Genomic DNA, 49,103 nt, shown 5'->3' with positions numbered 1-49,103 from the left:
AAAACTGATACCCGTAAGTATCATTCCAACAATTATCTATGCGACTTCATGTCGCACCCACGGCGTATCAAGATGATGAATTGCCACACACCGTTTCTGTGCGTTCACACCCGTTCCGAGCATGGAGGTGGAGCCGAACAGCACACGCACCGTCCCGGCGTTCATGGCATCTATCACCGCCTTCCGAGCCTTGTCGGTCTTGCACTCCTGAATGAAGCGCACCTCGCTTGGCGGTATGCCGTAGTCCTCCGTCAGTTTGCGCTTGATTTCCGAATAGACGTTCCACCCATCGCCCGGCTGGTAAGTCCCCAAGTCAGAGAAAACGAACTGCGTGCCTTTCTGCGCGTCGTATTTTTGATAATACTCCGCGATTATTTTGGCACAGTGGCTCGCCTTGTTGTCGGGGTGGTCTTCGTAATGCGGGTCTATCATGCGCATGTCGAGTGCCATCTTCCGGGCATAGTCCGTGGCGATAAGCATCTTCGCCTTTTCCTCCGTTTCCGAAAGCGGCAGTCTGCCCAACAGGGTGGCGTCGCCCGTCTTGGCGAATTGCATCAGCTTCTGTATGAAGTCCTCCTGCTCCGGCGTGGGCGGTATGTGGTGCAGTATCTCGTTTTTGTTGGGACGGTCCACGCCCACATCCTCCGCCGTGCGGTAGTCCGTGATTTCATTATAGAAGGCGGCAAGCTCCGGCACTTTGATGAAGTAGCGGAAACGCTCCTTCTGCACCACGTTGTTCGTCACGTTGAACTCAAAATCCGTTGTCTTCTTGGCAAATATCGCCGACCACGCATCAAAACATCGAATGTCCTGCCGTTCCAGCTCCTTCGGGCGCAGGTACTTGAACAGCAGGTACAGCTCAGTCAGCGAGTTGCTGATAGTCGTGCCGGAGAGGAAGGTCGCCCCCAAGTCCTTGCCCGTGCGCTCCTGTATGGTGCGGATAGCAAAGAGCATGTTCAGTGCCTTCTGGCTTCCCTCGCTGTTCCCCAATCCCGCCACACGGTCGTGGCGCGTGTTGAAAGTCAGATTCTTGAACTGGTGCGATTCATCAATGAAAATGTGGTCGATGCCCATCTGCTTGAAGTCCACCACGTCGTCCGTGCGTGACTTTATGGCGTGTTCCACCTTCTCCAATTTCGCTTCAAGGTTATGCTTGCGCTTCTCCAGACCTTTCAGCATCGCCCGCGATACGTTCTTTCCCTGCTGGCGCAGCACTTCGAGGTTTTCCTCCACCGTGTCAAGCTCCGCTTGCAGGATGCGCTGCTGCAACTCCGGCGACTGCGGTATCTTGCCGAACTGGTCGTGCGACATAATGACACAATCGTAGTCGTTGTTCTTGATGTTGTTGAAGAAACGCACGCGGTTGGCGGTCGAAAAGTCTTTCTCCGAAGCGTACAGAATCCTCGCGTTGGGATATGCCGCTTGATAGGTGGCGGCAATCTCCGCAACATTGGCTTTCAGCCCGATAATCATCGGCTTGTGCGCCAAGTTCAGACGCTTCATTTCATGCGCGGCGATGCACATTATCAGCGTCTTGCCGGTTCCACAGGCTAAGCGCAAAGCGCCTTGCCGTCCTTTCGGACGGTAGGTTTCTAAACGCTCGCCACCGAACCGTACGTACACGTCTCCATGTATACGGCTCTCCATGGTTATTTTCAGTCTATTTCTTTTCATGAATCTTACGATAACAATTTTCACATACTGCTATTGTTTTTCTCTGTCTGGCAATCATGAAGCGTTCCCACTCCTGTTTGCCTTTCAGGTCTTTTAGCTTGCGGACATGCACCATTCTAAGGTTGTCCTCCGCTCCGCAATATTCACATTCACGGGCTTTCAACCGAGCCATAAGGCTGGTACTTTCAGTCCCGCGATAACTGGGCATGATATGCGCATTGTCAATACGCGCGTCTTTTCTCTGCTTGAACCCTCCATGATAAATAGTACGTTCCAACATTTCGCCCTTGTTGTTTTCATACCTTACTGTAAAGACTTTATTCCGGCAATATTTACGGATTATTTTCCTTACGGTTGATTCATACTTGGATGATAATGTTTTATACATACTCTCTTTCATGTAGTAATAGAAACTATTGAGAATGTTGACATTGTTTGCAATACAGTAGTAGTTATAGATTCCCCGAATTTCCGAATTGTATCGGTTGAGTATTTCAAGGTCATCATTACTACGGAGATACGGGCGTGAGGTCGATTCCCATGCTTCCTTGCCATTCTTGATTATTATGCGCATCGCATTATAGTCAAGCAGTTTCTTTCTCATAACCTCATAAGGCAGGAGAAGAACCACTTTATGGTCAAGTGAGCGTATGGGGATTCCTCTGAAATCCTTTCTCGTCTTGTCCGTACTGCGGACTGTAACATCAAAGCCGAGAAATTTGGCTGCGTCGTGTGAGTTGGTGATTAACGTCTTTTCATCCGAAAGTTCGAGTTTCAACGTATCTTGCAGAAAGGTCTTAATGTCCCCCTTTGCTTTTACACAGTCCTCTTTACTTCCGATTACGCAAATCAGAAAATCATCGGCATAGCGTACATACCTCATGCGTTTGAAGTTTTCGTCCATGTCAAGAGTTGCAGGAAGTTGTTGCATCTCACGGTGGAGAATGGCTATCTCCTTGCGCAATGCTTCTTTCTTCTGCTCGTCTGTTTCATTCTTCAGTTTCTTTACACGTTTGTCCTTACGATTTGCAACCCTTTTATATTCGGGGTTGCGTACACGTGCTTTACCTTTATTGAAGACGTTTATGTAGTTCCGCATAAATTTATCGAGTTTGTCAAGATAAATATTCGCCAAAATCGGACTTATTATGCCTCCCTGCGGTGTTCCGATATAGGAATTTTTGTACTCCCATTGTTCCATGTAGCCTGCTTTGAGGAATTTACGTATCAGTCGCAGGAAACGCTCGTCATTGATTCTTTCAGCAAGGATTCCGATTAAAACATCATGGTTGATGTTGTCAAAGAAACCCTTGATGTCTCCCTCGATGAACCAACGTGCTCCCGTACCTCCCTTTTGTAAGGAAGCCATAGCCGTATGACAGCCACGGTGTGGTCTGAATCCATGCGAGCAGTCTTCAAAATGACCTTCGTAGATGGATTCAAGAATCATCCTTACAACTTCCTGTACAAGTTTGTCCTTAAAGGCTGGTATGCCTAAAGGACGTTGCTTGCCATTCTTTTTGGGAATGTAAATTCTCCGTGCAGGGCACGGACGGTAACTTTCGTCTTTCAACTGTCCAATGATAGAGTGAATGTGCTTTATGCTCATTCCGTCTATGGTCTGCCCGTCTGTGCCTTTCGTATAGTTGCCCGCATTCTGCGACAACTTTTGATAGGCAAGTGCGTACAGATTTTCATTGAACAGCAGTCGGTAAAGCCGTTCAAACTTGTAATTAGGGTCTTGGCTGTGCCCAGCCAGACTGTTTAATACATTTGCTGAATCTCTCATAATGTCTCACACATCATTCGTTAAACATATTAAATAATAACTCACTGTCTCCCTTCGCCATGTACAAGGCTTTCCCTTGCTCGGACTACTACGGAGACTCTGTTGTCATATAGGATATTCAGAGGGCAAACCCCATAGCCTTTCGGCATTCCTACTTAGACAATCCCCATTTAGACATATAGTAACATAGCTCAATAGATTGTCGGATGCGATTTTCGTCCTTTTCCGCTTATTGCGGCTGTTCTGCAATCGGTTTTCGGCTCTCGTACTTGAGGTAGGAAAGTAGAAGTATTGCAGCCCGACGTTTGTAACTATCTTCCGTCGGGGTTTACCAACTAACAACTCGGACTGTCGTTCAAACAGTATAGTCTTCATCCTCATATCTATCATTTCATTTAGACATTCAGTAGCAGCATGATAGTTAGCTGACTTATGCCGTTTCCAACATGCGACACTCCCCACCGCCTTTCGGCTAAGTGGATAAGTTGGCTAATGACCGGCGTTGAAAACCCTTGCCGGGTAGGTTGCTAAGCCTACATTTACTATATGCCCTTATGGGCGCAGAACCTCGTGGTCACAAATTCCGCCGCCGTTCTGTTTCAGCATCCAGACGCAATCCATCTGCGAGGGATAGACGCTCCTGATGCCCCGGCTTGCCAGCCCTTTCAGATTGAGGTCGGGAAAAGTCTGATGCGAGCCGTCATACTTCGGGCGCACGAAACAGTTGAACTTGCGGTTATACATCGTCGTCAGCCGCTCCTTGAACTGTGGCGACTGCTCTTCGAGCCATTCGGAGAAGCCGTTTCGTATCTCGTCAATCTTGGCGTTGGCGAGCTGTATTCCCTCGCTGTCGCGCACCTTGATGTCGTTGCCATGCTCGTCCCTGCCGATGGACTTCATCATGTCGGGACAGGTGTTGTGCAGGGCGTGTTTCAGAAGGTGCATGCCGTCATAGTTACGGTAATACCCCTTCACCAGAAACTCGTCCGTGATTTTCATGGTGCGGTAGCCGCACGCCACCGAAAACTCGTCCATGCTTGCAGAGTAGGCGATTTTCACCTCCGTGTCGAACAGCCGGCTCATGTAGGCGGCATAGACACCCGTCGGAATCCAGCGTTCCCCGAAATTGAAATCAAGGTCTTCAAAAGCGATGCGCGGCGGTTCGGCATCTTTCAGAGCCTCCAACGCCTGCTTCACCTCCGGCATACGTTCACTTTCGGGGTTTTCGCCCATCCAAGCCTCTATGCGTTCCGCTTTCTCTATCACGTTTCCGGCAATAAAGCGGTCCTTAATCTCGTAACCGGTTACGAGCGGATTGTAATAGATGCGCCCTTGCAGGGCTGTGAGCAAATCCTCCGCCGTACTGTCGGTTATCTCCCGCATATAGTCGAGATCGACAGTGCCGAACTTGTTGAGCGACGCGGACAGTGCTTCTTCGGGTGAGCCGACGTTGGCATGGCTCTCCACGGAGAAGGAAACGGGACGCTCGAAGATGTCCGCCTTGACAAACTTCCCGTTCTCCGCCCGTTCCAGCGAAAGGATGTCACGCCCGCCCGCGTCCATCATCACTAACTTCACGTTCTGCTTGGCGTTGAGGTTGCCGTAGCGCATGACAAACTCATCGTAACAGGTGTTTAGATGCTCTCGCCACGGGACATTTGCTTCATGCAGGTTCGATTCATAGCGGTACAGCCGCTCGTAGGCGTCACGGAGTAAAACATACTGTAACGCCTTCTCCTTCTGGTAGCCTTTCAGGTCGAGCGGCTGGAATGTCGCCCCGTATGGCGTGATGTCCTTCAGGTAGCCGATGTTATGACGCCCCCTGTCAGCCACCAGCGACCCTTCGCGCAGGTGCATCTCCGGCGTGCGGTGGTAGGCACGCGGCGAAAGGTCCACGACTTCTTCCTTCGGCTTCTCCGCTTCGATGTCGGGGAAAAGGGAGGTCGCCACCGCTTCCGGTGGGGTATCTGTAACGGCAGGTGCGGTGACTGCTTCCGGCTGTGTTTCCTCCTGCCGTGGTTGCTCACGGGGAGTGTCCGGCACGGCTTTCACTTCCATCTTTTCCGCCGCCGCTTGTTTCTCGTTATGCTGCCTTGCCAGTTCCCGAAGTTCCTTCCTGCGTTCCGGCGTCAAATCCATCATCATCTCGTAGAAGCCGTTGATGGGAGGATTGGTATCCCAGTCCAACGTGGCATAGATGTCGTCCGGGTCGGCAGGCTTGGCGGTGTTCTCCGTTTTAGCCTCCTTGTTCTCTGTTACAGTCTTAGGGGTGGTAGCCGTCGGCACAGCCGTAACATTTTGTGTGACATGCACCTGTGGCTTGGGTAGAACGCGCCTTGCCGAGCTTTCCTTTTTCGCCTCCTTTTTCTTTTTGGCGGTTTTCGGTTGTTGGCTGACTTCTTCCGTCATCCCCCAGAGATCGAGCAAGGATAGCTGCACACCGTCAGAATATTTCGGACGTGGCTCTATCTCCGGCTTTTCATCTGCGGGTTGCGGCTTTTCTGTCGGAGTTTCCACCGTCTGCGCCGAGGATACTGTTTCCAATTTTATGGCAGGACGCTCTACTTTATTTTGAACGGCAACTTTTTCTTCCGTTCCTGCCTGCCGGATTGAACCCGAATACAAGCGCATGGCAAGCCTGTAATGGAAATCCTCGTCGAGCATACGGCGCAAATCCCCGGCGATGCCTGCTGCCTTGCCCTCGTGCAGATAAACCATAGCGGGCTTCCCGTAGGGGTCTGTGTCAAGTTTCGCCATCGTATGCACGATGCGTTCCGGGTGGTGGATGAAATAGGCGTTGTCGGTCAGGGCGGTTTTCGTGTCCGTCTGTATCACGGTCATCAGCCGCTCGTCCTGCGACATTTCCTTCTTGCTGAGGTTCTTTTGCAGGACAATCAGGTCACTGCCCACCTCCGTGCCCGCGTTGTCCGTGAACAGGTTGTTGGGCAGGCGTATCGCGGATACCAGATTGGCCTGACTGAACAGCTCGTTACGCACGGAGGTCTTGGTGCTATTCAATACCCCTTGCGAGGTGATGAACGCCACGATACCGCCGTCACGCACGGCATCCAGTCCTTTGAGAAAGAAATAGTTGTGGATGGTTTTCTGGGCGGAGCGTCTGCCGAAAGAGTCGCTCCGCTGAAACTCCGCGTCGAACACGGCAATGTCACCGAACGGAATGTTGGACACCGCCAAGTCGAAATAATTGTTGAACGGTCTTTCGATTTTCTCAAAACCGCAGGTGCGCATTTTCTGGTCGGGATAGAGATGCCTCAAGATTGTACCCGTGAGCAGATCCTTCTCGAAAGCCATCACATCCGCATTGGGGCTGTGCCGCAGCATGGAATCCACGAACACGCCGACACCTGCCGACGGTTCGAGCATACGGGCGGGGCGGACGCTGTAATCTGCCAGCACGTCCGCGATGGTGTCGGTTATCTCTTTGGGGGTGTAGAAAGCGGTCAGCACGGACGCTTTCAGCGAATCCACAAACCGCTTGTACTCTGTTTCGTCCTTGCTGTTCTCACGGATAAGCCTGTGCAGCTCCACCGTCGGGGCGAACAGTTCGAGGTCGGATTTCGCCCACCGGACGGCATCCGTCAGTTCCTTTGCAGGGTTGAGGATACATTTCAGACCGCCGAAACCGCAGTACCTTTGAAGTATGGCACGCTCTTCGGTTGTCGCTGTCCTATTTTCCCTGTCAAGGATGAATGCCGTCCGTATCGCCTCGATGTTGTCCCGCAGTTTCTGTTTGCGGTTAAACGCCATATTCGTCTAAGTAAAGGACGGTTGCTCCCGTCAGCTCCGTGTAGAGCAGGTCGTAATCGGAAGACAGGGCGAAATTGTCATCCGAGAGGTCATAGACGGAGAACACGTTGCCGACAAGCGGCAGCAGTTTCAGGACAAAGGCTTCACGCTTCTCTTCCGGCACTTCATCGGCAAACTCGTTTTCCACGACTTCGCGGAGGATGGCGTAACGGGAATAATGCAGCCCGCGCAGCAGCGTGTCCATCGCCAGTTCCTGCGCACCATCGGCGGGATAGCCTTCAAGCCGTGCCCTCTCATACGTTTCGGCGGCACGGTCGGCCCGTTCCCGTATGAAAGCGGTGTCGTCAGCCTGTTCAAACTTGTTCGTGCGGAGATAGTCCAGCAGGTACAGACCGTAATAGGAAAAGTCGGTCTGACCCTCGTTTTTCTTCTTGTTGTTCATTACTTTGGATTTAGCGGATTGATAATTAACGGGATAATCGGTTGGAAAAAGGAAGAAAAAGGCACTCGGTATCCCTCCGAGTGCCACCACTAAATCCAAAGTATGAGTGTAATCCGGTATCGAAGAACAATTCATTACTCTGAACAAGTGGCAAAGTTAATACTATTTCTTCCGTCCTGAAAATTTCTTGTCCTTTTTAGCCTCCGGGAACACAAAAGTCGTGTTATATTCCCCGTCAAAGGCGACAACAGCATCGAAACTCTTGCCCTGTTTGCTCTTGAACCCTTTGAGCAGCTTGGTATGCCCTTCGGTGAGCAGGTCTTTGATTTCATCGTCGGACAGGGTGCGTCCCGCTTTCAGCCGGAACACGGGCAGTCCGCACTCCGTGTTGTCGCAGCGTACCACCTTGCCGTAGAACCGCATCCTGCCCGTGCCACACTTGGGACACGCGCAGCCGGAGTCACGGCTGCCGAAGAGCTTGTCGCACGAGATCAGTTCGGAGGTTATCTCACGTGTGTACGCCTCTATCTCCTTGCGGAAGGTGTCGTCGGACAGTTCCCCGCGCTCGATACGCGCCAGCTCCTTTTCCCATTCGCCCGTCATGGCAACATCGGCGATGCGCATCGTCTTGACGACGGAATTGAGGGCAAGTCCTTTTTCGGTGGGAACAAGCGACTTCTTGCAGCGTTCCATGTAACCGCGCTTGAAAAGCGTTTCGATGATGGAGGCGCGTGTGGCGGGAGTACCGATGCCACAGTCCTTCATCGCCTGCCGCAGTGCGTCGTCCTCAATTTCCTTGCCCGCCGTTTCCATTGCCGAGAGCAGGGTGGCTTCGGTATGCAGCGGCTTGGGTTTGGTCTTTCCTTCGGTAATGGACGAGCCTTTCGGTGTCAGCGTGTCGCCTTCCTGCCAGCCGGGGATGGTAATTTCCTCTTTTTCCTCGCCATAGACGGCACGCCATCCGGTTTGCTTCACGACGCTGCCTTTTACGGTAAACTCCACTCCGGCACATTCCGCCGTGACAGTGGTCACATCCTTGACGCATTTCTCAGAGAATGCCTCGACCATGCGCCCGGCAATCATCTGATAGATGGTATTGTCCTCTTTGGAGAGGAAGAGCGGTTTCTCACCCGTGACGAGCAGGGCATGGTGGTCTGTCACCTTGCCGTCGTCCACGCTGCGGCGTGTCGGGGCGGCTTTTGCCCGCACCTTGTCTTTCCATTCGGGCTGTGTGCCGATGAAAGCGAGCAGTTTGGGAATTTCGGCAAACACGTCTTCGGGGATGTAGCGGCTTCCCGTTCTCGGATAGGTTATCAACTTCTTTTCGTAGAGTTTCTGCGCGATTTCAAGCGTCTGTTCCGCCGTGAAGCCGTGCTTGGCGTTGGCTTCTTTCTGGAGCGTGGTCAGGTCGTAGAGCAAGGGAGTTTCCTCCGTCTTCTCCTTGCGCTCGGCTTTCGTGACAGTGGCGCAACCTGCCGCCTTTACCTTATTATATAGTTCCATCGCCGGTTCTTTCTCTTTCCATTTCTCGGAGGATGAGAATTTCACGACTTCGCCGTCGCAACCGTCCGTTGCGATATGGAGCTGCCAGAATGCTTCGGACGTAAAGCGGCGGTTCTCCCAGTAGCGTTCACATACCATAGCCAACGTTGGTGTCTGCACCCGCCCCACGGAATACGTGCCGTGTCCGGCGGCGATGGATAACGCCTGTGTGCCGTTGATGCCCACGAGCCAGTCGGATTCGCTCCGCGCTTTGGCGGCGAGGTAGAGGTTGTCGTATTTGCTGCCGTCTTCGAGTTTCCGCAGTCCCTCGCGGATAGCTTTGTCGGTGAGAGAGCTGATCCACAGGCGCACGAAAGGAGTGGTGCAACCCGTATAGTGGTAGAGGTAGCGGAAGATAAGCTCTCCCTCGCGTCCGGCATCGGTCGCCACGATGATATGTTCGCTTGTGTCGAACAGTCTTTTGATGACTTTTATCTGCGACACCACGCCGCTGTCGGGCTTGTAACCTTTCTCCGTCCTGACCTGACGGGGGACGAGCGTGAATGTGTCGGGAATAATCGGGAGGTTGTCACGGACAAATCCGCGCACGCCGTAGCCGTCGGGCATGGCAAGCTGAACGAGGTGTCCGAATGCCCATGTCACGGCATAACCGCCTCCCTCGAAATATCCTTCCTCTCTCTTTGTCGCGCCCACGATGCGGGCGATTTCACGTGCCACGGAGGGCTTTTCTGCAATGATTGTCTTCATGTCTTCTTCTTTTTTGTTGATACTTTGGATTTTATTTTGGATTCAGTGGCGGACACGGGATTACATTTTCATGCCCTTGCCCGTTTTCTTCTGCGGCTTCTCCTGCTGCTGTTGCTGGCGGGCGTCCTTCGGGTTGGTCTGACCTTTCTGCAACGGCTCTCTCAGATTCTTTGTAGCCTCGTTGGTCTTGCCATCGTTGTTCACCGCCACCTGCGTGCGGCTCTCGTTGGACGGAGCAACCTGCTGTGCATTGTCAGGGTTCGTGTCGTAGCGGTACGGGCGTCCCTTCTCCGGGTTGAACTTGATATACATCGTGGCATGGAAGCCCTGCTTGTCGGTCACGTTCTCCAGCTTCACGGCTTTACCCGCCACATAGTCGGCTTTCTGCTGGTCGGTGAAGCTCACGCCGCTCCATTTGCTGATGGGGCGGATGCTGCCGTCCTCGTTCGTCCACGTGTTGCGGCGTTGCTCCTTCTTGGTCTGTGCGGCATTTTCCCCGCCCTGCGCCTGACTTTTCGATGTGTCGCCTTTGGTTTCCTGTGTCTGTGCGGTACGGGGCGACTTGCCGGTTCCCGGCACGAACTCCACGCCGCGCTGCTCCACGTTCACTTGCAGGGTGGTGACGAACTTTCTGCCGTCGTTGCGCTCGATGAGCTTGTCGCGTACGGGCAGTCCGGCGCGGAGCATGTCCCGCTCCTGCGTGGTGATTTCCGTCTTGCCGATGCGCTCCGGGATGCGCACCCTGCTTGCCGGAATGTCCGTGATTTCATTCGTCTTGCGGTCGATGCTGATGTAGGAGGGGATGATCTCGCCCGTTTCCCTGTCCACAATGTCCACGACCCTACCGAGATTGCCCGTTTCGCGGAGGTTCTTCCGGTCATTGTCGGAGAATTTGTGTTCCTTGTACTCATCCAGCTTCTGCTCCTTGCGGATGAAGTGCGGCACGAGGCTGATGTTTCCCTCACCGTCCTTCTTGAAGGAGAGGCGGGCGTCCAGCTCGAATGATTCGCCGCCGAAGGTCGGTTTGACCTTTACCAAGTCGGACTTGCCATAGTTGAGCATCTTCGTAAGGTCGCCGGACTTTTCAAGGTTGTCCCGCTTTACGCCCCATCTGTCCTCCAGCTCCTGCCAGTTGATTTTACTCTCGTCGATGGGCTGGTAGCCACGTTTGCCCTGCATCTGTTCGGATTTGTCCTGTTGCTGTTCTTTCCGTTGTTCCATGTTCTCCTGTTTTTGAGGTTCTTGTTTCTCTGTCTGTTGTGCTGCCATCTCTTCCTGCACCTTCTTCTCATAGTCGGAGGTGTCCACCTTGTGAGGGGCGAGCAGCTCCTTGTTCGCTTCGGGGTCTTTCAGCAGTTGCTTCATCACCTCTAAGAGATTTTCAGCTTGGTCTGCCGCAATGCGGTAGAAACCGAAGCGGCTGGGTTCCTTGCACTGCCGGAAGAAGTTCTTGAAGAAGTTGTCCAGCACGTCGCCATGTCGGTCGAATTGCAGGAAACTCTGCGCGTTCTCCGCTTTTGCGGGGGTGCGCTTGGGTGTGCCGTCCGCGTTCAGCCCGGCTACCACGCTGATCTCGCCTGTCTTCTCGTCACGGACTACCAGCACGTCCTTTTCGTCTTTTTTCTTTGCCATCTGAAAAATGTTTTAATGGGTTATTTATGAAAGAAATTATGGATACGAGCCTTGTAGAAGGCTATATCTTCCTTTTTGAAGTCCTTGATATGGTTGGAAAGGAATGTCAGCACGTCCTCCTCGCTGTAATAGGTCTTCTTGCCCAGCGTCTTGTAGGGCAATGCGCCTACGCTGCGGTAGCGTTGGAGGGTGCGTTTGCTTATCTGGAGCAACATGCACAAATCCTGATTGTCGAAAAGGCGGATGCTTTCCGTGATAGTGGGCTGTTTCCCCTCAGCCTTCATCGCCAGCAGCAGTTCGTCCTGACGGTCGAGCCGTTCCATCAGCTTCTGCATCCAGCCCTCGAAGTTGTTTCGTGTGAGCAGTTCCATGACCTATGTCCTCCTTCCTTTTGGTTTGCCGCCCGTGCGCAGCGTGTGGTTGTGGAACAGGGTGTCTATTGTCCCTTCCTCGTTCCTTACTGTGTTGTCCTCCAATAGCCGCAGTATCTCGGAAAGGCGGTAGCGGCAGCTTCCGCGTACCACCACATACTCGATACGGTGGTCGGTGCGCATACGCTGCATGGTGCGCTTGCTCACGTTGAGCATCTTCGCCGCCTGTGCCGTGTCAAGCAGCTTGTCTTCGGTTTCCCGCTTCCGTTTCTTCTCGTCCCTTGCCTCGCGGATGTACCCTGCGATGTTCGCAATCTGCGCCATCATCTCCTTGTAGGCGGAACTTTCCATTGTTATCACTTTCATGTTCAGTCCTTTCTTTTTGTTTCTGCGACAAAATTCGGCAATAAACAAAAGGGGCTTTAACAACTCACTACGTGACTCACGTAAGATTTTTGCGGAAGATGGCTCCGTAACCCGGTCAAACGGCGCAACAGGCAGCCTTTCAGCGGAAAACGATACGTCTTGTATGCCGTTTCGTTACCTTTGCGGCAAACTCTAAATGACATGAATATGGAAATAGTATCTATCGAGAAAAAGACTTTCGAGATGATGGTGGCGGCATTCGGCGCACTCTCGGAGAAGGTCGCCGCCCTGAGGCGCAAAAGCGACACGGGGCGCATGGAAAGATGGCTCACGGGCGAGGAGGTCTGCGGGCAGTTGAGAATAAGCCCGCGCACGTTGCAGACGCTGCGTGACAGGCGGCTTATCGGCTACTCGCAGATAAACCGCAGGTTCTATTACAAGCCAGAGGAGGTGAAGCGGCTGATACCGCTTGTCGGCACGCTCTATCCGCACGGCAGATGATTTGATTTATTCACCCACTGAATCCGAAGTTATGATGAACGAGAACAACGATGTTTTTACGATGGAAGACGAGCCGATAGCCTCTGTGGTGCAGGATATGCGCAAAGGCTCGAAATGGCTGTCCGCATTTCTGGAAAGCTACCGTCCTCCGCTGGACGGGGAACGTTACCTGACGGACGGCGAGGTGTCGGAACTGCTCCGTGTGAGCCGGCGCACCTTGCAGGAATACCGCAACAACCGCGTGTTGCCCTTCATACTTTTGGGAGGGAAGGTGCTTTACCCGGAAACGGGGCTGCGCGGGGTACTGGAAGCGAACTACCGCAAGCCGCTGGAGTGAGGCGGTTTCATGAAAAAGTAAACGGGTGACACCTTTTGTGGTGCTACCCGTTTACTTGTCTTATGGGGTATGTGCAATCAGCAATACCCGGCTTTTCCGTTCTGTATGAACATCACGTATGTCTGCCGTTTCTCTTGTGAGAGTGCCTTTCCCACCAGCCATGTGCGGAACAGGTGGGTGTTGTAGGTATTCACCCTGAAAGCGACCGGGATGATGATTTCAAGGGCGTACACGTCCGCGTGCAGCCCGTTTTCAAGCTGCATGTAGCGGCACACCTCGTAGTCGTTCAGCACGTCCGACTTGCGGACGGCTCTGATGGCGGCGTTCACTGCCGGGACGGTCGTATGGAACAATCCGGCTATTTCGGTGGCGGTCATCCACACGTCGTTACCGGTTACGCTGACTGCCTTGTCCTCGATGATGATTGTGTCACGTTTCATGGCTTTTCTTTTTAGATGGTGCAACCTGCAAATTCCTCGACGCCGTTCAATCTTGCGGCAAGGTTCTCCATGTCCTGATTGAGCTTCTCTTTGGTTATCTTTGCGTAAATCTGCGTCGTCTTTATGCTCTTGTGTCCGAGCATGGAGCTGACCGTTTCGATGGGAACACCGTTGGAGAGGAATATCGTCGTGGCTGCCGTGTGGCGGCTCTGATGCCACGTGATATGCTTGGTGATGCCGCAACGCTTGGCGACGGCACGGATACCGGCAAGGCACGTGTTATAATGCGGAACGGGAAATATCCTGCCGTCCCCGCACAGTCCCCGGTATTTGCCGATTATGCGGTTGGCGATGTCGAGCAGGCGGATGTTGGACACCACGCCCGTTTTCTGGCGGTTGATGTTTATCCACTCGTGTTCGTCGAAGTAGGTGCGGATATTCTCTTCCGTAAGGTTGCGCATATCCGCGAACGACAGCCCCGTGAAGGCGCAGAACAGGTAGAGGTCGCGGTACAATTCCTGTTTGGCGTTTTTCAGTTTCCCCTCCATCAGCAGGCGGATCTCATCTTTGGTCAGGAAACTGCGTGTTGTTTCCTCCTTCTTGATTTCATACTCGCGGAACGGGTCGCGCGTCAGCCACTCGTTGTTGATGGCGATGAATACCATCGTCCGTAACGGGCAGACGTACAGCCACACGGTATTGGTGCAGCAGTGCTTGTCCGTGCGCAGGAACATCTCGAAGTCGGAGATGAAAGCCGGGGTAAGCTCTTTTAGGGCGATGTCCTTCACATGGTAGCGGATGTCGAGGAACTCTTGCATGTGCTTGTAAACGGTGCGGTACTTCAGCAGCGTGCCTTTGGCTTTCATGCCTGCCTCCACCTGCTTCTCGTAGTCCTCGTTGTGCTGGCGGAACACCTGCATCAGCGTGTGGTAGCGGTGTTCCAGTCCGAGAAAGGCGTTCTTCACCTTCTCCGCCGTGACGAAGTTGTCACGCTCCATGATTTCCTGATAATGCCTGTTGATGCGTACCCGCATCTTGTCAAGCATACGGTTCGTTTCGAGTGCCGCCGTGCTTCTGCCCGTGACACGTCCACCTTTGGTGTCCCACAGTTTCGGATCGACAGTCAGTTTGCAGCTGAACTGTGTCTGGCTGCCGTCCACCGTGATGCGTCCCATGACGGGAACTGTCCCGTCCTTTTTCACTACCTGACGCTTGAGGTAGTAGATTACTGAAAATGTACTCTTCATTGTCCTTAATTTTTGGGTTTCAAAATTAGTTGGTGAAGAGTCCGGTGTTGGTACGCAAAACGGGGAGGAACGGCGCAATCTTTTTCCGTAACCTGATTTTTCGCATGAGTTATGGATAACTCACTATTCCTTAGAGCCTTGTTTCGCTATTCGTACCCGTTTGTCGCATTTTCGGGCATGGTTACGAACAAGTAACGTAGCGGCGTCAGGATTTGGCTTCGGCAGGGATTGTAATGGCTTCACGGATTATCGCCACTTCAACCAAAACCCTTGTAACTCAATTCTATCACTATATCTTTCCGCATTTCACTTTTTTGTAGTAACTTTGCATGCCAAATATGAGTAGAATAATAGCAATAGATTACGGACGAAAACGTACAGGAATAGCTGTGAGTGATGCGATGCAGATTATCGCTAACGGGCTGACAACTGTACCAAGTCATGAACTTCTGGATTTCATAACCAATTATGTAAAACAGGAATCGGTGGAACGCATTATTATAGGTTTGCCGAAGCAGATGAATAATGAGGTTTCTGAAAATATGAAAAATATAGAGCCTTTTGTGCGTTCGTTAAGAAAACGTTTGCCTGATATTCCTGTTGAATATGTAGATGAACGTTTTACTTCTGTGCTTGCACACCGTACGATGCTTGAAGCCGGGCTTAAGAAAAAAGACAGACAGAACAAGGCATTGGTCGATGAAATTAGCGCAACTATTATTTTGCAGTCTTATCTGGAAAGTAAACGTTTGTAAGAAGAAAGAATATTTAAAAAGAATAATTATAAGATATGATTTTACCTATTTATGTATATGGTCAGCCAGTTCTCAGGCAGGTGGCGGAGGATATCACGCCGGATTATCCGAACCTGAAAGAGCTGATTGAAAATATGTTTGAAACGATGGATCATGCCGATGGGGTAGGGCTTGCCGCTCCTCAGATTGGTTTACCTGTCCGCGTAGTTGTTATTAACCTGGATGTACTTTCAGAAGATTATCCTGAATACAAGGATTTTCGTAAGGCTTATATAAACGCACATATTGATGTTGTGGAGGGTGAAGAAGTATCCATGGAAGAAGGATGTCTTAGTCTGCCCGGCATACACGAGTCTGTAAAGAGAGGCAGTAAGATTCACGTACGATATATGGATGAAAATTTTGTAGAGCATAACGAAGTGGTAGAAGGGTTTCTGGCACGGGTTATGCAGCATGAATTTGACCATTTGGACGGGAAAATGTTCATAGATCACATTTCTCCTTTGCGTAAACAAATGATAAAAGGAAAACTGAATACGATGTTGAAAGGAAAGGCTCGTAGCTCCTATAAGATGAAGCAGGTGAAATGATATACCTGAGATTTTCGAATAAAAAGCAATGGGTAAAGTTGATCATATAAATCAATTTTACCCATTACTTTTTCAGGACTGCATCTCAAATATCTTGCAACGGCTATTTGATGTTTTTCTTAAAAGAGCCCGGTTATGGTTGCTTTAAATATACCAGCATCATTACCGGATTATCGTCTTCCTTTAAGCCTTTCAACTGTTCGATTTGAAGTATGGAAGGCGTTTCTTCCGCTTTTTCTAAAAGCTCAGGAGCTTCCCATACATATAACAGTGTATGGCTGTCAAGTGCCGTTATCGGGCGTAATGGTAAACCAGGAGTCAAGTCATTTTTTATATGGCCTGTGGCTACTTTGAAACAGTTTTTGGCTTTTTTGTCGTAAATAGCCATTTGTCTTTCTCGCGCTTTCTCTCCTGCCCAATTGGAATAAGGCATGAATATGTAGGAGTCAGTCTCTATGGCATTGTACTGTATGTAAGGAGCGGCTATTTCCTGAAAACGCTTTCCATTTCCATCCAGATATTCAAACCTGCATTCCATCGGTAATGAGTATTTGCCCATCTGGAATATATATCGGGGTTCTAAAGCTTCTGGAGTGACAGTGAATAGGGTGTCGTTATAATATTCTTTATAACAGGTATGGTTTTCGTAATGGAACATATAACGATCTATATCACTACTGATCATCCAGCGATATTGGCTGTTTAGCTCAAATAGGTCCCAACGATTGAAGATTTGCAACGTATCACCTTTCAGGTTGGAAAGGTAAATACGTTCTTTTCGTCTTCCGTTATTATTGCGCATGAATGTTGCAGCAATTGTATCCTGAACACGTAACATCGCAAACTCACTAACTTCTATATTAGGGACTTTCATTGCACGGATGAATTTACCTGTTTCCATAGAGTAGATATTGATTTTTCCTGTAGTTGTTAGCATGTAGACCAATCCTTTTTCTTCATCCACGTCAATCTGCATGATCCAGTTAAATTCACCCGGTCCACCGCCTTTGCGGCCCAGTGTCCGTATGAATTTACCATCTTTTGTGTACTGAAATAATTTATCGAGCCATGGTAGGAAGAAATACTCTTTTGTCTGGATAATATTGGTTCCCTTTAACCCTCTTATCAGGCATTTATTGTTTGTCTCCAACGGGATATACCGTATTGAATCGGCTATTTCACTCAGTAGTATTTCCCGTTCTGTTTCGATACCTGTTTCGAAAGGTACGATTTGAGGGAATTCTGGTTCTGTAATTTGGGCCGTTGCTTCGGACGGCTGGTCACTGTTCTTCTTTCCGCCGCAAGAAAGCAGCAGGAAAGGGAGTAGTAAAAGAAGTGATTTTGGTTTCATGTTGATACTATTTTATGTATAAAAGAGTTCCTGTTTGCAATATTGTACAGGTGTCTTTCTTTCTGTATTTTTAATTTTCGGATAACCCGTTTCATATATTGATTTATGGGCACATTACAAATCTACGAAATAATCGTAAGTTAATAATGAATGTGAGGTTAATAGGTGTTAAGAAGGTGTATAGACTACTGAATATCTGCATGGAGGGGTCCTATAAAATAATCAAAAAATATAAAAAGTTGTCCGTTATCCCTGTTTAATAGATGAAAAGCATTACTTTTGCTCTACTTAAAAAGTATTCAGAAGCCGATGATTAAAAAGATATTAGCAGCATTATTGTTGTTTCCTACATTTATATATGCTCAGATAAACACAGACAGGGTAATGATGATTGCCCGAAACGCGTTATACTTTGAGGACTATGTCCTTTCCATTCAGTATTTTAATCAAGTGATCAATGCAAAACCCTACCTGTATGAACCCTATTTTTTCAGAGGGCTTGCCAAGATCAACCTGGATGATTATCAGGGAGCTGAAGATGACTGTGATGCGGCCATTGACAGGAATCCTTTTGTAGTGGGTGCTTATCAGATTCGTGGGCTTGCAAGGATTAAACAGAATAAGTATGATGGGGCTATTGAAGACTATAAGAAAGCACTTCATTTTGACCCTGAAAATATTACGCTTTGGCATAATCTGACTTTATGCCATATACAGAAAGAAGACTATAAAGCTGCTGAAGATGATTTGGGTAAATTGCTGGCAGTTGCTCCCAAATATACAAGAGCCTATCTGATGAGAGGAGAGGTGGCTTTGAAGCAACAGGATACATTGCGGGCTTTGAATGACTTCAATACAGCTATTGAGATGGATAAGTATGATCCTGATGCCTGGGCATCCCGGGCCATCGTCAGGTTACAACAGGGAAAATATGCAGAGGCAGAATCGGATTTGAATCATGCAACGCATTTGAATGCCAGAAACGCCGGGAATTATATTAATCGTGCTTTAGCCCGTTTCCATCAGAATAATCTGCGGGGAGCCATGAGTGATTATGATCTGGCTCTTGATATTGATCCGAATAATTTTATCGGACATTATAACCGTGGTTTGCTTCGGGCACAAGTAGGAGATGACAATCGAGCTATTGAGGATTTTGATTTTGTACTGCAAATAGAACCGGATAACATGATGGCTACGTTTAACCGAGGATTACTTCGTGCACAAACGGGGGATTACCGGGGAGCCATTAAGGATTATACAACTGTGATTGATATGTATCCGAACTTTTTGGCCGGATATTATCAACGTGCAGAGGCAAGGAGAAAGATCGGCGACCGTAAAGGTGCTGAAATGGACGAGTTTAAAGTCATGAAAGCGCAACTTGACAAGCAAAATGGTGTAAGTAATAGCGATAAGACCGTGGCTGATAATAAAAAAAGTAATAAGAAAGAGGAGACTAAAACTCGTAAAAAGTCCGATAAGGATATGAATAATTACCGGAAAATCGTTATCGCAGATAATTCTGAAGTGGAACAGAAATATAAGAGTGATATTCGGGGCAGGGTACAGGATCGTAATGTTAATATCAAGATGGAACCGATGTATGCTCTTACCTATTACGAGAAGATGAGCGATGTGAAGCGGACGGTACATTATTATAAGTATATAGATGATTTGAATCGTGCCGGTGTTTTACCAAAACGTTTGTATATCACTAATATGGAATCACCGCTTACCGAAGAACAAGTGAAGTTCCACTTTGCATTGATTGATACACATACTTCGGCAATTGTTGAAAATCCGCAGGATGCACGCATACGATTCTCCCGTGCACTTGATTTCTATCTGGTACAAGATTTTGCCAGTTCTGTTGAAGATCTGACTCAGGCCATTTTGTTGGATGATAAATTCTTCCCTGCTTACTTTATGCGTTCCTTGGTGCGTTGCAAGCAGTTGGAATATCAAAAGGCAGAAGAAGCTAATGCAGCCTCGGCAGCACCGGCCACACTACCGGGTATATCCGCTCCACCGAAGTCGGAAATCAGTGCTTTGGACTATGATATCGTGAAAAGTGACTTGGATCATGTGATCTCTTTAGCCCCCGACTTTGTTTATGCGTATTATAACCGTGCCAATGTATTGGCCATGTTGAAAGATTATCGTGCGGCAATTGCGGACTATGACAAAGCTATCGAATTGAATAAAGAGTTTGCGGAGGCTTATTTTAATCGTGGATTGACACATATTTTCCTGGGTAACAATAAGAATGGAATAGCTGACTTAAGTAAGGCAGGCGAGTTGGGCATTGTTTCGGCCTATAATATTCTGAAACGATTTACAGAAGTGCCGGAATAACATTTTTTAGATAAAAAATAGTAAACTCAAAAAGAAATCCTTATTTTTGCGTGCAATAATGAAAAATATAACATAACATTATGATAAAAATAACATTTCCTGATGGCTCTGTTCGTGAGTATAACGAGGGAGTAAACGGACTGCAAATTGCAGAAAGTATCAGTTCGCGTCTGGCGCAAGATGTATTGGCGTGTGGAGTGAACGGTGAGATTTATGATTTGGGACGTCCCATCAATGAAGATGCTTCGGTAGTGCTTTATAAATGGGAAGATGAACAGGGTAAGCATGCTTTTTGGCACACAAGTGCTCACTTGTTGGCTGAGGCTTTGCAGGAGCTTTATCCGGGTATTCAGTTCGGTATTGGTCCGGCTATTGAAAACGGTTTCTACTATGACGTTGATCCGGGAGAGGCTGTCATCAAAGAGTCTGATCTGCCTGCAATTGAGGCAAAAATGGCTGAACTGGTTGCAAAGAAAGAAGCTGTGGTTCGCCGGGATATCGCAAAAAACGATGCTTTAAAGATGTTTGGCGACCGTGGGGAAACTTATAAATGTGAGCTGATTTCGGAGTTGCAAGACGGACATATTACAACATATACACAGGGTGACTTTACGGATCTTTGTCGTGGCCCTCACTTGATGACAACCGCACCTATTAAAGCTATTAAGCTGACTTCTGTTGCCGGTGCATACTGGCGCGGACATGAAGACCGTAAAATGCTGACTCGCATTTATGGTATTACTTTCCCTAAAAAGAAAATGCTGGATGAGTATCTGGCTTTAATGGAGGAAGCTAAAAAACGTGACCATCGTAAGATTGGTAAAGAAATGCAACTTTTCATGTTTTCCGATACGGTGGGTAAGGGATTGCCTATGTGGCTGCCGAAAGGAACTGCTTTGCGTTTGCGTTTGCAGGATTTCCTTCGCCGTATCCAGACTCGTTACGATTATCAGGAAGTGATTACTCCGCCTATTGGTAACAAGTTATTGTATGTAACTTCGGGGCACTATGCAAAATATGGTAAAGATGCATTCCAACCCATTCATACACCGGAAGAGGGTGAAGAATACTTCCTGAAACCGATGAACTGTCCTCATCATTGTGAAATTTATAAGAATTTCCCTCGTTCGTATAAGGACTTGCCTCTGCGCATTGCTGAATTTGGTACTGTGTGTCGTTACGAGCAGAGCGGTGAACTTCATGGATTAACACGTGTGCGTAGCTTTACACAGGATGATGCACATATTTTCTGTCGTCCGGATCAGGTGAAGGGAGAGTTCCTTCGTGTGATGGATATTATTTCAATCGTGTTCCGTTCTATGGATTTCACTAACTTTGAAGCACAGATTTCTTTGCGCGATAAAGTGAACCGTGAAAAATACATTGGCAGTGATGAGAACTGGGAAAAAGCTGAACAAGCTATCATTGAGGCCTGCGAAGAAAAGGGGCTGAAAGCTAAGATCGAATATGGTGAAGCTGCTTTCTATGGTCCTAAATTGGACTTTATGGTGAAAGATGCTATCGGTCGTCGTTGGCAGTTAGGAACTATTCAGGTGGATTATAATCTGCCGGAGCGCTTCGAACTGGAATATATGGGATCGGATAACCAGAAGCACCGTCCGGTGATGATCCATCGCGCTCCATTCGGATCTATGGAACGTTTTGTTGCTGTATTGATTGAACATACTGCCGGTAAATTCCCGTTATGGCTGACTCCGGAACAAGTCGTTATTCTCCCGATTAGTGAGAAGTTCAATGAATATGCGGAAAAAGTGAAGACTTACTTGAAAACAAAAGAAATTCGCGCAATTGTGGATGATCGCAATGAGAAGATCGGCCGTAAAATACGTGATAACGAGATGAAGCGCATTCCGTATATGCTGATTGTCGGCGAGAAAGAAGCTGAAAATGGTGAAGTTTCTGTCCGCAGACAGGGAGAAGGAGACAAAGGAACCATGAAATTTGAAGATTTTGGTGAAATTTTGAACGAAGAAGTTCAGAATATGATAAATAAATGGTAACTTTGCGCCCAATTGTAAAAGCACAGCATTTTGATAATGTTCTAAAGACAGCTTTTACTTTAATATATAATTTAATTTGGTAGACAATAAAAAACAAACTGGAAGTAAACGTTATTTAATGAAGAATGACAGTATGAAATCGCAATATCGGATCAATGAACAGATCCGTGCGAAAGAAGTCCGCATTGTAGGTGATGATGTAGAGCCTAAAGTATATCCCATTTTTCAGGCATTAAAATTGGCTGAAGAAAAAGAAATGGATCTCGTGGAGATTTCTCCCAATGCCCAACCACCTGTTTGTCGTATTATTGACTATTCCAAGTTTCTGTATCAGTTAAAGAAGCGTCAGAAGGAACAAAAGGCTAAACAGGTAAAAGTAAACGTAAAAGAAATACGTTTTGGTCCGCAAACGGATGACCATGACTATAATTTTAAGTTGAAACATGCTAAAGGCTTTTTGGAAGATGGTGACAAGGTGAAAGCTTATGTTTTCTTCAAAGGTCGTTCCATCCTTTTTAAGGAACAAGGTGAAGTGCTTCTGTTGCGTTTTGCTAATGATCTGGAAGACTATGCAAAAGTCGATCAATTGCCGATTCTGGAAGGTAAACGTATGACGATTCAGCTTTCTCCGAAGAAGAAAGAAGGAGTTGTAAAGAAGCCCGCAGCTCCCAAACCAGCTGCTCCGGCTACAGTAAAAGCAGAAAAGCCTGCTGAAAACAATGAAGAGTAAGAAAAATGCGTAACGCGCAGGTATAGTGCGTTGCCATATAATTTAATAATTTAAAAACAATTAAGATGCCAAAGATGAAGACTAACTCCGGTTCTAAAAAAAGGTTTACCCTTACCGGAACAGGTAAAATCAAAAGAAAGCACGCTTTTCACAGTCACATTTTGACTAAGAAGTCTAAGAAGAGAAAAAGAAACCTGTGTTATTCAACAACTGTTGATACAACAAATGTAAGCCAGGTTAAGGAACTCTTAGCTATGAAGTAATCAAAAGCGTACAAAGTATTATTAAAGTTATTAACCGAATGCTTTAGCTTCAAGTTCGTTACGTGAAGTAACGGCGCTAACATTCAAAAAAGAGAAAACTATGCCAAGATCAGTAAATCATGTTGCTTCAAAAGCAAGAAGAAAGAAAATTTTGAAATTGACCAGAGGTTACTTTGGTGCAAGAAAAAATGTATGGACCGTAGCTAAAAACACTTGGGAAAAGGGTTTGACCTATGCGTTCCGTGACCGTAGAAACAAGAAGAGAAACTTCCGTGCTCTTTGGATACAACGTATCAATGCTGCTGCACGTCTGGAAGGAATGTCATATTCTAAACTGATGGGTGGTCTGCACAAAGCCGGTATCGAAATCAACCGTAAGGTTTTGGCTGACTTAGCTGTTAACCATCCGGAAGCTTTCAAAGCTGTAGTCGCTAAGGCTAAAGCAGCTTAAGTTCCGACAGTTTTATGATTTACAAAGTGCCGGTTACAGTTAATGTAACCGGCATTTTTCATTTTTAAAGCTGGGTTTATAATTTAAAAAATAGTCTAAGAGAGAAACAAAATCTTCTTTTTCCTTGTTTATCTCACTAAAAGTAACTACATTTGTTGTAGTAAAATATTAGCCGCATTGATTGGATCGGGAAACTCATCAATTAAACTGAAAACCGAGACAAGCTTCGCTTCTCAATGGCGGGCCACATCCTTCGGGATAACTTTATAGTCGGTGGATTACAAAGAGGACGGGCACTCAAATCATGTCATTCGGAGTTTCATCACATCATCGGTGCGGCTTTTTAATAAAGGAAAAGGGCGGTAATCATTTAAAGACTACCGTCCTTTTTTTATGCTGTTTTCTTTTAAATACACATATAGTTATGATATTCTATTTTTCAGGAACTGGAAATTCTAAATGGATTGCGGAGCAGATTGCAAGGGTACAAAACGAAACACTTGTTTTTATGCCGAATGCCATTAGGGATGGAATAAAAGAGTTTGTGTTGGCGGATAATGAAAAAGTAGGTTTTATTTTTCCTGTTTATTCATGGGGACCTCCGTTGGCCGTGTTGCAGTTTCTGGATTGGGTCACTTTGGCTAATTATCACTCCCAATATGTCTATTTCGTGTGTTCTTGTGGAGATGATACAGGATTGACGGAAAAAGTGTTTCGCAGGGTATTATTTCGCAAAGGAATAGAGTGTAATGCCGGATTTTCGGTGACGATGCCTAATAATTATGTGTTGCTTCCCGGATTTGACGTGGATAAGAAAGAATTGGAGAAAGAGAAATTAGAAAAAGCTGTCGGCAGGGTAGAAGAAGTTAACTACTCGATAAATGCTCGTGAGACGGGTTTTCATTGCAATGAGGGGAGTTTTCCATGGTTGAAAACGAAGATACTGAATCCGCTTTTTAATCGTTTTATGACTTCTGCAAAACCGTTTTATGTTACTGATGATTGTATCGGTTGCAAGCGCTGTGAAAGAATATGTCCGGTTGGGAATGTAGTTGTGATAGGGTGGAGACCGGTGTGGGGGATGGACTGTACATCTTGTTTGGCTTGTTACCACGTTTGTCCAAAGCATGCAGTGCAATATGGGAAAAGAACCAGAAGTAAAGGGCAGTATTTAAACCCTAATGTGAGTATTTCACACGAATCAGCTAAGTAGAATAGTATTATAAAGAAAAGCCTTTGTATAGCCTGTCCGGGAGAATACAAAGGCTTTTTTACAGAGTTAATCTTTTATTGTAATCTGGCAATTGGATAAATCTTCAATAATGGCAAGAGACTCTACTCTTACTCCTCTTTCTTCAAGTGTTTTACGTCCGTTTTGAAATGCTTTCTCAATGATGAATCCCATTCCTACCAGATTGGCACCAGACTGTTTGATGAGGTCGATAACACCTAAAGCAGCGTTTCCATAGGCCAAGAAGTCGTCGACAAATAATATATTGTCTTTCGGGGTAAGGAAGTCAGAGCTGATGACTACTTCATAATCACGGTCTTTAGTGAATGAATGTACTGTAGTGCTCAAGGCATTTTGTATGGTTCTTGGCGACTTTTTCTTGGCAAAAACGACGGGTAAGTCCATCAAATAGCCCGTCATGATGGCCGGAGCAATTCCGCTGGCTTCTATGGTCATGATCTTATTGACGTTTGTTCCGGCAAAAAGGCGCACAAACTCTACGCCAATTGACTTCATTAGTACCGGGTCCATCTGGTGGTTGATAAAACTATCTACTTTGAGAATTCCCCCTTCATAGCATTTTCCGTCTTGCAGGATTCTTTTTTTAAGTAATTGCATGATTATAATAATAAGTTAATGTGCCCAATATGCCAATGCGCCGATGTATTCGGATGGTACATCGGCATATTGGGTTCATTGGATGATTATTTATTGTTTCTCAGGTCCTTCACTCTGACAGCTTTGCCTTCACTTTGTGGTAGAGAGCCTTTCTTTACCAATTTGAGTTTGGGCGTGACAAGTATTTCGTCTTTTAGCTGGCGGGTAATGTCCTTACGTATCTTTTCAAGTTCAATGTAATTGTCTGTAGAAAGATCGCTCAATTCTACTTCTACAATCATTTCATCTTGGTTGTTAACAGTCTCAAGTGTGATAAGGTAATTGCTTCCCAATTCGGGGAATTGTACCAATATCTTTTCTACTTGCATGGGGAAGATGTTGACTCCTTTGATGATAAACATATCGTCACTACGACCTTTGATGCGGTCAATTCGGATATGGGTACGTCCACAGGGACATTCTCCCGGTAAAATACGAGTGAGGTCACGTGTACGATAACGTATGAGCGGCATCATTTCCCGATCAAGGGTAGTGAGTACGAGTTCTCCGATTTCTCCTTCTGGGACAGGTTCTCCGGTTTCGGGATTAATGATTTCTACATAATAGCAATCTTCCCAAAAGTGCATGCCGTTCTGCTCTGTACACTCAAACGCGACACCGGGGCCGTTCATTTCGGTCATTCCAAAACTATTGTATGCTTTAACACCTAACATGCGTTCTATTTTTTTTCGCTGTTCGTCTGTGTGTGGTTCTGCACCGATTACGAGAGTTTTGAGAGTGGTACTGCATGGATCGATCCCTTCTTCCTGAAAGACCTCAGCTAAGCGGATGGCATAACTGGGGATGGCGTGGAGGGCAGTTGTTTTAAAGTCGGTAATAAACTTGATCTGGCGTTTACTGTTACCGGCAGCGGCAGGTACAGTTAAAGCTCCCAGCCGTTCAGCTCCATATTGGAATCCGAGTCCTCCTGTGAACATACCGTAACCGGAACTGTTTTGAAAAACATCTGTATTACGTATGCCTACACAATATAAGCATCGTGCAACTAGATTGGCCCATGAATCTAAGTCATGCTGTGAATGGACAATAACCGTTGGTGTTCCTGTTGTTCCGCTTGAAGAGTGAATACGTACTCCGTCTTCTTTCATATTTCCGGCGACAAGTCCGAAAGGGTAATTGGCTCGCATATCCGCTTTTGTGGTAAAGGGCAGTTTACGGATGTCGTTCAGTGATTGGATACTTTCCGAAGTGATGCCATGCTCTTGAAATACTTTCTTGTAATAAGGGGCATTGGCTGCTATATTAATTGTTTTCTTGAGTCGCTCGAGTTGTAGTTCCTGCAGTTTTTTACGACTCATGGTCTCTATCTCTTCTTCCCAATATTTTGTATTCATGGCTTATAAATTATTTAAGTAGGGGTGATAATGTATCAAGGTGATAATGCAACGGTTGTCCCGATCACATTATCACCTTTTCTATATTCAATTGTTCCTGGTCATTTCATCGTTTTTTCTGCGATCTCTTTTCCGGCAGCCAAGGCTTTTAAATTGAGTTCGACTATTGCATCACCTTTTTTCTGGAATATTTCACGAATACTATCCTGTATCTTTTCGTAATCGATGCCTAAGAATGGGATAGTGGCACCTAATAAAACAATATTGGCAACTCGTGTAGAGCCTATTTCTTTGGCTACTTTATCTACATTCAGAACAACCTTATGCGGCAGTTTATTGATTTCTACCATAACATCTGCCTCAGCGGGATAATTGGGGATATTAACAAATGGAGTTTCGTTTGTTACCAACCAACCTTCATGGCTGAGGTAGGGGAGGTATCTAAGCCCTTCCATGGGTTCAAGGGAGATGATCAAATCACATTTACCTGAGGGGATCAGATCTGATGCAATGGGCTGGTCACTGATTCGGAGATTCGACTGTACATCTCCGCCACGCTGGCTCATGCCGTGCACTTCTGCCTGTTTCATGTACAGACCGTCTTTGAGGGCGGCCTTTCCGATTACTGTAGCGATGGACAGGATACCTTGTCCACCCACACCTGATAATATGATATCTTTTTTCATGGCTTACTTACTTCTTTTTTTACGTGCTAATGTTTGTATACACTCTCTGCGTGGGATGATAACGGATACTCCTCTATAATCTATTTCTTCACGGATGATCTGTTTCATCTCTTCATAGTTTTTCTTTAAAGGAACAACTATACGGATGTGAGCCGGATCTACGCCTAATCCGGCGCAAATAGCTTCAAGTCGGCCTGTGCCGGCAGAATCTTGTCCACCGGTCATTGCTGTTGTTTCATTATCGGATATGACAATGGTGACATTGGCATTCTCGTTGACACAGTCCAAAAGTCCGGTCATTCCGGAGTGAGTAAAAGTAGAGTCTCCGATTACAGCGACAGCCGGATGGAGCCCGCCATCGGATGCACCTTTAGCCATAGTGATAGATGCTCCCATGTCTACACAAGAATTGATTGCGTTAAATGGTGCATTTGCTCCCAGCGTATAACAACCAATGTCGCTGAATACTTTGTGAGTAGGATATTCTTCTTTCAATACTTGAGTTAATGTTATATACATATCTCTATGCCCGCAGCCTTCGCACAAAGCCGGAGGGCGCATCTCTACAAGATTCGGAACACTGAATTCGGAACGATTCTCTTTGCCGACAGCGCGTGCCACGGTGTCCGGATTTAATTCTCCGTCTTGTGACAATGTACCGTCGAGACGACCTTTTACTTTTAATCCTATGCCCAGATATCCCTTCAGTTGCTTCTCAACAAATGGTTGTCCATCCTCTAATACGAGGATTTCGTCACAATCATTGATTAATTGCATTAATTGCTTTTTGGGAAGTGGATACTGCCCAATTTTTAAAACGGGATATTCGCAACCGTCAGGATAATTTTCCATTAAGTAATTATAGCCGATTCCACAGGCTACGATGCCCATTTTTTTATTGGGACCATCTACGTATCTATTATAAGGTGATTCTTCAGATGCTTTGATAAATTCATCCTGACGTGTAAGTAATGCTTTATAACGCTTGCGTGCGTTGCCCGGTAGCAGGATAAACTGGCGTGGATCTTCACTGAATGAGATTTCGTTTTGTGCTTTTTGTGCTTTGTTTTCTACACCTGAACGAGAGTGAGCCAAACGTGTTACCATGCGCATTAGTATCGGTTCACCGGTTTTCTCGGAAAATTCGAAACCATTGTATACCATGTCATAAGCTTCTTGTTGGTTGCTCGGTTCGTACATGGGTATTAATGAGAAGTCGCCATAGAAACGGCTATCTTGTTCGTTCTGTGAAGAGTGCATACTGGGATCGTCTGCCGCAACTACAATCAGTCCCCCTTTTACGCCTGTGATGGCTGAATTGATAAAACAGTCAGCAGCTACGTTCATTCCCACATGTTTCATGCAGACTAATGCACGCTTGCCGACAAAAGACATACCCAAGGCAGCTTCCATAGCCGTTTTTTCATTGGCACACCAGCGGTTGTGTATGTTACGTTCGCTCGTGATAGGAGCCATCTGGATGTATTCGGTAATTTCAGTGGATGGAGTACCGGGATAAGCGTAAACGCCTGAAAGTCCGGCATCCAGTGCTGCTTGTGCAATGGCTTCGTCGCCAAGTAAGAGTTGTTTGCTCATATCTTATTTTCTTTTGGTGTTAATCACGTATTTTGTTATAATATCGGGCAAAGATACGTTTTTAAGATCATTTTATCACGGGATTACTTAAAAATCTTTCTTTCATTCAGCGCTTTCCAGTATTTTCTTGCATTGACCATGTGGTCTGCATAGTTGGAAGCAAAATTATGAGTACCCGAAAAATCTTCTTTGGCACACATATAAATATAGTTATGTTTTACATAATTCAATACACTATCAAGCCCTTTGGGAGAAGGTATCCGGATAGGGCCCGGAGGAAGACCCGTATTCAGGTAAGTGTTATATGGAGACTGTATGCTTAAATGCTGATTGGTAATTCTGCGCAGACTAAAATCTTGTAAGGCGAATTTGATTGTTGGATCAGCTTGCAGAGGCATACCCGTATGTAAACGGTTTATATATAATCCCGCAACCATCGGCTTTTCATCGTTGTTGTTAGTTTCTTCTTCTACAATGGAGGCTAATGTACAAACTTCTTCAGGTGTCATTCCGATTGTTTTAGCTTTTAAACATCGGTCCTCGTTCCAAAATTTATTATGTTCTTTTTTCATCCGGGCGAAAAAGTCTTCTATGCTGATGTCCCAATATACTTGGTAGGTTTCAGGGATAAAAAGGCAAGGCATGGTAGCTTTTGTATATCCCATTTTCTCTTGGAAAGCGGGATCGTATAACGCTGTAGCAATTTCAGTGGAGTCAATCATTAACTGTTTTCCTATGCTGCGGGCTAATCTGTCCAGAGTTCGTACACTTCCGATGGTCAAATTGACAGGCGTTTGGTATCCTCTTGATAACCTACTATATAGGTGGTATGCATTATCACCCGGTTTGATAGTGTAACGTCCGGTGTGGATGTTTTTACTAAATTCACGGAAATGGGCCATCCATTTAAAACCATCAAAGCTATGAGGATTTCCTTGCTTTTTTATTTTATTGAAAATAGAATCTGTAGTGTCATCACGATCTATATAAATATAAGTGGTTTTACTTGGATGAAATTGAGGATAGAACAAATAGTAATAAACTATTCCGGAACCAGCAATGCCAATGAAGAGAATAATAGCCAGTATGCTGAAAAATATTTTTTTTCTTTTCTTATTCATATAGAATATTCACTATTTATAAAGTTGTGCCAAAGTTAAGAAGATTTCAAAGATGTTTGTTCTTGGATAATAAATGTTTTCTGTCAGTTTAGTTATTATTTACTTTTTAGGGGCATTTACTTTTTCATTTTTAGTTTTTGATATACGCTTTTGTTTCCGTTCATATTTTCCACAAAGCGATATTTGTTTGGCTTTCTAGTTTATTTTCTAAAGAATCGGGAAGAGGAGAAAAGAAATCTAACCCGGTGAGCTGTTCAACGCTGTCAACTGAGACTGCATAATTTCGTAGTGGTTTTGTTGCAGGTTCGTTGTTGAAAACAAATCCAATAGCTTTGGGGGGAGAACCGTAAAGAGAAAGGATGACCTTGAAAAATCTTGTTGGTACGGCCACCTGGTTCTTGCCGATTGTATGAGATTCTTTATTCATTATCGGACCGCAGACAATGAAGATGGAACTGTCGGCTACCGCCCACTCACGTACTTTATCTTCCAAGTCTTTCCATTTTCGCCGGTTTAATTCGGGGTGTTGCGGGCATATATTGCTGAAATAGAAAGACTCTTTCATAGCTTCGTTACTCCACTTCATGTCGGCAGCGGGGGCCATATGTCCCTTGTCGAATCCGGAATGTGAATAATCAGAATTAGTTGCCATATTGCCTTTGATAGAAGGATCGGCGAGGAATTGATTGTTTCTTTGGGCATTTCCCTTTGTTTCTTGTCGGGTAAGTTCATAAGCTACCCAGTTTGGAATCTTTTGGGTTTTATTATAAGATACAGTGTATCCCTTGTGACAAACCAACTGTCCGTTTAGCGAGTGTTGAGAAATTGGAATCTCCAGATTCTCATAACGTAAACAGTTAGGTACAGCTTTCTCTTTTGATTCCTTTATTGTCTGAAAGAGGGTAATCTGAATCTCCGGTATGCAAAGATAGATTCCATAAATTAAAGGTAAGATTGCAAATAGAGCTATTCCGAAAATACTCTTAAACGAATTTCTATGATATTTTTTAGACGACTTTTTTCGCTTGTTTTTCATGATATTGAAAATTTAAAGCTTGAAATTTCGAGTAATATGTGGGTACGTAGGCATTATTGTATTCCAATGATTATTGTTAGCAGCTATTGTATGGATAAAATTAAGGTGTAACAGGTATTTATATACAAGTTACACCTTTTGGATAATAAAAGAGCCGCTAGCCAGACTTGAACTGGCGACCTACGCGTTACGAATGCGTTGCTCTACCAACTGAGCTATAGCGGCGTTGCATTTTATCGTTTACGGCGTGCAAAATTACATCTTTATTTTTAAAAACAAAATGAATCTATACTTTTTTCGTGATATTTTCTCTGAAATGTTTATAAAATAAAAAGGTTGAGGATTAAATTAGAAAATAGTTGTAGATTCAAATATTAAAACTCATCTTTGCATATTTACTGATAAATCTACTTTTATATTACTATGAATATACGATTTTATTATAAGTATCTTTCATCACGAGTTGCTTCAAAATGGCTGATACTTGCTGTCGATGTTCTTTTAGTGATTTTTTCAATGTTTTTGGCGAGCCTTTTGCAGATAGGTTTGTCTGTGTTAGTTTTTGAATTCTCACTATGGGTGTGGACAACTCTATTCTGCGTAATATGTAATGTGTGTTTCTTTCATCTGAATCGTACTTATGTAGGAGTAATTCGCTATTCTTCCTTTATTGATATTTCTCGTATTTTTATTTCTTTAACTCTGGGCTATTTTGTTGTTTGTATCGGCAATTTGCTTTGGATAGGGTGGAGTGGAGGAGAAGTTCTGCCGATTAGTGTTATTCTTACAGCTTATATAGTTAATTTTTCCTTGATGGTTTGTTTGCGAATCTTGGTGAAAATGATACATGAGTTGATGACTTTTGATCGTAGGCACAGTATTCGCGTTTTTGTCTATGGTTCAAAAGGGGCTGGTATTAATATTGCCAAATCGCTACGGGTTAGTAGAAGTAATCATTTTAGATTGAAAGGGTTTATTTCTGATGATACGGGATTTATTGGGAAGCAAACAATGGGTTGCCGGGTATACGCGAATAATGAGTCTTTGTTTGATATATTAGAAGAAGAAAGAGTCGAGGCTATTATTGTTTCTTCCGAGAAAGTACATCGCCTTGAAACTTCCGGCATGATTGATCGGTTGATAGCTGAAGATATCCGTATTCTTACAGTACCTCCTATCAATGATCTTGGAAGGCAAGGCGTGCAAATAAAAGATATACAGATTGAAGATTTGTTACAACGGGATCCAATACATGTTGATATCCGGAAAATATCTTCACACATTGAAGGGAAGCGGATTATGATCACGGGAGCTGCTGGGTCTATAGGACGTGAGATGGTTAGGCAGATAGCGGGGCTGAACCCATATAAGTTGATTTTGGTTGACCAGGCGGAGTCTCCGTTACATAATGTGCAATTAGAATTACTGGATAATTGGCGGGATATTGATGCTAAAATGTTGGTGGCTGATGTGACTAATCGAACGAGGATGGAGTATATTTATAAGGAGTATCGGCCGCAATATGTTTTTCATGCTGCTGCTTATAAGCATGTGCCAATGATGGAGGATAATGTGTCTGAAGCGATACAGGTGAATGTATTGGGAACTTGCATTATGGCTGACTTGGCTGTGAAATATGGCGTAGATAAGTTTGTGATGGTTTCTACAGATAAAGCTGTTAATCCGACCAATGTTATGGGGTGCAGTAAAAGGCTTGCCGAGATCTATGTTCAGTCCCTTGCTCGTAAGTTATCTAAATATGCAAAAGATGGGGCGCAAGTGAAGTTTATCACAACTCGTTTTGGAAATGTACTCGGATCAAATGGCTCTGTAATACCCAGATTTAAGCAGCAGATAGAAAAGGGTGGTCCGGTGACTGTGACACATCCTCAGGTTATACGTTATTTTATGACTATTCCAGAGGCTTGTCAGTTGGTATTGGAGGCTGGAAGCATGGGAAATGGAGGTGAAATCTATATTTTTGATATGGGTAATCCTGTGAAGATTGTTGATTTGGCGCGAAGAATGATTTATTTAAGTGGGCAGAAAAATATAAAAATAGAGTTTACCGGATTAAGACATGGTGAGAAGCTGTATGAAGAGTTGCTGAATGTAAAAGAGTCTACTTGTCCTACTTATCATGAAAAAATAATGATAGCAAAAGTTCGTGAATATGATTATGAGGAGATAAAGCAAGAAATTCAAAGGTTAATAGATTTGAGTTATACTTCCGACACCATGGGCATTGTTGCTTCTATGAAAAAGATCGTTCCAGAGTTTGTTAGTAAGAATTCTGAGTTTGAGATATTGGATAAAGCCTCTTTTTAATCTATTTTCGAAAACTTAGGAATGAAATAAATGTATATTATGAAAATAATATGTTACCTTTGTGCCCGGTTTATAATTTATTAGAGGAACACTAAAGATTAATCAGAATATCTTATGCGTAGATTTATTACACTATTCTTCTTGATTTTTACCTTATCCGGTGTAGCTGTAGCTCAGCAAATGTCCGATGATCAGGTCGTACAGTATGTAAAAGATGCTCAAAAGATGGGTAAAACTCAGAAGCAGATTACAACAGAGTTGATGAGAAGAGGCGTTACGAAGGAACAGGTCGAGCGTATTCAGGAAAAATATGAAAATGGAAATGGTAGTACAAGTACACAGAGTAACCAGAATACAACAAGGTCTCGTACACGTACTCAGCAAAATGATGAAAGTGACTATTCGAATCGTTCTCAGAAAAACCTGAAGGATCAGAAAAATCAGAAAAATCAAAAGAATCAGAAAAATATAAAAGGTCTCCGTCAATCGGCTAACCAGAAAAATAAACGGGGTATGGGCGATGATAATCAGGAAATGACTGATGAGGACATGATGTATGAAGAGGATTGGTCTGATGAATATATGATGAAACCGGAAGAGGATCCGACACAACAGATTTTTGGACATAATATCTTCACTAACGAGAATCTTACATTTGAGCCTAATGTAAATATTGCTACTCCTGTAAACTATCGCTTGGGTCCTGGAGACGAGGTGATTATAGATGTTTGGGGAGCTTCTCAGACAACAATAAGACAGACTATTTCGCCAGAGGGCAGTATTTTAGTTGATAATCTCGGTCCTATTTATTTAAGCGGGATGACTGTTCGTGAAGCTAATAACACGGTACGTCGTGAATTTTCAAAAATCTATGCCGGCATTTCAGGTCCGAACCCTAACACCTCTGTTGATTTAACATTGGGGAATATACGTACTATCCAAATCAGTATTATGGGAGAAGTGGCTATACCGGGCACTTATGCGCTCTCGGCATTCTCTTCTGTATTCCATGCTTTGTATCGCGCTGGTGGCGTTAATAAGATCGGTAGTCTGCGTAGTATCAAAGTCGTGCGTAACGGTAAGAAAATAGCCGATTTGGATGTTTACGATTTTATAATGAAAGGTAAATTGAATGACGATGTCCGCTTGCAAGACGGTGATGTGGTTATTGTTGATCCTTATGAATCCTTAGTACAAATTACTGGCAAGGTAAAAAGACCAATGTTTTATGAAATGAAACCTTCCGAGACGATGGCTACTATTTTGAAATACTCAGGAGGATTTACTGGAGATGCTTATAAGAAAGCTATACGCCTGATTCGTAAAACGGGTCGTGAACATCAAGTATATAATGTGGACGAAATGGACTATTCAGTATTTAAACTGGATGATGGAGACGTTTTAGCTGTTGATTCGGTATTAGAACGTTTTGAGAATCGTGTAGAAGTCCGTGGAGCTGTTTATCGTGCCGGTATGTATCAAATTGATGGTACTGTAAATACTGTAAAACAGCTAATAAAGAAAGCTGAAGGAGTAAGAGGAGATGCTTTTTTGAATCGTGCCATTATCGATCGTGAAAACGACGACCTTACTCATGAAATGATTCAAATTGATCTGAAGGGATTGTTGAATGGCACAGTTGCTGATATTCCTCTTCAGAAGAATGATATACTTTATATTCCAAGTATTGAAGATTTGAAAGAGGAAGCGACACTTACTATTCATGGCGAGGTTGCCAATCCGGGTACTTACTTATACTCGTCGAATATGTCGGTTGAGGATCTTGTTTTGCAGGCCGGTGGATTATTAGAAGCTGCTTCAACAGCTCGTGTTGATGTGTCCCGTCGAATTAAAAATTCAAAAAGTACAGAATTGAGCAATGTGGTTGGTAAGACTTTCTCTTTTGAGTTGAAAGATGGTTTCCTTGTTGGAGGCGATCAGGATTTCCATTTGGAACCTTTTGATGAGGTGTATATTCGTCGTAGTCCTGCTTATCATCAACAACAAAATGTTACGGTTGGCGGTGAAGTCTTATTTGGTGGCCGCTATGCGTTATCGAAAAAGAATGAACGCCTCAGTGACTTGATTGCCAAGGCCGGTGGGATTACCCAAGATGCTTATGTAAAAGGTGCGCGTTTGATTCGTAAAATGACTGAAGAGGAATTACGGCGCAAGGAAGATGCACTCCGCATGGCTAATAAAGGTGGGGCTGATTCTATCTCTGTCAAGACACTGGATGTTTCTGATACTTATTCTGTGGGTATAGAATTGGAAAAGGCTTTGGCTAATCCCGGATCGGACTTTGATATGGTGTTGCGTGAAGGTGATATTCTGTTCGTACCGGAATATGTAAGTACAGTAAAAATCAATGGTGCTGTAATGTATCCTAATACAGTCTTGTATAAGAAGGGTGAAAGTTTGAAGTACTATATTAATCAGGCTGGTGGTTTTGCAAGTCTTGCGAAAAAGAAAAGAGCTTTTGTTGTCTATATGAATGGTACCGTTTCTCGTCTGCGTACAGGTAATTCCAAGGCAATAGAACCGGGATGTGAGATTATTGTGCCAAGTAAGGATCCGAAGAAGAGAATGTCGGCAGCCGAAATTATAGGAATGGGTACTTCTGCGGCTTCATTAGCTACTATGATTGCAACTATGGTTAACCTCTTTAAGTAATGATTATGACTGAAGATAAGAATATAAATAAAACGACTCCACAACCTGAAGAACAAGAGATCGATTTGATAGAGTTGGCTCAGAAAGTTTGGGCTGGTCGAAAATTGGTATTTAAAGTTTGTGGGATTGCCCTGTTGGTAGGCCTTGTGGTAGCTTTTAGTATTCCCAAAGAATATTCTACTAGTGTGACGCTGGCGCCTGAGACTGGCAGTAAGTCATCTACAGGAGGTATGGGAGCATTAGCTGCTATGGCTGGTATCAATATTGGCAGTTCAAGTGGAGAAGATGCTCTTTCTCCCGAATTATATCCGGATATTGTTAACTCTACACCATTCTTGTTGGAAATGTTTGATGTAAAAGTGACTGACCAGAAAGGTAAAATTAATACGACTCTATATGAGTACTTGGATAAACATCAGCGATCTCCATGGTGGGGGGCGATTGCATCAGCTCCTTTTAAGGCATTAGGTTGGGTGGTTTCTTTGTTTAAAGATACACCGGAAGAACTTGGAGACGCAAAAATAGATCCTTTCTGTCTGACTCCGGATCAGGCCGGGATTGCAGATGCTTTGAGTCATCGTATATCTGTTTCAGTAGACAAGAAAACAGGAGTGACTACCCTTTCTGTGACCATGCAGGACCCATTAATATCTGCGGCTTTAACAGATACAGTAATGCGTTGTTTGCAAAATTATATAACTGATTATCGCACAAACAAAGCACGCCATGATTTGGCCTTTACGGAGAAGCTATTTGATGAAGCTCAAGGAAATTATTATGAAGCTCAGCAGAAATATGCTCACTTTCTGGATGGTAACCAGAATATCATTATGCAGAGTTTTCGTTCAGAGCAAGAACGTTTGCAAAATGAGGTGAATTTGGCTTATGGCGTATTCACTCAGATAGCGCAACAACTGCAAATGGCGAAAGCTAAAGTACAGGAAATTACTCCTGTTTATACTGTAGTACAACCTGCAACAGTTCCTTTGAGACCAGCTAAACCTAATAAAATCATGATTTTAATTGGTTTTGTATTTTTAGCGGGTGTTGGTAGTATAGGATGGATTCTCTTTGTTAAAGATTTATTGAACGGATGGAAGAAACAGCCAGAAAAATAAAAGAAAATGCTTCTTGCTGGTATGCTGTATATACGGCATCAAGAGCAGAGAAGAAAGTGAAGGAACAACTGGATAAGATAGGTATTGATAACTACCTGCCTCTTCAGCCAGTGATTCGTATGTGGAACAATCGTAAGAAAAAGATTTTTATTCCTGTTGTTCCGGGATGTCTATTTGTATATATCTCTTCTGAAGAGATTGCACAAGTAACCAGTATTCATGGAGTAACTTTTTTGCTGAAGGAAAAGGGACAATACGTTTCTATACCTGAGGTGCAGATGGAAACTTTCAGAGCGATGATAGAACGTTCCCATGAATTGGTTGAGTTCGCGCCTACAGATTTTGTTCCAGGAGCTACTGTACAGGTGATTCGTGGACAGTTGCAGGGATTAGTGGCTGAATTAGTTGAATGTCAGGGAAACAATAAGTTGTTACTTCGGATTGAAGGGTTGGGATGTGCTTTGGCTACAGTATCTGTAGATTGTGTAGTATCAAAAGAAAAACAATGAAACTGATTACCGAAGAACTTCTTGATAGAGTAACTGATCAGGCTAAGGAGAATTCACGTCTTCGAATGAATTATAATTTCCATGAATCCATGGAAGCTGCTATTCATAGGATGTTGAATGCTTTAGAGCCTGGAACTTATTTACCCCCTCATCGCCATAAAAACCCAGATAAGGAAGAAGTTTACTTGGTTTTACGAGGGAGTTTATTGGCTATTTTATTTGATGATGAGGGTAATGTAATGGAAAAGGTCAATCTGAATCCGACTCAAGGTCGTTATGGAATTGAAATTCCTCCTTGCGTATGGCATACTATTATTGTCTTGGAATCAGGAACGGTTATTTATGAAATTAAGCAGGGGCCTTTTGCACCTCTTACTCAGGAGAATCTGGCATCTTGGGCACCTCCAGTTGCTGACAAGGAGGCTGCCCGATTATTTATGGAGCGAATGCTTGAGTTTTAACACTCAAACATTCTGCTTCTTGCAAGCATGCAAGCTCCTACGATACCTGCCCTGTCTTTAAGTTTTGATGTTACGATTGCTGAGTCTTTGTTTACTAAATTAAGTGAATATTTGCGGACTGCGGTTTTTATAGGTTGGGTGATATAGTCACCTGTAAGTGAAATTGTTCCACCGATAATGACGAGTTCTGGATTGAAGAGATTGATAAGTCCGGCAATTTGTTTTCCTAGTTTCTGCCCAATTTCTTCCACTATCTCAATACACAAAAGGTCTTCTTTGTTTACAGAAGCAATGATTTCGTCCAGTGTTATAGGATTATTGACATCTCCTATACGGCTGGATAAAATAGAGTTTTCTCCGTTTTGTATACGTTCTAACAAGATACGGTGTAGTGCGGAACCAGAAGCTTCGGTCTCAAGACAGCCTTTTTTGCCACAATGACAAATGATTTCATTATCAAAAGTGCTGGTATGGCCAAACTCTCCGGAAAATCCTGATTTGCCCGTATAAATTTTGCCATCGATAATAATTCCAACACCTAATCCCCAACTGATATTTACGAAAATAATATCTTTTTCACCGTTTACGCATCCCTTTAGATATTCTCCATAGGTCATGGCGCGTGTATCATTGTCTATAGTGACCTTATATCCTAATTTTTCAGCCAAGACTTCTGATAATGGACGTTCCTCAAAGTTAAACTGGCTGAAACTATATCCGGACTCCGGGTTGACACGACCTGAAACGTTTACATTGATATTCAGTATTTTCTCCTTGGCTATTGTCAGTTTCTTTATGAAATTTGAAATGAGTTTACATAATTCATTCAATCCCTCTATTGAATTCTCAAATTTATAAGGGATATTCATTTTAAGTTCCATCATGTCGCCCTTGAAGTTTATCAAACCGATATTAATAGCAAATCTTTTAATATCAACTCCTATGAAATAACCGGATTCCGGGTTTAGTCCATATAAATTAGGATGGCGCCCTCCACTTGTTTCTAATTTACCGTAGTCGTTAATATAGCCTTCCTCACACATTTCACTAATAAATTTTGTAACTGTGGGGACGCTAAGATCCAACTCTTTAGACAGGTCAGTAATTGTTGAACTGCCATTATATATATAATGTGTAATAATTTTCTTTTTGAGAAGAGCGCTTTTGGTTCCTAGTTCTATTTCTTTTAAAAGATGTTGTTTCATATAGATTAATTATTTTGGTAATATCTACAAAGATAGTTAATTTGTTTATTAATTCAGGGTTTTCAGGGTGAAAAGATGTTTCTCTATTGTTTTTAATTGATAATAATAGTGAATGAATTTTATTAAGCGGATATTTGAATCTTCTTTTTATTAATAAAATATTTTATTATATGTTGATTGTTTAATAAATATGCGTATATTTGTACCGATATGCTAAGGATATTACGAGTGTATTATGAAAAACTAGTTCCTAATCCATATTAAAATTCTATATCATTAATATAAAAACGAAATTATCATGGAAAAGATTATTGGATTGATCAATGCTCCTTTTACTCCGTTTTATGAAAATGGAGAAGTAAATTATGAACCCATTGAAGCATATGCTAAGATGTTAGTAAAGAACGGTCTGCAAGGTGTATTCATTAATGGATCTTCTGGTGAAGGATATATGTTAACCGATGAAGAACGTATGAAACTCGCCGAACGTTGGGTAGAAGTTTCACCGGAAGGATTTAAGGTAATTGTACATGTAGGTAGTTGCTGTGTAAAGTCAAGTCGTAAGCTTGCCGAACATGCTCAGAAAATCGGTGCATGGGGAATTGGCGCTATGGCTCCTCCTTTTCCGAAAGTGGGTCGTGTCGAAGAACTCGTGAAATACTGTGAAGAAATAGCCTGTGGTGCTCCAAATCTTCCATTCTATTATTATCATATTCCTGCATTTAATGGAGCATTCTTATCAATGGTTTCATTTCTGGAGGCAGTAGATGGACGTATTCCGAATTTTGCAGGAATTAAATATACTTTTGAGAGTATGTATGAATACAATCAGTGCCGCTTGTATAAAGGAGGTAAATTTGATATGCTGCATGGGCAAGATGAAACCATTCTTCCATGTCTGGCTATGGGTGGTGCTCAAGGCGGCATTGGAGGAACTACCAATTATAATGGTGTAAATCTGGTTGGTATTATAGAAGCATGGAAAGCCGGAGATCTTGATAAAGCGCGTGAATTACAGAATTTCTCTCAGGAAGTTATTAATGTAATCTGTCATTTCCGAGGAAATATTGTAGGTGGAAAGCGGATTATGAAATTGATAGGATTGGATTTAGGTAAGAATCGTACTCCTTTCCAGAATATGACAGATGATGAAGAAGTACGTATGAAAGCTGAGTTAGAGGCTATTCATTTCTTCGATCGTTGCAATAAGTTTTAAGATAAACTAATACTGCAATTGCTATGAATACTACAGAATATCTACAGACATGGTCTGACTCTTATAAAAATGACATGATAAGCAATATCATGCCCTTTTGGATGAAATATGGTTGGGATCGCAAAAACGGAGGTGTTTATACCTGCGTAGACCGAGATGGTCAGCTGATGGATACAACTAAATCTGTTTGGTTCCAAGGGAGATTTGCTTTTACATGTTCATATGCATATAATCACATTGAACATAATTCAGAATGGCTGGAAGCTGCGAAAAGTACTCTTGATTTTATTGAAGCACATTGTTTCGATACAGATGGGCGTATGTTTTTTGAAGTGACTGAAACGGGTTTGCCTATTCGTAAACGTCGCTATGTTTTCTCTGAAACATTTGCTGCCATTGCGATGTCGGAATATGCTATCGCATCGGGCGATCATAATTACGCTGTTAAAGCCTTGAAACTGTTCAATGATATTCGGCGCTTTCTTTCTACTCCTGGAATTCTGGAACCGAAATATTGTGAACGCGTACAGATGAAAGGACACTCTATTATTATGATTCTTATTAATGTAGCTTCACGTATTCGTGCTGCTATTAATGATCCGGTTCTTGATCAACAAATAGAGGAATCCATAGCCATTTTGCGTAAAGACTTCATGCATCCGGAGTTTAAAGCTTTGCTTGAAACAGTAGGTCCCAATGGAGAATTTATTGATACAAATGCTACTCGTACCATTAATCCTGGGCATTGTATCGAGACTTCGTGGTTTATTCTTGAAGAAGCTAAGAGTCGTAATTGGGATAAAGAGATGGTTGATACAGCGCTTACGATTCTTGATTGGTCCTGGGAATGGGGTTGGGATAAGGAATTTGGAGGTATTATAAACTTCCGTGACTGTCGAAACCTGCCTTCGCAAGATTACGCACATGATATGAAGTTCTGGTGGCCACAGACAGAAGCCATTATTGCAACATTATATGCATATCAAGCTACTAAAGATGAAAAATATTTGGCTATGCATAAACAAATCAGTGATTGGACTTATGCCCATTTCCCTGATCCGGAATTTGGTGAATGGTACGGTTATCTTCATCGTGACGGAACAATTTCTCAGCCTGCAAAAGGAAATTTGTTTAAGGGACCATTCCACATCCCTAGAATGATGACGAAAGGCTATGCACTTTGTCAGGAATTGCTGTCAGAAAAATAATCTCTTATTTATATCATGAAAAACTCAAAAATTTATCCTTGGATAGTGGTTGCCCTCCTATGGGGGGTAGCCCTACTCAATTATATGGACCGACAAATGCTTAGCACGATGAAAGATGCTATGCAAGTAGATATTGTAGAACTTCAGTCGGCAACTAATTTTGGCCGTTTAATGGCCGTTTTCCTTTGGATTTATGGTCTTATGAGCCCAATTTCTGGTATGATTGCCGATAGGCTGAATCGTAAATGGTTGATTGTTGGCAGTCTTTTTGTTTGGTCTTTTGTGACCTATTTAATGGGAGTTGCAGAAACATTTAATCAAGTCTTTTGGTTACGTGCATTGATGGGAGTGAGCGAAGCTCTTTATATTCCGGCCGGCCTTTCTTTAATTGCTGATTATCATGGTGAAAAATCACGTTCTTTGGCGGTTGGTATTCACATGACCGGACTTTATACCGGACAGGCTATTGGTGGCTTTGGCGCTACGGTTGCGGCTGCTTTCTCTTGGCATACTACTTTTCATTGGTTTGGTATTATTGGTATTGCATATGCCTTTGTTCTGGTATTATTTTTAAGAGATAAAAAAGAGCATGTTAAAGTAGAACGTCCGGAACCTTCATCCAAGAATGGCGAGAAAGCAGGTTTGTTTAAAGGCTTATCATTACTATTCAGTAATATAGCTTTCTGGGTTATATTGCTTTATTTTGCGGCTCCTAGTTTGCCGGGATGGGCTACTAAAAATTGGCTTCCAACTTTGTTTGCTGAAAACCTTGATATTCCAATGTCACAGGCAGGACCTATGTCGACTATAACAATTGCACTATCTTCATTTATTGGTGTAATTTTAGGTGGTACTCTTTCTGATAAATGGGTACAAAAAAATATTCGTGGACGTGTATATACCGGTGCAATTGGTTTGGGATTGACGATTCCCTCTTTGTTATTATTGGGATTTGGGCATAGTTTTGTTGCTGTTGTTGGGGCTGGGTTGTTATTCGGTATCGGCTATGGTATTTTTGATGCTAATAATATGCCTATTCTTTGTCAGTTCGTTTCTTCTAAATATCGTGCAACAGCATATGGCATCATGAATATGACAGGAGTATTTGCAGGAGCATTTATCACAGATTTGCTGGGTAAGTGGACCGATGGTGGAAATTTAGGTTTAGGTTTTGCCATGTTGGCTATCATTGTATTTATAGCACTGGCAGTACAACTCTACTTCCTGCGTCCGAAAACAGATAATATGGAATAAAAATAAAAGGAAATGATTGTATCTAATTTACAGAACAGCCAAAGGGTAGAAGGACTTCACCCACTGTTTAAAACTCTGTTTGATTACGTAAAAACACATGATTTACTTCATGCTGAATTAGGACGAATTGAGATAGATGGTGATAACTTATTTATTAATAATGTGAATCCTGAGTGTGTTACACGCGATAAACAAGTTTTGGAGTTACATCGCGATTACATTGATGTACATATTTTGTTGGAAGGAACAGAGACTATAGGCTGGAAAGCTATTGAAGATCTAAAGAGTGAAATGAAACCTTATGCGGCAGAAGGGGATTGTGCTCTTTACTCTGATGTACCTACTACATTCGTTGATTTGCTCCCGGGACAATTCATGATTGTATATCCGGAGGATCCCCATGCTCCCCTTATCGGACAAGGTAAGATTCGTAAACTTATAGCAAAAGTTAAATTGTAGTTTGTTAAACGCATAATAAAAAAACGTCTAGATTGTTAATATTAATAATCCAGGCGTTTTTTATTATAGAGCTGTTATGTAAATTTCTATCATCATTGATTTGATAGATGTTTATTTTTTCTATGCAAATGGGAGAGGAGAGAGTTTCTTATTATAAGATTCTCTCTCCTCTAATTTATATATTGCTTATAATCAGTGTTATTATGTTTTATATAAGGTAAATGTCTTTTTTAGAGAGAATTACTATTATGATACTGTCTTTTAATAGACTAAATATATGCATTATGTATTTGTATCTAATTTATAAATGTGATTATAAATGGTTGATTAATAGTAATATAATGTTTCTCCCTATTTAATGCTTTGAGAGTAATAATGTGCTGGGGTTCCGATAGAACTTAGTAAACAGTTTTAAAAACACATATAAACATCTTTATTATTAACTCAAAAAGCAATACTTATGAAGAAAACCATCTTCTTGATTTTGTGCTTGTTATGTTCCATCGGAGCCATGGCGCAAAAGAAATCAATCACAGGTGTGGTTACGGATGCTACCGGTGAAACAGTCATCGGAGCAAGTGTTGTCGAGGTCGGTACCACCAATGGTGTTATAACCGACATTAGCGGCAAGTTTACGTTAATGGTCGATCCCAATGGAAAGATCAAAGTATCTTATGTTGGTTATCAGCCTCAAGTAATTGACATAAAAGGCAAAAATTCTTTTAATATTAAGTTGAAAGAAGACTCTGAAATGCTGGATGAAGTGGTAGTCACAGGATATTCCGGAACACAGCTTCGTTCTAAAGTAACTAACTCCATCTCTAAAGTAAAAGAGGAAGCTTTGACAACAGGTTTGTTCTCTAATCCAGCTCAGGCTTTATCTGGAGCGGTGTCAGGACTGAAAGTTATTCAAAGTTCCGGTAATCCAGGAGCAGCACCAACTATTATTCTCCGTGGAGGAACTAATCTGGATGGTACAGGTTCTCCCTTGGTAATTGTAGACGGCCAGCTTCGTGACGGACTAAATGACATTAATCCTGAGGACATTGAGTCCATGGATGTACTTAAGGATGCCGGTGCGACTGCACTTTATGGTGCGCGTGCCAGTAATGGTGTAATACTTGTAACAACTAAAAAGGGTAAACAAGGTTTTCGTGAGATAAACTTTAAAGCTAAAGTTGGTCTGAATTACGCATATACTCCTTATGACTTTCTTAATGGTGGAGAATATATCAAAGCGTTAAGACAAGCTGTTTATGATGCAGGTAATTTATTTGTTGATAAAGCCGGTAATACAAAGGGATACGGTGTTTATGCGAATGGTGCTCTTGACGGTGCACAGCCTTATGGTACAGGTAATGTATATGGTAAATCAGCATATAGTACAATGTATTTAAATGATGAAAACTCGTGGTTGCTTCAAAAGGGATGGAAGACGGTAGTTGATCCTATTACTGGAAAAGATATTATTTATAAAGATACCAATCTGGATAAATATAATCTAAACAATCCGGCATTATCACAAGATTATAACATAAATATGTCTGGTGGGAATGATCGTGGAAGTTATTATGCAGGTATCGGATATAATCGTCAGGAAGGTATACCTATTAATACATTTTATGAACGTTACTCATTTGTGACAAATGCAAGTTATAAAATAGCAGATTGGCTAACAAGTACATCATCGTTAAACTATAACCGCGCTAATTGGGAAAGTATGCCTGGTTCCAATGGATCAGAGGCAAATTATTTTGGTCGTATTCGTTCGTTACCTTCTACTGTGATTTTTGAGGACGAAGAAGGAAATATGGTGTTAGGTCCAGGTACGGCAGATGGAAATCAGTCTTACCAACCGGATAAATGGTGGCAAGATTTACAGTCTGATAAATTCACAATGATACAGTCGTTTAAGATTGATTTGTTGAAAAACTTATCGGTTAATTTGAATGCAAATTGGTATTACTCAGAAGATTTACAGGAAAAATTTACAAAAGACTACGAAAAGAATCCTGGGAATTATGATAGAACCCGTTCAAGTTCAATGCAGTATACCCGTGATTTTAGACAGACCTACAATGCGGTATTAAACTATAAACAGACATTCTTTAAAGACCATAATGTCGAATTGATGCTTGGAACAGAATACTATGATAAGTATTATCGTCAATTTAAAGCTTCAGGACAAGGTGCGGCAACAGATGATTTGCCAGACCTTGGTTTAACTGATCCAGGAGCAAACAAACGTTCTATTGATTCAGAACATAAAAAATTGAGAATCTTATCTTTCTTCGGACGTCTGAATTATGATTATAAATCAAAATATCTGTTATCGGCAGTATTCCGTCGTGACGGTTATTCCTCTTTATTAGGCGATAATCGTTGGGGATTTTTCCCAGGTGTATCTGCCGGATGGATTTTCGGTCGTGAAGATTTCATCAAAAATACTATTCCGGTAATGTCATTTGGTAAGTTGCGTATGAGTTATGGTATTAATGGTAATGCATCAGGGATTGGTGAATACGATTTGCAAGGAGCTTATGGACCTACCACTAACTATAATGGAAATTTGGCATATCTTATCAGTAAACTTCCGAATCCGAGTTTAAGATGGGAAAAGACTGCTACCTTTGAAGCTGGTATTGATATGAGCTTCTTCGATAATCGTTTGACTACTAATTTTACATTCTATAATCGTTTGACATCCGACAAATATGCTAGTTTGAGTTTTCCTACTTCAACGGGATTCTCTTCTGTGACTAATAACAATGGTGAACTGCGTAACCGCGGTCTTGAAATTGAATTGTCCGGTAAGATTTTTGAGAATAAAGATTGGTCATGGTCTGCATCTGGTAATATTTCATATAATAAAAATACAATTGTTTCATTACCAGATAATGGACTTGAAAGAAATCGGCAAGATGCTTATGAGATTTATTCTGGTAAAGGTAACGAAAAAATGTGGGTAGATGGTTATCAGGAAGGTCGTGAACCCAACATGCTTTATCTTTATAAAGCAGATGGTATTTACAAATCATATAATGAAATTCCTGGTAATCTGATTGTAAAACATATGGGGTCAGTAACTTACTATGGTCCAGAAGCTTGGAATAAACTTAGTGCGGAGGAACAAGATGCTAAAAAGAATTTTCCGATCCAGCCTGGTGATGTAAAATGGCATGATGTAAATGGCGATGGCACCATCGATCAATTCGATCAAGTAAAAGTAGGAAATATGAATCCGCATTGGATGGGTGGTTTCAATACAACTCTTTCATGGAAAGGACTGAAACTATATGCTCGTTTCGACTTTGCACTTGATTTCTGGGTGTATGAAAACTCAGATCAGAGTAAGACACCATGGTATATGGGATGTATGCAAGGTTCGTATAATGTACCTACTTTATACTATGATACATGGTCAGAATCAACCCCAGATGCTAAATACCCTCGTTTCTTATATGCAGATCAATTGGGTAAGAATAACTACAATACTCCATCAACCTTGTTTGCTTACAAAGGGAACTATTTAGCTGTACGTGAACTGTCACTGAGTTATGCTCTTCCTCAGAAGTGGGCGAGTGCTGCCAAAATGCAACGTGCTGAAGTGTCCATAACTGGACAGAACCTGGGATATATTACAGGAGCAAAGAATGTTTCATCACCAGAAACTGGAGCTAACGGAAAAGTAGGTTCAGGATATGCATTGCCTCGTACGGTGTTATTTGGTGTGAATCTGACTTTCTAAATTTACAAACCTTTAAAAGAATGATTATATGAACATCTTTAAAATAATGATACGATTAGGAGTTTTGGCAGTTACTGTCTGCTTGTACAGTGCTTGTGATTCACTCGATTTGGCACCTATTGACTCTTATGGTACAGGAAACTATTGGAAAAGACCAGAACATGTGCAGGCCTATATGGATGGATTGCATAAAAATCTCCGTGATAAGATTTTTCAGCATCAATATACTTTTGGAGAATCAAGAGGCGGCACAAGTATCGTGGGAACTGCTGTAGACGGTACTTCTCTATCATATGGTGAATTGGTCACTCAACAATTAACTCCACAAAGTTCGGGAGTAAGCAAATTTGGAGAACTTTACGGAATGATAGCTAATGTGAATATCTTCTTACAAAACACAAAGGATGCAACTTATATGACCGAAGACGAAAAAAGTTACTACCTAGGTCAGGCTTATGGTTTGCGTGCTTATTATTACTTTGATTTATACAGGATATATGGAACTGCCCCTTTGCGTTTGGATCCTAATCCGGTCGTTAATGGGAACTTTAATCCGGAAGAGTTGTATGCAGGACGTGCAAGTGGATCCACTCTGATGGGACAGATAAAATCAGACTTGACTGAGTCACTGAAGTGTTTTGGTGATAATAACTCTTTTGATCCTTACAACAGAGGTAATAAAAAGGCTTATTGGTCCAAAGCAGCTACAGAATATCTGGCAGCAGAAGTTTATCTGTGGAATGCAAAGGTATCAATTGATGATAACAAAGCAAATGAAACTGATTTGCAAATAGCAAAAACATATCTTAATAATTTGATGAGTAATTATAACTTAACGTTACAACCATCTTATAGTAGTGTTTTTGATGTAACTAATAAAGGTAATTCTGAAATTATTATGGCTGTTAGATATGCCGAAGGGGAAGCTAGTAATAGCTATACTACCTACATATATAATTTTCAAACAGGAAACTTTAAGACTGTAGGTTATAATGATGAAAACGGAAAACTTATGGGAGATACTTTGAAAGTTGGTACAACCGGGCAACAGCGCATTGAATACAAATCACAGTTCTTCCTTGCGTATGATAAAATCGATACTCGTCGGGATGCTTCGTTCTTAAGTGCTTATCACAAAGAAACGAATAAACTACAAGGCACCATATTTAAAAAGATTATGGGACATTTCAATCAAACAACCAATCAATATGTATGGGATGCTGATGCTGTATTGTATCGTTTGGCAGGTGTATATCTGATGATGGCTGAGGTTGAAAATATGCAAGGAGGAGATGTTGCTAAATACATTAATTTTGTTCGTGAACGTGCCTATGGCAAGGCTTGGGATAAGGCTAAATATGGTTATGAGAATGCCGATTTCACAACTAATGAATTAGCGATTCTTCACGAAAAAGATAAAGAAATGCTTGGTGAAGGACAGCGCTGGTGGGATGTATTACGTATGACCCTAACTAAAGGCGGAAAGCCACTGGTGTTCTGTACAGAAGGAAGCGTAGACGGCACTCCTATTTTGAATGAGGCTACTGAAGCATATAAAGTACTTTGGCCTATTGAAACTGAAATGCTAAATAAAGATCCCAAGTTGGAGCAAACTCCAGGGTATGTTAAATAGAAATTATTCGATATACTGGAGAAAGATTTTCTCAGATATTTAAAAGTGGCATGGGACTTATTTCTGTATTACCAGGGATAAGTCCCATTATTGTAAAAATGAAGGTTTGTTTTTTATTTTATATTTATCTTCCAATAGCAAACTAATTATTCTTTCTGGAAATTGTATCCAATAATTAATAATAAAAGTCATACGTGCTTGGAGCCGTTCATGCCAATGGACTAAAGGTAACAGGGAGTGGAAATCAAAAGAAAAGCATTATGTCAGTGGAGA

Annotated in this window: 37 protein-coding genes, 1 tRNA gene and 2 pseudogenes; 21 read left to right on the top strand and 19 right to left on the bottom strand. The window is 43.2% G+C overall.

Annotated features, from left to right (window positions below):
* Positions 1–57: 57 nt before the first annotated feature.
* The 8 genes and pseudogenes from JZY04_RS19265 to JZY04_RS19230 all read right to left on the bottom strand — a co-directional run.
* Positions 58–1,545: pseudogene (locus JZY04_RS19265) on the bottom strand (DNA methylase); the annotation flags it as partial.
* A gap of 115 nt (positions 1,546–1,660) precedes the next feature.
* On the bottom strand, positions 1,661–3,463 hold the full coding sequence (locus JZY04_RS19260; protein ID WP_117589787.1) for a reverse transcriptase domain-containing protein: 1,803 nt from the start codon (positions 3,461–3,463) through the stop codon (positions 1,661–1,663).
* Between the two features lie 564 nt (positions 3,464–4,027).
* Positions 4,028–7,231, bottom strand: a pseudogene (locus JZY04_RS19255) (N-6 DNA methylase); the annotation flags it as partial.
* Positions 7,221–7,673 carry a DUF1896 domain-containing protein gene (locus JZY04_RS19250; RefSeq protein ID WP_004304266.1) on the bottom strand — a complete coding sequence of 151 codons (453 nt, stop codon included), beginning with the start codon at positions 7,671–7,673 and terminating at the stop codon, positions 7,221–7,223. The pseudogene JZY04_RS19255 and the gene JZY04_RS19250, both read right to left, overlap by 11 nt.
* Positions 7,674–7,835: 162 nt before the next feature.
* Positions 7,836–9,923 carry a type IA DNA topoisomerase gene (gene topB / locus JZY04_RS19245; protein ID WP_004291456.1) on the bottom strand — a complete coding sequence of 696 codons (2,088 nt, stop codon included), beginning with the start codon at positions 9,921–9,923 and terminating at the stop codon, positions 7,836–7,838.
* Between the two features lie 60 nt (positions 9,924–9,983).
* On the bottom strand, positions 9,984–11,555 hold the full coding sequence (locus JZY04_RS19240) for a DUF3945 domain-containing protein (protein ID WP_004291455.1): 1,572 nt from the start codon (positions 11,553–11,555) through the stop codon (positions 9,984–9,986).
* A gap of 20 nt (positions 11,556–11,575) precedes the next feature.
* Positions 11,576–11,926: a helix-turn-helix domain-containing protein gene (locus tag JZY04_RS19235; protein ID WP_004291454.1), complete on the bottom strand. Its 351-nt coding sequence runs from the start codon at positions 11,924–11,926 to the stop codon at positions 11,576–11,578.
* A 3-nt stretch (positions 11,927–11,929) separates the two neighbouring features.
* Entirely contained in the window at positions 11,930–12,292 is a 363-nt protein-coding gene (locus JZY04_RS19230; protein ID WP_004304264.1) for a helix-turn-helix domain-containing protein, read from the bottom strand.
* A gap of 201 nt (positions 12,293–12,493) precedes the next feature.
* Here JZY04_RS19230 and JZY04_RS19225 point away from each other — a divergent pair, with 201 nt between their 5' ends.
* Together JZY04_RS19225 and JZY04_RS19220 are read left to right on the top strand one after the other, a co-directional pair.
* Entirely contained in the window at positions 12,494–12,793 is a 300-nt protein-coding gene (locus tag JZY04_RS19225; RefSeq protein ID WP_004291426.1) for a helix-turn-helix domain-containing protein, read from the top strand.
* Between the two features lie 31 nt (positions 12,794–12,824).
* Positions 12,825–13,130, top strand: a complete 306-nt coding sequence (locus JZY04_RS19220; protein ID WP_004291424.1) for a helix-turn-helix domain-containing protein — start codon at positions 12,825–12,827, stop codon at positions 13,128–13,130.
* A gap of 77 nt (positions 13,131–13,207) precedes the next feature.
* Here JZY04_RS19220 and JZY04_RS19215 read toward each other — a convergent pair whose 3' ends face one another.
* Positions 13,208–13,570 (bottom strand): hypothetical protein, encoded by a 363-nt coding sequence (locus JZY04_RS19215; RefSeq protein WP_004291423.1) that lies wholly within the window; start codon positions 13,568–13,570, stop codon positions 13,208–13,210.
* 11 nt (positions 13,571–13,581) lie between these two features.
* Positions 13,582–14,817, bottom strand: a complete 1,236-nt coding sequence (locus JZY04_RS19210) for a site-specific integrase (RefSeq protein WP_004291422.1) — start codon at positions 14,815–14,817, stop codon at positions 13,582–13,584.
* 338 nt (positions 14,818–15,155) lie between these two features.
* Between JZY04_RS19210 and ruvX the strand changes: the two genes are divergently transcribed.
* Both ruvX and def read left to right on the top strand, forming a co-directional pair.
* Positions 15,156–15,572, top strand: a complete 417-nt coding sequence (gene ruvX, locus JZY04_RS19205; RefSeq protein ID WP_122142372.1) for a Holliday junction resolvase RuvX — start codon at positions 15,156–15,158, stop codon at positions 15,570–15,572.
* A gap of 35 nt (positions 15,573–15,607) precedes the next feature.
* Positions 15,608–16,162 (top strand): peptide deformylase, encoded by a 555-nt coding sequence (def, locus tag JZY04_RS19200; protein WP_032539459.1) that lies wholly within the window; start codon positions 15,608–15,610, stop codon positions 16,160–16,162.
* A 133-nt stretch (positions 16,163–16,295) separates the two neighbouring features.
* Here def and JZY04_RS19195 read toward each other — a convergent pair whose 3' ends face one another.
* Positions 16,296–17,513 (bottom strand): 6-bladed beta-propeller, encoded by a 1,218-nt coding sequence (locus JZY04_RS19195; protein WP_122142371.1) that lies wholly within the window; start codon positions 17,511–17,513, stop codon positions 16,296–16,298.
* 309 nt (positions 17,514–17,822) lie between these two features.
* On the opposite strand from JZY04_RS19195, the gene JZY04_RS19190 reads away from it, so the two are divergent.
* The 6 genes from JZY04_RS19190 to JZY04_RS19165 all read left to right on the top strand — a co-directional run bounded on the left by JZY04_RS19190 (position 17,823) and on the right by JZY04_RS19165 (position 24,549).
* Positions 17,823–19,871, top strand: coding sequence for a tetratricopeptide repeat protein (locus JZY04_RS19190; RefSeq protein ID WP_005809025.1), 2,049 nt, complete (start codon positions 17,823–17,825; stop codon positions 19,869–19,871).
* 80 nt (positions 19,872–19,951) lie between these two features.
* Positions 19,952–21,892 carry a threonine--tRNA ligase gene (gene thrS, locus JZY04_RS19185; protein ID WP_122142370.1) on the top strand — a complete coding sequence of 647 codons (1,941 nt, stop codon included), beginning with the start codon at positions 19,952–19,954 and terminating at the stop codon, positions 21,890–21,892.
* Positions 21,893–22,010: 118 nt separating this feature from the next.
* The gene (gene infC, locus JZY04_RS19180) at positions 22,011–22,622 is read left to right on the top strand and encodes a translation initiation factor IF-3 (RefSeq protein ID WP_032530688.1); all 612 of its coding nucleotides are present in this window, start codon (positions 22,011–22,013) and stop codon (positions 22,620–22,622) included.
* Positions 22,623–22,687: 65 nt separating this feature from the next.
* Entirely contained in the window at positions 22,688–22,885 is a 198-nt protein-coding gene (gene rpmI, locus JZY04_RS19175; protein ID WP_004297539.1) for a 50S ribosomal protein L35, read from the top strand.
* A 100-nt stretch (positions 22,886–22,985) separates the two neighbouring features.
* On the top strand, positions 22,986–23,336 hold the full coding sequence (rplT, locus tag JZY04_RS19170) for a 50S ribosomal protein L20 (RefSeq protein ID WP_002561638.1): 351 nt from the start codon (positions 22,986–22,988) through the stop codon (positions 23,334–23,336).
* A 424-nt stretch (positions 23,337–23,760) separates the two neighbouring features.
* Positions 23,761–24,549 carry an EFR1 family ferrodoxin gene (locus tag JZY04_RS19165; RefSeq protein ID WP_122142369.1) on the top strand — a complete coding sequence of 263 codons (789 nt, stop codon included), beginning with the start codon at positions 23,761–23,763 and terminating at the stop codon, positions 24,547–24,549.
* Positions 24,550–24,615: 66 nt separating this feature from the next.
* Here the strand turns inward: JZY04_RS19165 and xpt are convergent, their stop codons facing one another.
* The 7 genes from xpt to JZY04_RS19130 all read right to left on the bottom strand — a co-directional run bounded on the left by xpt (position 24,616) and on the right by JZY04_RS19130 (position 31,243).
* A complete protein-coding gene (gene xpt / locus JZY04_RS19160) occupies positions 24,616–25,185 on the bottom strand; it encodes a xanthine phosphoribosyltransferase (protein ID WP_005776479.1) in 570 nt (189 codons plus the stop codon).
* An 86-nt stretch (positions 25,186–25,271) separates the two neighbouring features.
* Entirely contained in the window at positions 25,272–26,579 is a 1,308-nt protein-coding gene (locus JZY04_RS19155) for a phenylacetate--CoA ligase (RefSeq protein ID WP_122142368.1), read from the bottom strand.
* Positions 26,580–26,680: 101 nt separating this feature from the next.
* Positions 26,681–27,265, bottom strand: a complete 585-nt coding sequence (locus JZY04_RS19150) for an indolepyruvate oxidoreductase subunit beta (RefSeq protein ID WP_122142367.1) — start codon at positions 27,263–27,265, stop codon at positions 26,681–26,683.
* A 3-nt stretch (positions 27,266–27,268) separates the two neighbouring features.
* A complete protein-coding gene (locus JZY04_RS19145) occupies positions 27,269–28,861 on the bottom strand; it encodes a thiamine pyrophosphate-dependent enzyme (RefSeq protein WP_032539456.1) in 1,593 nt (530 codons plus the stop codon).
* Between the two features lie 83 nt (positions 28,862–28,944).
* A complete protein-coding gene (gene mltG, locus JZY04_RS19140) occupies positions 28,945–29,982 on the bottom strand; it encodes an endolytic transglycosylase MltG (RefSeq protein WP_122142366.1) in 1,038 nt (345 codons plus the stop codon).
* Positions 29,983–30,142: 160 nt separating this feature from the next.
* Entirely contained in the window at positions 30,143–31,018 is an 876-nt protein-coding gene (locus tag JZY04_RS19135; protein ID WP_122142365.1) for a DNA/RNA non-specific endonuclease, read from the bottom strand.
* 152 nt (positions 31,019–31,170) lie between these two features.
* Positions 31,171–31,243: transfer RNA gene (locus tag JZY04_RS19130), tRNA-Thr, on the bottom strand.
* A gap of 198 nt (positions 31,244–31,441) precedes the next feature.
* Here JZY04_RS19130 and JZY04_RS19125 point away from each other — a divergent pair.
* The 5 genes from JZY04_RS19125 to JZY04_RS19105 all read left to right on the top strand — a co-directional run bounded on the left by JZY04_RS19125 (position 31,442) and on the right by JZY04_RS19105 (position 38,107).
* The gene (locus JZY04_RS19125) at positions 31,442–33,346 is read left to right on the top strand and encodes a nucleoside-diphosphate sugar epimerase/dehydratase (protein ID WP_122142364.1); all 1,905 of its coding nucleotides are present in this window, start codon (positions 31,442–31,444) and stop codon (positions 33,344–33,346) included.
* Positions 33,347–33,460: 114 nt separating this feature from the next.
* Entirely contained in the window at positions 33,461–36,019 is a 2,559-nt protein-coding gene (locus JZY04_RS19120) for an SLBB domain-containing protein (RefSeq protein WP_122142363.1), read from the top strand.
* A gap of 5 nt (positions 36,020–36,024) precedes the next feature.
* Positions 36,025–37,137 (top strand): Wzz/FepE/Etk N-terminal domain-containing protein, encoded by a 1,113-nt coding sequence (locus JZY04_RS19115; protein WP_122142458.1) that lies wholly within the window; start codon positions 36,025–36,027, stop codon positions 37,135–37,137.
* The gene (locus JZY04_RS19110) at positions 37,113–37,646 is read left to right on the top strand and encodes a UpxY family transcription antiterminator (protein WP_122142362.1); all 534 of its coding nucleotides are present in this window, start codon (positions 37,113–37,115) and stop codon (positions 37,644–37,646) included. Before JZY04_RS19115 ends, JZY04_RS19110 begins: the two co-directional genes overlap by 25 nt.
* Positions 37,643–38,107 (top strand): WbuC family cupin fold metalloprotein, encoded by a 465-nt coding sequence (locus tag JZY04_RS19105; protein WP_181996345.1) that lies wholly within the window; start codon positions 37,643–37,645, stop codon positions 38,105–38,107. The genes JZY04_RS19110 and JZY04_RS19105 overlap by 4 nt, the downstream gene beginning before the upstream one ends.
* Here the strand turns inward: JZY04_RS19105 and JZY04_RS19100 are convergent.
* The gene (locus JZY04_RS19100; protein WP_005776492.1) at positions 38,104–39,312 is read right to left on the bottom strand and encodes an ROK family transcriptional regulator; all 1,209 of its coding nucleotides are present in this window, start codon (positions 39,310–39,312) and stop codon (positions 38,104–38,106) included. The two genes, JZY04_RS19105 and JZY04_RS19100, sit on opposite strands and share 4 nt — an antisense overlap.
* Before the next feature lie 298 nt (positions 39,313–39,610).
* Here JZY04_RS19100 and JZY04_RS19095 point away from each other — a divergent pair, with 298 nt between their 5' ends.
* From JZY04_RS19095 to JZY04_RS19070, 6 genes are all read left to right on the top strand, one after another.
* Entirely contained in the window at positions 39,611–40,528 is a 918-nt protein-coding gene (locus JZY04_RS19095; RefSeq protein ID WP_122142360.1) for a dihydrodipicolinate synthase family protein, read from the top strand.
* Positions 40,529–40,551: 23 nt separating this feature from the next.
* Entirely contained in the window at positions 40,552–41,736 is a 1,185-nt protein-coding gene (locus tag JZY04_RS19090; RefSeq protein WP_005776495.1) for an AGE family epimerase/isomerase, read from the top strand.
* A 15-nt stretch (positions 41,737–41,751) separates the two neighbouring features.
* On the top strand, positions 41,752–42,990 hold the full coding sequence (locus tag JZY04_RS19085) for an MFS transporter (RefSeq protein WP_005776496.1): 1,239 nt from the start codon (positions 41,752–41,754) through the stop codon (positions 42,988–42,990).
* A 12-nt stretch (positions 42,991–43,002) separates the two neighbouring features.
* Positions 43,003–43,449: a YhcH/YjgK/YiaL family protein gene (locus tag JZY04_RS19080; protein WP_005776497.1), complete on the top strand. Its 447-nt coding sequence runs from the start codon at positions 43,003–43,005 to the stop codon at positions 43,447–43,449.
* Positions 43,450–43,909: 460 nt separating this feature from the next.
* A complete protein-coding gene (locus tag JZY04_RS19075; RefSeq protein ID WP_220577444.1) occupies positions 43,910–47,197 on the top strand; it encodes a TonB-dependent receptor in 3,288 nt (1,095 codons plus the stop codon).
* Between the two features lie 28 nt (positions 47,198–47,225).
* A complete protein-coding gene (locus tag JZY04_RS19070) occupies positions 47,226–48,830 on the top strand; it encodes a RagB/SusD family nutrient uptake outer membrane protein (protein ID WP_122141846.1) in 1,605 nt (534 codons plus the stop codon).
* Positions 48,831–49,103 lie beyond the last annotated feature (273 nt).

Source organism: Bacteroides sp. 11BF (assembly GCF_019633765.1).
GTDB classification, from domain to species: domain Bacteria; phylum Bacteroidota; class Bacteroidia; order Bacteroidales; family Bacteroidaceae; genus Bacteroides; species Bacteroides hominis.
The sequence above is the reverse complement of the archived record's forward strand: the minus strand, read 5'-3'. Positions and strand labels throughout refer to the sequence as shown.

Excerpts from the sequence above, each read along its gene's own strand:
- JZY04_RS19260 (WP_117589787.1), bottom strand. The coding sequence starts at position 3,463 with ATGAGAGATTCAGCAAATGTATTAAACAGTCTGGCTGGGCACAGCCAA.
- JZY04_RS19250 (WP_004304266.1), bottom strand. The coding sequence starts at position 7,673 with ATGAACAACAAGAAGAAAAACGAGGGTCAGACCGACTTTTCCTATTAC.
- topB (WP_004291456.1), bottom strand. The coding sequence starts at position 9,923 with ATGAAGACAATCATTGCAGAAAAGCCCTCCGTGGCACGTGAAATCGCC.
- JZY04_RS19240 (WP_004291455.1), bottom strand. The coding sequence starts at position 11,555 with ATGGCAAAGAAAAAAGACGAAAAGGACGTGCTGGTAGTCCGTGACGAG.
- JZY04_RS19235 (WP_004291454.1), bottom strand. The coding sequence starts at position 11,926 with ATGGAACTGCTCACACGAAACAACTTCGAGGGCTGGATGCAGAAGCTG.
- JZY04_RS19230 (WP_004304264.1), bottom strand. The coding sequence starts at position 12,292 with ATGAAAGTGATAACAATGGAAAGTTCCGCCTACAAGGAGATGATGGCG.
- JZY04_RS19225 (WP_004291426.1), top strand. The coding sequence starts at position 12,494 with ATGAATATGGAAATAGTATCTATCGAGAAAAAGACTTTCGAGATGATG.
- JZY04_RS19220 (WP_004291424.1), top strand. The coding sequence starts at position 12,825 with ATGATGAACGAGAACAACGATGTTTTTACGATGGAAGACGAGCCGATA.
- JZY04_RS19215 (WP_004291423.1), bottom strand. The coding sequence starts at position 13,570 with ATGAAACGTGACACAATCATCATCGAGGACAAGGCAGTCAGCGTAACC.
- JZY04_RS19210 (WP_004291422.1), bottom strand. The coding sequence starts at position 14,817 with ATGAAGAGTACATTTTCAGTAATCTACTACCTCAAGCGTCAGGTAGTG.
- ruvX (WP_122142372.1), top strand. The coding sequence starts at position 15,156 with ATGAGTAGAATAATAGCAATAGATTACGGACGAAAACGTACAGGAATA.
- def (WP_032539459.1), top strand. The coding sequence starts at position 15,608 with ATGATTTTACCTATTTATGTATATGGTCAGCCAGTTCTCAGGCAGGTG.
- JZY04_RS19195 (WP_122142371.1), bottom strand. The coding sequence starts at position 17,513 with ATGAAACCAAAATCACTTCTTTTACTACTCCCTTTCCTGCTGCTTTCT.
- JZY04_RS19190 (WP_005809025.1), top strand. The coding sequence starts at position 17,823 with ATGATTAAAAAGATATTAGCAGCATTATTGTTGTTTCCTACATTTATA.
- thrS (WP_122142370.1), top strand. The coding sequence starts at position 19,952 with ATGATAAAAATAACATTTCCTGATGGCTCTGTTCGTGAGTATAACGAG.
- infC (WP_032530688.1), top strand. The coding sequence starts at position 22,011 with ATGAAGAATGACAGTATGAAATCGCAATATCGGATCAATGAACAGATC.
- rpmI (WP_004297539.1), top strand. The coding sequence starts at position 22,688 with ATGCCAAAGATGAAGACTAACTCCGGTTCTAAAAAAAGGTTTACCCTT.
- rplT (WP_002561638.1), top strand. The coding sequence starts at position 22,986 with ATGCCAAGATCAGTAAATCATGTTGCTTCAAAAGCAAGAAGAAAGAAA.
- JZY04_RS19165 (WP_122142369.1), top strand. The coding sequence starts at position 23,761 with ATGATATTCTATTTTTCAGGAACTGGAAATTCTAAATGGATTGCGGAG.
- xpt (WP_005776479.1), bottom strand. The coding sequence starts at position 25,185 with ATGCAATTACTTAAAAAAAGAATCCTGCAAGACGGAAAATGCTATGAA.
- JZY04_RS19155 (WP_122142368.1), bottom strand. The coding sequence starts at position 26,579 with ATGAATACAAAATATTGGGAAGAAGAGATAGAGACCATGAGTCGTAAA.
- JZY04_RS19150 (WP_122142367.1), bottom strand. The coding sequence starts at position 27,265 with ATGAAAAAAGATATCATATTATCAGGTGTGGGTGGACAAGGTATCCTG.
- JZY04_RS19145 (WP_032539456.1), bottom strand. The coding sequence starts at position 28,861 with ATGAGCAAACAACTCTTACTTGGCGACGAAGCCATTGCACAAGCAGCA.
- mltG (WP_122142366.1), bottom strand. The coding sequence starts at position 29,982 with ATGAATAAGAAAAGAAAAAAAATATTTTTCAGCATACTGGCTATTATT.
- JZY04_RS19135 (WP_122142365.1), bottom strand. The coding sequence starts at position 31,018 with ATGAAAAACAAGCGAAAAAAGTCGTCTAAAAAATATCATAGAAATTCG.
- JZY04_RS19125 (WP_122142364.1), top strand. The coding sequence starts at position 31,442 with ATGAATATACGATTTTATTATAAGTATCTTTCATCACGAGTTGCTTCA.
- JZY04_RS19120 (WP_122142363.1), top strand. The coding sequence starts at position 33,461 with ATGCGTAGATTTATTACACTATTCTTCTTGATTTTTACCTTATCCGGT.
- JZY04_RS19115 (WP_122142458.1), top strand. The coding sequence starts at position 36,025 with ATGACTGAAGATAAGAATATAAATAAAACGACTCCACAACCTGAAGAA.
- JZY04_RS19110 (WP_122142362.1), top strand. The coding sequence starts at position 37,113 with ATGGAAGAAACAGCCAGAAAAATAAAAGAAAATGCTTCTTGCTGGTAT.
- JZY04_RS19105 (WP_181996345.1), top strand. The coding sequence starts at position 37,643 with ATGAAACTGATTACCGAAGAACTTCTTGATAGAGTAACTGATCAGGCT.
- JZY04_RS19100 (WP_005776492.1), bottom strand. The coding sequence starts at position 39,312 with ATGAAACAACATCTTTTAAAAGAAATAGAACTAGGAACCAAAAGCGCT.
- JZY04_RS19095 (WP_122142360.1), top strand. The coding sequence starts at position 39,611 with ATGGAAAAGATTATTGGATTGATCAATGCTCCTTTTACTCCGTTTTAT.
- JZY04_RS19090 (WP_005776495.1), top strand. The coding sequence starts at position 40,552 with ATGAATACTACAGAATATCTACAGACATGGTCTGACTCTTATAAAAAT.
- JZY04_RS19085 (WP_005776496.1), top strand. The coding sequence starts at position 41,752 with ATGAAAAACTCAAAAATTTATCCTTGGATAGTGGTTGCCCTCCTATGG.
- JZY04_RS19080 (WP_005776497.1), top strand. The coding sequence starts at position 43,003 with ATGATTGTATCTAATTTACAGAACAGCCAAAGGGTAGAAGGACTTCAC.
- JZY04_RS19075 (WP_220577444.1), top strand. The coding sequence starts at position 43,910 with ATGAAGAAAACCATCTTCTTGATTTTGTGCTTGTTATGTTCCATCGGA.
- JZY04_RS19070 (WP_122141846.1), top strand. The coding sequence starts at position 47,226 with ATGAACATCTTTAAAATAATGATACGATTAGGAGTTTTGGCAGTTACT.